This window comes from Paraburkholderia sp. 2C (assembly GCF_054589215.1).
The window spans coordinates 1-57671 of the sequence record NZ_BAAILL010000032.1 but is presented as its reverse complement, the minus strand read 5'-3'; the positions used below and the strand labels follow the sequence as shown (position 1 = coordinate 57671).

44 protein-coding genes and 1 riboswitch (1 of these 45 running past the window's edge) are annotated in these 57671 nt (G+C 62.0%); of the genes, 19 read left to right on the top strand and 25 right to left on the bottom strand.

Annotated features, from left to right (window positions below; all coding sequences use genetic code 11):
• Window positions 1–943: the 5' portion of an SDR family oxidoreductase gene (locus tag ACYPXD_RS08440; RefSeq protein WP_459709684.1), read on the bottom strand. The gene continues 128 nt to the left of window position 1, outside the view; 943 of the gene's 1071 nt are visible here — the first part of the coding sequence; the start codon lies at window positions 941–943; its stop codon lies beyond the left edge, outside the window.
• 102 nt (window positions 944–1045) lie between these two features.
• Entirely contained in the window at window positions 1046–1909 is an 864-nt protein-coding gene (locus ACYPXD_RS08435) for a DMT family transporter (RefSeq protein WP_459709682.1), read from the bottom strand.
• A 164-nt stretch (window positions 1910–2073) separates the two neighbouring features.
• On the opposite strand from ACYPXD_RS08435, the gene ACYPXD_RS08430 reads away from it, so the two are divergent.
• Window positions 2074–3678: a methyl-accepting chemotaxis protein gene (locus ACYPXD_RS08430; protein ID WP_459709680.1), complete on the top strand. Its 1605-nt coding sequence runs from the start codon at window positions 2074–2076 to the stop codon at window positions 3676–3678.
• A gap of 21 nt (window positions 3679–3699) precedes the next feature.
• On the opposite strand, the gene ACYPXD_RS08425 is transcribed toward ACYPXD_RS08430, so the two are convergent.
• Window positions 3700–4668 (bottom strand): GlxA family transcriptional regulator, encoded by a 969-nt coding sequence (locus tag ACYPXD_RS08425; RefSeq protein ID WP_459709678.1) that lies wholly within the window; start codon window positions 4666–4668, stop codon window positions 3700–3702.
• 122 nt (window positions 4669–4790) lie between these two features.
• Here ACYPXD_RS08425 and ACYPXD_RS08420 point away from each other — a divergent pair, with 122 nt between their 5' ends.
• Window positions 4791–5471: a DJ-1/PfpI family protein gene (locus ACYPXD_RS08420; RefSeq protein ID WP_459709676.1), complete on the top strand. Its 681-nt coding sequence runs from the start codon at window positions 4791–4793 to the stop codon at window positions 5469–5471.
• Between the two features lie 138 nt (window positions 5472–5609).
• A complete protein-coding gene (locus ACYPXD_RS08415; RefSeq protein WP_459709673.1) occupies window positions 5610–7526 on the top strand; it encodes a potassium transporter Kup in 1917 nt (638 codons plus the stop codon).
• 64 nt (window positions 7527–7590) lie between these two features.
• Here the strand turns inward: ACYPXD_RS08415 and ACYPXD_RS08410 are convergent, their stop codons facing one another.
• The 7 genes from ACYPXD_RS08410 to ACYPXD_RS08380 form a co-directional block, all read right to left on the bottom strand.
• Window positions 7591–9126, bottom strand: coding sequence for an efflux transporter outer membrane subunit (locus tag ACYPXD_RS08410; RefSeq protein WP_459711399.1), 1536 nt, complete (start codon window positions 9124–9126; stop codon window positions 7591–7593).
• A complete protein-coding gene (locus ACYPXD_RS08405; RefSeq protein ID WP_459709671.1) occupies window positions 9126–12467 on the bottom strand; it encodes an efflux RND transporter permease subunit in 3342 nt (1113 codons plus the stop codon). Before ACYPXD_RS08405 ends, ACYPXD_RS08410 begins: the two co-directional genes overlap by 1 nt.
• Window positions 12464–15583 carry an efflux RND transporter permease subunit gene (locus ACYPXD_RS08400; RefSeq protein ID WP_459709669.1) on the bottom strand — a complete coding sequence of 1040 codons (3120 nt, stop codon included), beginning with the start codon at window positions 15581–15583 and terminating at the stop codon, window positions 12464–12466. Before ACYPXD_RS08400 ends, ACYPXD_RS08405 begins: the two co-directional genes overlap by 4 nt.
• Window positions 15584–15676: 93 nt before the next feature.
• Window positions 15677–16891, bottom strand: coding sequence for an efflux RND transporter periplasmic adaptor subunit (locus ACYPXD_RS08395; protein ID WP_459709667.1), 1215 nt, complete (start codon window positions 16889–16891; stop codon window positions 15677–15679).
• Window positions 16892–17582: 691 nt separating this feature from the next.
• Complete coding sequence (locus ACYPXD_RS08390) at window positions 17583–18692, bottom strand: porin (RefSeq protein ID WP_459711395.1); 1110 nt, start codon at window positions 18690–18692, stop codon at window positions 17583–17585.
• Window positions 18693–18935: 243 nt separating this feature from the next.
• Window positions 18936–19081, bottom strand: a riboswitch (cobalamin riboswitch).
• A gap of 44 nt (window positions 19082–19125) precedes the next feature.
• Complete coding sequence (locus ACYPXD_RS08385; RefSeq protein WP_459709665.1) at window positions 19126–19437, bottom strand: hypothetical protein; 312 nt, start codon at window positions 19435–19437, stop codon at window positions 19126–19128.
• The gene (locus tag ACYPXD_RS08380) at window positions 19434–19916 is read right to left on the bottom strand and encodes a DUF2778 domain-containing protein (protein WP_459709662.1); all 483 of its coding nucleotides are present in this window, start codon (window positions 19914–19916) and stop codon (window positions 19434–19436) included. The genes ACYPXD_RS08385 and ACYPXD_RS08380 overlap by 4 nt, the downstream gene beginning before the upstream one ends.
• Window positions 19917–21584: 1668 nt before the next feature.
• On the opposite strand from ACYPXD_RS08380, the gene ACYPXD_RS08375 reads away from it, so the two are divergent.
• Window positions 21585–26234, top strand: coding sequence for a beta strand repeat-containing protein (locus ACYPXD_RS08375; protein WP_459709660.1), 4650 nt, complete (start codon window positions 21585–21587; stop codon window positions 26232–26234).
• 48 nt (window positions 26235–26282) lie between these two features.
• Window positions 26283–26774, top strand: a complete 492-nt coding sequence (locus ACYPXD_RS08370; RefSeq protein ID WP_459709657.1) for an outer membrane protein assembly factor BamE — start codon at window positions 26283–26285, stop codon at window positions 26772–26774.
• A gap of 77 nt (window positions 26775–26851) precedes the next feature.
• On the opposite strand, the gene ACYPXD_RS08365 is transcribed toward ACYPXD_RS08370, so the two are convergent.
• The 6 genes from ACYPXD_RS08365 to ACYPXD_RS08340 all read right to left on the bottom strand — a co-directional run bounded on the left by ACYPXD_RS08365 (window position 26852) and on the right by ACYPXD_RS08340 (window position 32340).
• Entirely contained in the window at window positions 26852–27337 is a 486-nt protein-coding gene (locus ACYPXD_RS08365; protein ID WP_459709654.1) for an OmpA family protein, read from the bottom strand.
• 85 nt (window positions 27338–27422) lie between these two features.
• Window positions 27423–28700, bottom strand: a complete 1278-nt coding sequence (locus ACYPXD_RS08360) for a diguanylate cyclase domain-containing protein (RefSeq protein ID WP_459709651.1) — start codon at window positions 28698–28700, stop codon at window positions 27423–27425.
• On the bottom strand, window positions 28697–29203 hold the full coding sequence (locus ACYPXD_RS08355) for a YfiR family protein (RefSeq protein WP_459709648.1): 507 nt from the start codon (window positions 29201–29203) through the stop codon (window positions 28697–28699). The genes ACYPXD_RS08360 and ACYPXD_RS08355 overlap by 4 nt, the downstream gene beginning before the upstream one ends.
• A gap of 435 nt (window positions 29204–29638) precedes the next feature.
• A complete protein-coding gene (locus tag ACYPXD_RS08350) occupies window positions 29639–30871 on the bottom strand; it encodes an NAD(P)/FAD-dependent oxidoreductase (protein WP_459709645.1) in 1233 nt (410 codons plus the stop codon).
• Between the two features lie 17 nt (window positions 30872–30888).
• A complete protein-coding gene (locus tag ACYPXD_RS08345; protein ID WP_459709642.1) occupies window positions 30889–31197 on the bottom strand; it encodes a non-heme iron oxygenase ferredoxin subunit in 309 nt (102 codons plus the stop codon).
• A gap of 60 nt (window positions 31198–31257) precedes the next feature.
• A complete protein-coding gene (locus ACYPXD_RS08340; protein WP_459711392.1) occupies window positions 31258–32340 on the bottom strand; it encodes a fatty acid desaturase family protein in 1083 nt (360 codons plus the stop codon).
• 172 nt (window positions 32341–32512) lie between these two features.
• Between ACYPXD_RS08340 and ACYPXD_RS08335 the strand changes: the two genes are divergently transcribed.
• Window positions 32513–33574: a LacI family DNA-binding transcriptional regulator gene (locus ACYPXD_RS08335; protein ID WP_459709639.1), complete on the top strand. Its 1062-nt coding sequence runs from the start codon at window positions 32513–32515 to the stop codon at window positions 33572–33574.
• A 100-nt stretch (window positions 33575–33674) separates the two neighbouring features.
• Here ACYPXD_RS08335 and ACYPXD_RS08330 read toward each other — a convergent pair whose 3' ends face one another.
• On the bottom strand, window positions 33675–34013 hold the full coding sequence (locus ACYPXD_RS08330) for an HdeA/HdeB family chaperone (protein WP_459709634.1): 339 nt from the start codon (window positions 34011–34013) through the stop codon (window positions 33675–33677).
• A 390-nt stretch (window positions 34014–34403) separates the two neighbouring features.
• On the opposite strand from ACYPXD_RS08330, the gene ACYPXD_RS08325 reads away from it, so the two are divergent.
• The 4 genes from ACYPXD_RS08325 (at window position 34404) to ACYPXD_RS08310 (ending at window position 38661) form a co-directional block, all read left to right on the top strand.
• Window positions 34404–34823 carry a FecR family protein gene (locus ACYPXD_RS08325; RefSeq protein ID WP_459709631.1) on the top strand — a complete coding sequence of 140 codons (420 nt, stop codon included), beginning with the start codon at window positions 34404–34406 and terminating at the stop codon, window positions 34821–34823.
• Window positions 34820–35446, top strand: a complete 627-nt coding sequence (locus ACYPXD_RS08320) for an OmpA family protein (protein ID WP_459709627.1) — start codon at window positions 34820–34822, stop codon at window positions 35444–35446. Before ACYPXD_RS08325 ends, ACYPXD_RS08320 begins: the two co-directional genes overlap by 4 nt.
• A 60-nt stretch (window positions 35447–35506) precedes the next feature.
• Window positions 35507–37033: a CHASE2 domain-containing protein gene (locus tag ACYPXD_RS08315; protein ID WP_459709623.1), complete on the top strand. Its 1527-nt coding sequence runs from the start codon at window positions 35507–35509 to the stop codon at window positions 37031–37033.
• A gap of 254 nt (window positions 37034–37287) precedes the next feature.
• Window positions 37288–38661: an MFS transporter gene (locus tag ACYPXD_RS08310; protein ID WP_459709620.1), complete on the top strand. Its 1374-nt coding sequence runs from the start codon at window positions 37288–37290 to the stop codon at window positions 38659–38661.
• Between the two features lie 59 nt (window positions 38662–38720).
• On the opposite strand, the gene ACYPXD_RS08305 is transcribed toward ACYPXD_RS08310, so the two are convergent.
• Window positions 38721–39563, bottom strand: coding sequence for a DMT family transporter (locus tag ACYPXD_RS08305; RefSeq protein WP_459709617.1), 843 nt, complete (start codon window positions 39561–39563; stop codon window positions 38721–38723).
• 105 nt (window positions 39564–39668) lie between these two features.
• Here ACYPXD_RS08305 and gcvA point away from each other — a divergent pair, with 105 nt between their 5' ends.
• On the top strand, window positions 39669–40604 hold the full coding sequence (gene gcvA / locus ACYPXD_RS08300; RefSeq protein ID WP_459709615.1) for a transcriptional regulator GcvA: 936 nt from the start codon (window positions 39669–39671) through the stop codon (window positions 40602–40604).
• On the opposite strand, the gene ACYPXD_RS08295 is transcribed toward gcvA, so the two are convergent.
• A complete protein-coding gene (locus ACYPXD_RS08295) occupies window positions 40556–41506 on the bottom strand; it encodes a LysR family transcriptional regulator (protein ID WP_459709613.1) in 951 nt (316 codons plus the stop codon). The two genes, gcvA and ACYPXD_RS08295, sit on opposite strands and share 49 nt — an antisense overlap.
• Window positions 41507–41614: 108 nt before the next feature.
• Between ACYPXD_RS08295 and ACYPXD_RS08290 the strand changes: the two genes are divergently transcribed.
• The 3 genes from ACYPXD_RS08290 (at window position 41615) to ACYPXD_RS08280 (ending at window position 47880) form a co-directional block, all read left to right on the top strand.
• A complete protein-coding gene (locus tag ACYPXD_RS08290; protein ID WP_459709611.1) occupies window positions 41615–43126 on the top strand; it encodes a CoA-acylating methylmalonate-semialdehyde dehydrogenase in 1512 nt (503 codons plus the stop codon).
• Between the two features lie 569 nt (window positions 43127–43695).
• Entirely contained in the window at window positions 43696–46683 is a 2988-nt protein-coding gene (locus ACYPXD_RS08285) for an enterotoxin A family protein (protein WP_459709608.1), read from the top strand.
• Window positions 46684–46779: 96 nt separating this feature from the next.
• A complete protein-coding gene (locus ACYPXD_RS08280) occupies window positions 46780–47880 on the top strand; it encodes an NAD(P)H-dependent flavin oxidoreductase (RefSeq protein ID WP_459709606.1) in 1101 nt (366 codons plus the stop codon).
• Window positions 47881–47989: 109 nt separating this feature from the next.
• Here the strand turns inward: ACYPXD_RS08280 and ACYPXD_RS08275 are convergent, their stop codons facing one another.
• Together ACYPXD_RS08275 and ACYPXD_RS08270 are read right to left on the bottom strand one after the other, a co-directional pair.
• Complete coding sequence (locus ACYPXD_RS08275; protein ID WP_459709602.1) at window positions 47990–48226, bottom strand: tautomerase family protein; 237 nt, start codon at window positions 48224–48226, stop codon at window positions 47990–47992.
• Window positions 48227–48379: 153 nt separating this feature from the next.
• On the bottom strand, window positions 48380–49090 hold the full coding sequence (locus tag ACYPXD_RS08270; protein ID WP_459709600.1) for an SDR family NAD(P)-dependent oxidoreductase: 711 nt from the start codon (window positions 49088–49090) through the stop codon (window positions 48380–48382).
• 336 nt (window positions 49091–49426) lie between these two features.
• On the opposite strand from ACYPXD_RS08270, the gene ACYPXD_RS08265 reads away from it, so the two are divergent.
• On the top strand, window positions 49427–50386 hold the full coding sequence (locus ACYPXD_RS08265; RefSeq protein ID WP_459709598.1) for a LysR family transcriptional regulator: 960 nt from the start codon (window positions 49427–49429) through the stop codon (window positions 50384–50386).
• Window positions 50387–50442: 56 nt separating this feature from the next.
• On the opposite strand, the gene ACYPXD_RS08260 is transcribed toward ACYPXD_RS08265, so the two are convergent.
• Both ACYPXD_RS08260 and ACYPXD_RS08255 read right to left on the bottom strand, forming a co-directional pair.
• Window positions 50443–51645 (bottom strand): YbfB/YjiJ family MFS transporter, encoded by a 1203-nt coding sequence (locus ACYPXD_RS08260; protein WP_459709596.1) that lies wholly within the window; start codon window positions 51643–51645, stop codon window positions 50443–50445.
• Window positions 51646–51841: 196 nt separating this feature from the next.
• Window positions 51842–52879 (bottom strand): TIGR03571 family LLM class oxidoreductase, encoded by a 1038-nt coding sequence (locus ACYPXD_RS08255; RefSeq protein ID WP_459709594.1) that lies wholly within the window; start codon window positions 52877–52879, stop codon window positions 51842–51844.
• A 290-nt stretch (window positions 52880–53169) separates the two neighbouring features.
• On the opposite strand from ACYPXD_RS08255, the gene ACYPXD_RS08250 reads away from it, so the two are divergent.
• The 3 genes from ACYPXD_RS08250 (at window position 53170) to ACYPXD_RS08240 (ending at window position 55302) form a co-directional block, all read left to right on the top strand.
• Window positions 53170–53448 carry a hypothetical protein gene (locus ACYPXD_RS08250; protein WP_459709591.1) on the top strand — a complete coding sequence of 93 codons (279 nt, stop codon included), beginning with the start codon at window positions 53170–53172 and terminating at the stop codon, window positions 53446–53448.
• Between the two features lie 259 nt (window positions 53449–53707).
• Window positions 53708–54292, top strand: a complete 585-nt coding sequence (locus tag ACYPXD_RS08245; RefSeq protein WP_459709589.1) for a cytochrome b — start codon at window positions 53708–53710, stop codon at window positions 54290–54292.
• Window positions 54293–54294: 2 nt separating this feature from the next.
• Window positions 54295–55302, top strand: a complete 1008-nt coding sequence (locus tag ACYPXD_RS08240) for an NAD(P)H-dependent flavin oxidoreductase (protein WP_459709587.1) — start codon at window positions 54295–54297, stop codon at window positions 55300–55302.
• Between the two features lie 13 nt (window positions 55303–55315).
• Here the strand turns inward: ACYPXD_RS08240 and ACYPXD_RS08235 are convergent, their stop codons facing one another.
• Window positions 55316–56281 (bottom strand): helix-turn-helix domain-containing protein, encoded by a 966-nt coding sequence (locus tag ACYPXD_RS08235; protein ID WP_459709585.1) that lies wholly within the window; start codon window positions 56279–56281, stop codon window positions 55316–55318.
• A 298-nt stretch (window positions 56282–56579) separates the two neighbouring features.
• On the opposite strand from ACYPXD_RS08235, the gene ACYPXD_RS08230 reads away from it, so the two are divergent.
• Window positions 56580–57281: a glutathione S-transferase family protein gene (locus tag ACYPXD_RS08230; protein WP_459709583.1), complete on the top strand. Its 702-nt coding sequence runs from the start codon at window positions 56580–56582 to the stop codon at window positions 57279–57281.
• A gap of 111 nt (window positions 57282–57392) precedes the next feature.
• On the opposite strand, the gene ACYPXD_RS08225 is transcribed toward ACYPXD_RS08230, so the two are convergent.
• Window positions 57393–57671 (bottom strand): hypothetical protein (locus tag ACYPXD_RS08225; RefSeq protein WP_459709581.1); only part of this gene is annotated, 279 nt, incomplete at its 5' end.

Genomic DNA, 57671 nt, shown 5'->3' with positions numbered 1-57671 from the left:
GGCCGAGATCGGCATCGGTGTGCCACCACGAGACGAGCGCGTCGATGTCGGGTTCTTTCAGCTGATGGCGCGTCGCGATGTCTTTCCACTGTTTGCCGGCGTTTTGCATCCGGCTTTCCAGTGGCCGCGTCTGACCATCGAATGGTGCGGGCTCGATATCGAAATATTCCGCAAGGCGCGACCACATCCATTTCCAGCGGAACACGTCGCCGTTGACCACATTGAAGTCTTCGTTGCGCGCATTCGGTGACGTGGCCGCCCATTCGAGGTGGCGTGCGAGCAGCCGCGCATCCGTCATGTCCGTCAGGCTTTCCCATTGCGCGGCGGAGCCGGGGAAGATGAACGGCTGGCCCGTCTGCTTGCACAGCGTCGCATAGACGGCGAGCGTCACGCCCATATTCATCGCATTGCCGAGCGCAAAGCCGATGATCGTGTGCGGGCGATGCACGCTCCATCCGAAACCATATTGTTTCGCGGCTTCGAATACGCGGTCTTCCTGCTCGTAGTAAAAGTTGTCGACCGGCTGCCGGCCCTGTTCTTCACGAAACGGCGTAAGCGGCACATTGCCTTGCGCATATGCTTCAAAAGGCCCGAGGTAGTGCTTGAGCCCCGTGACGAGCGCCGCATGCTTGAGCTGACCGGTCGGGCCCAGCGCGTCGAGCACATGTTTGACCATCGCGCCGTTGACGCGAATATTTTCGCGTTCGGTGGCCTGCCGCGACCAGGCGGTAAAGAACACATGACTAAACCGGCGGCCGCGCAATGCGTTCGCGACCGATTCCTGTGAAGTAAGGTCCGCGGTAACGGAATCGATGCCGGCTTGCAGCGGCGTGCGTCCGCGAGAAAGGCCCGTGACCTGCCAGTCGCCGCATGCGAGCAGATGTTGTACGAGATTGCCGCCGACAATACCCGTCGCGCCGATAATGAGTGCCTGTTTTTCCATGGAGAGCCCTTTAATAGCTGCTGCCAATCATAGTCTTTTCGCCGGCGGCGGGCAGCGGACCCGACATGAGCCCGCGAGCGACGCGCCGCCACCGCCGCGCGACTAGCGCCGTCTGAGCGATGCGAGCACGACCGCGCCGCAAATCAGCACGCCGCCGAGCGCGGTCCTTAACGCAGGCGTCTCGCCGATCAGCAGCCACGCGAGGGCAATGCCGTACACGGGCTCGAGGCCGAATACGACGCTCGTCGTTTGCGCGTTGAGGTGTTTGAGGCTCGCCACGACGAGCCCTTGCCCAAGCGCTGTAAAAACGACGCCGAGGACGATCAGATACAGCCAGTCGGTTCCCGAGATCGGGCTTTGCGCTTGCAATGCGAAAGGCACGATGCATATCGCCGCGACGGCCTGCTGATAAAACGACACGCAGGCCGACGGATAGCGCGCCGTATATTGGCGGCTTAACAGCGCGAGCACCGCATAAGCCAGCGCGGAGAGTATTCCCCACAGCACGCCTTGGGTCAGGTGATTGCTGAAATCGAGGCTCGGTGTGACGAGCGCGAGGCCAACCGTGACGACGAACGCCGTCACCATGTCGGCGCGGCGGATTCGCTCGCCGAACACGAGCGGCTCGAGCAAGGTCGTAAATAGCGGAAAAGTCGAAAACGACAGCAAGCCGAGCGCGACCGTCGAAACCTGAATGGAATGGAAAAAGCTGAACCAGTGCAGCGCCAGGATGATGCCGGACAATGCCAGTGCCGCGGTGTCTTTAAGCGTCGCGAGCCTCAGGCTTTGTTTCGTGGCGAACGCGAACAGCAGCAAGGCAACGCTTCCGAAAACGGTTCGCCCGGCCGTCAATTGCGCGGCGCCGACTGTCAGTAACTTTGCGAAAAGGCCGGCGCAGCCCGCCAGCAAGACGGCGAAATGAATCTGGGCGAGACCGAGCGTGTGATTTCTTTCGTATTTATGCATCGGTCAAGCATACCGCAGTTGCCCGATTTGCCGATAACGTGCCACTCCGGATTGGGTTTCGCCTGAATTGCTAATTGGCGCAATAACCTGTCTAATATGCGCCGCGAAGGAGTCTGATTTATTTTGGTTTTATAACCCAAACAACAGCCCTCGATAACAAAACAATGAACCCACTGCTACCGCTCAAAATCCAGGTGAGCCGCCACGCGCGCATGCTCGCTGGATATTTTCCCGCCGCTTTTACGCGCGACGAATCGGATGGCGTCGATATTCGCGGCATCGTTACGCCGAAACTGTTGAACGGCAACACGATGCTGAATCTGAATTACGGCGACGTCGACCGTTTTACGTCGAATACCGGGTCGACTGCGACGCTCTTCGTCATAAGCGGCGAAGACCTTGTGCGGGTCGCGACGTCGGTCAAGCTGCAAAACGGCGAGCGAGCCGTGGGCACCGTGCTCGATCGCTCGCATCCCGCTTACCGGCTGTTGCGCGGCGGGCGGTCTTATACCGGTTACGCGACGTTGTTCGGCAAGCAATACATGACGCAGTACGGGCCGATCACGAATAGCGCAGGGCAGGTGATCGGCGCGATGTATGTCGGCTTCGATGTCAGCGAGGCCTGGACCTTATCGATGGGCGCGAAGCTCGCGCTGCTGACGTTCGTTGCGGCGACAGTGGTGCTGTCGGGCTATGCCTGGCTGGTGCGCGCGGTTGTGCTTGGCGACCGGGCAAACGACAACGCAGCGCAAGCATGGAGTTCGACGCAATCAGGCGAAATCGCGGGATGCGCGCTGCTCGGCGCGCTGCTCGTCAGCATGCTGATTTACGTCGCGCTGCGGCGCGGACTCGGCGTGCCGCTGCGCGAAGCGAAAGCCGCTGCGGAAAAACTGGCCGCCGGCGACCTGACGGCACAAGTGCACGTCAGTCGTCGCGACGATCTCGGGCAACTGATGCAGGCGATCAACGGCATCAGCGTCGGCCTGGCGTCGGTGGTCGGCAACGTGCGGCGGGCGTCCGATACGATCGCGCTGGCCGCGCGCGAAATCGCAGCCGGCAATGCCGACCTTTCGGCGCGTACCGAAGCGCAGGCCGGTTCGCTCGAAGAGACCGCGTCGGCGATCAGCGAATTGACGTCGATGGTCCGCACCAATGCCGGGCACGCGTCGAATGCGAACGAGCATGTCATGTCGGTCTCGGGTCTGGCGGTCAAAGGCGGCAACGTGGTCGGCGAGGTGGTCAATACGATGTCGCTGATCCGCGGCAGTTCGCAGAAGATCGTCGACATCATCGGCGTGATCGACGGCATTGCGTTTCAAACGAATATTCTTGCCTTGAACGCGGCGGTCGAAGCCGCGCGCGCAGGCGAAGAGGGGCGCGGCTTCGCGGTGGTGGCAGGCGAGGTGCGCGGGCTCGCGCAACGCAGCGCGGCGGCGGCGAAGGAAATCAAGGCGCTGATCGGCGATTCGGTCGGCAATGTCGATGCGGGCGGCGCGCTTGTCGACGAGGCCGGACGCAATATGAACGAGATTGTCAGCGCTGTCGAAAACGTCGTGAACCTGATGAACGAGATTACGCGCGCGAGCAACGAACAAAGCACGGGTATCAGCGAAGTGAATCGCGCGATCGTTCAGATGGACGAAATGACGCAGCAGAACGTCGCGCTTGTCGAAGAGGCGGCGGCCGCGGCGGCCAGCATGCGCGAACAGGCGCGCGCGCTCGAAGACGCAGTGCGCGTGTTCCGCCTCGCAACCGACGCGGCGCGCTAACTGGGGCGCGGCCGCCCCGTTTCAGGAAAATCGCTCGCGATACACCTGCGGCGCCACGCCCAATAGACGAATAAAGCTGCGCCGCATCGTCTCTTCACTGCCGAATCCGCAGCGCGTGGCGATCCGTTTCGCGGGCCACGACGTTTCGCCGAGCATGCGTTGCGCAGCTTCGACGCGCAGCTGTTCGACCGTGCGCGCAGGCGTGCGGCCCGTTTCCGCCTTGTAGTGACGCATAAAGCTGCGTTCGCTCATATGCAGGCGTTTTGCCAGCAACGGCACGGAAAGATCCGACGCAATATGCGAGGCCATCCACGCATGCAATTCGCCGAAGCGGTCGTCGGCCCGTTGCATCGACAGCATCGCGCTGAACTGCGACTGGCCGCCCGGCCGCTTCAGAAACACGACGAGTTCGCGCGCGACATCGAGCGCCATCGAACGCCCGTGATCTTCTTCGACGAGCGCAAGCGCGAGGTCGATTCCCGCCGTGACGCCGGCGGAGGTCCAGATATCGCCGTCGCGGATAAAGATCGGATCGGTCTCGACACGCAATTGCGGATAACGTTCGGCGAGTTCGTCGCAGCGCGCCCAATGCGTGACGACGCGACGCCCGTCGAGCATACCGGCCTCGGCGAGCAAAAACGCGCCCGAACATACCGACGCAATGCGCGTCGAACGCGCCGCCTGCCGCTGTGTCCACCGGATCAGGCGCGCGTCTTCAGAGGCCGCGATCACGCCACGCCCGCCAGGGATGATCAGCGTATGGATCTCGCCTTTAACGGACCGTATCGAATCGGCCATCAGCGCGACGCCCGATGAAGTGGCGATCGGGCCGCGTTCGGCCGCAACGACCCGGGGAACGTAAGGCGTGGCGAGCCCGCGTTGCGCCGCGAGTTCGTTCGCGGAAGCGAACACCTGCAGGGGACCGCAAACGTCGAGCAGCTGCACATTCGCGAACGCGAGCAACAGAACAGATCGGGCTTCGCTGGACATGGTTGGCAGAAACTGTGGGAGAAATGGCAATTTCGCCAAAGGCTACCTGCATAGAATCGTTCTGTCCACCTTGCGCATTCCGCCGCGGGGGCTCACCGTTGCATCATTTCACGAGGTATCCCATGACGCTGCAAATCGGTTTTCTGGTGTTTCCGCAAGTCCAGCAACTCGATCTGACCGGGCCGCACGAGGTACTCGCCTCGGTGCCCGGCACCGCGACGCATCTGATCTGGAAAACACGCGAGCGGGTCGTCTCGAGCAATGGGCTCGCACTGACGCCCACCGCAACGTACGACGATTGCCCGCAGCTCGATGTGATCTGCATTCCCGGCGGAACCGGCGTCACGCGTCTTCTGCAGGACGCGGAAACGGTCGCGTTCGTGCAGAAGCAGGCGGCCGGCGCGCGCTATGTCACATCGGTGTGCACGGGCGCGCTGCTGCTCGGCGCGGCCGGGCTGCTTCGCGGGCGGCGCGCCACCACGCACTGGGCATACCACGCGTTGCTCGAACCGCTCGGCGCGATTCCGACGCAGGGCCGCGTGGTGCGCGACGGCAATCTGATGACGGGCGGAGGCGTGACAGCCGGCATCGATTTCGGTTTGACGTTGGCGGCGGAACTCGCGGGGCTGCAGGAAGCGCACGCCATTCAGCTCGAACTCGAATATGCGCCGGCTCCGCCGTTTAACGCGGGCGATCCGCAAACCGCGCCTCGCGAGGTGCTCGAACTCGTGAAGCAACGCTCGGCGCCGAGCTTTGCCGCGCGAAGCCGCGCGATCGAGGAAATCGCACGTGCCCGGGTCTGACGCGTCGAGCCACCGCGTAATACCCCATGTCTCCCTGCTGCCACTTCCTATACTTTTCAAAACCGCAGTGCTGAAGGCGACGACCCGATGCCCCATGCCGCCGCTTTGCTGCGATGCGAAAAACATCAGGAGGAAGACATGGGACACCCCGCATCCGCAGCGGCCGGTGCGCAGCAAATCGGCGTGCCCGACCCGCATCGGCCCGCGCTTTCGCTGGCGGCGCTCGGCGTGGTTTATGGCGACATCGGCACGAGTCCGCTCTATACGTTGTCCACGGTATTCGATGCGGAGAGCGGGCTGCCGCTCAATGCTTTCAATATCGTCGGCATTGTGTCGCTGATCTTCTGGTCGCTGATGATTCTCGTGTCGCTCAAGTACGTCACACTCGTTTTGCGTGCGCACAATCACGGCGAGGGCGGCATCATGGCGCTGCTTGCGCTGGCGGCGTCGTCGGTGGTGGGAAGGCGCCGCTTGCGCCATATGCTGCTCATGGTCGGCGTGATCGGCGCGTCGCTGTTCTTCGGCGACAGCGTGATTACGCCGGCCATCTCGGTGTTGAGTGCCGTCGAAGGGCTAGAGGTCGCCGCGCCGGTGCTGAAAACCTGCGTGGTTCCCGTGACGCTCGTTGCGCTCGTGGCGTTGTTCCTGCTGCAAAGGCGCGGCACGGCTGGCATCGGCGTGGTGTTCGGGCCCGTGATGGTGCTGTGGTTCGTCGTGATCGGCGTTGCAGGGCTCGTCAATATCGTTGCGGCGCCAATCATTCTGGTTGCGCTTAATCCGCTGCAAGGCCTCGGCTTTTTCATGCATCACCGCTGGCTTGCGTTTGTCGCGCTGGGCGCCGTCGTGCTGTCGCTAACGGGCGCCGAAGCGTTGTACGCCGATATGGGCCACTTCGGCAAGCGGCCGATTCGCCTGATGTGGTTCGGCATGGTGTTTCCGGCCCTCGCGCTCAACTATCTGGGCCAGGGCGCGCTGCTGCTTGCGCATCCGGCGGCGCAGCAAAATCCGTTTTATCACCTGTTTCCCGACTGGGCGCTGTTTCCGATGGTCGCGCTTGCAACGGCCGCAACGGTCATTGCTTCGCAGGCCGTTATTTCCGGCACCTATTCGATGGCGAAGCAGGCCATGCAGCTATCGTTTCTACCGCGGATGAATGTGATTCATACGTCCGCGCAGGAAATCGGCCAGATCTACGTGCCCGGCATCAACTGGATACTGCTGGCGGCCGTCGTGGCAGCGGTGCTCGGCTTCGGCTCGTCGACCGCGCTTGGCGCCGCATATGGCATCGCCGTGACGGGCACGATGCTGATCACGACCTTTCTCACGTTCTTCGTGGTGCGGTACGCATGGCACTACAACTGGTTGCTGTGCGTTTGCGCAACGCTCTTCTTTTTCGTGATCGACGCGACGTTCTTCGCCTCGAACCTGTTGAAGATCGCCGCGGGCGGCTGGTTTCCGCTCGTGATCGGCGCGGTCATGTTCACGATTATGGCCACCTGGGGACGCGGCTGGCAACGCATGCTCGCCGAGGCGCGCGTGCGGGCGGGCACGACGCCGCTCAGATCGTATCTGGCGACACTGGTGGCGAGTTCGCCCTTGCGTGTCGAGGGCACGGCCATCTTTCTCACGCCGAATCCCGACGCGGTGCCGCATGCGCTTGCCAATAATCTGCTGCACAACCATGTGCTGCACGAACGGGTGCTGTTTCTGACGGTGATTACGAAAGAGGTGCCGTATGTACCGACCGCTGAGCGCGTGGTGGCGAGGGCGCTCGGTTCAGGCTGCTTTCAGGTATCGGTGACGTACGGATTCAAGGACGAAATCGATCTTCCGAAAGCGCTGGTCGAGTGCAAGGTGGAAGGGATGTCGTGCGAGCCGATCGCCGCGTCGTGGTTCCTGAGTCGCGCGACGCTCGTGCCGAAGCCGGGCAGCGGTATGGCGTTGTGGCGCGGGCGGCTTTTCGCGGTGATGCTGCACAACGTCGGCAATATTGCGGCGTTCTTCAAGCTGCCCGCCAACCGGGTGTTCGAAGTCGGCGCGCAGATCGAGCTTTAGCGGTCGGGTTGCCCCTTCAGGCATGCGCGCGCCGGCGATCACACGTGCGTGGCTGGGAGCGACACTATGGATTCGCCGCATCCCTGGCGCCCGAACTTGCGCCCGAGGCGGCATTCGAACCCGTATTTGCATCCGGCAACAGCGCCGCTTTCTCCGGATGCAGCGGATCGTGCAATACCCCCGACCATCCTCCGCCCAGATCGCCGATCAACGCGGCCGCATCGAGCAATCGTTGCTGCTGCACGCTCAATGCGGTCTGCTGATCGTTCAGTTGCGTCGTTTGCGCGGTGGCGACGGTGGTGTAGTCGACGGTGCCGGCCTGGTATTCGTTCTGCGCGATCTCGGTGCCGCGGATCGCATCCTTCACGGCCGCATCGAGCGCCTGTGCCTGGTTCGCGAGAATGCGCAGACCGGAGAGATCGTTTTCGACGTCTTCGAACGCGGTCAGCACGGTGCCGCGATAGTTCGCGACTGCCGCATCGTAGCCGGCCCGCGCGGCCGCAACCTGCCCGCTGCGCAGACCGCCGTCGAATATCGTCTCGCTCGCGTTCGCGCCCAGCGACCACACGTAGTTGCTGATATGCATCAAACCGTTGAGCGGCGACTGCGTGAAGCCATCGAGTGCGGACAGCGAAATGTCCGGATAGTAGGCGGCGATTGCGATGCCGATCGACGCATTGGCGGCCGCCATCTGACGTTCCGCCGTTGCGATATCGGGCCGGCGCTGCAGGATAGTCGACGGCACGCCCGCGGGAATGTCGGGCAGCGTCGGCAGCGCGGTGCTGTGCGGGATGCTCAGTTCTCCGGGGTTCTTGCCGACCAGCACCGCAATCGCATGCTGAAACTGCGCGCGCGACACGCCCAGCGCAATCAGATTCGCCTGCGCGTTTTCCAGCTGCGTGCGCGCCGAGACAAGGTTTGACGGCGGCACCGTGCCCGCGCGATCCTGCTCGTTGACCACGCGCAGAAATTCGCTGAACGCTTCGACGGTTTGCGTGAGCAGATCGATATTCGCGTCGGTAATGCGCAAATCGATTACCGCATTCGCGAGCGCAATCTGTTCCGACAGCGTTGCATTCACAAGCGTCGCCTCGCTCGCTTGCGCCGTTGCGGAATTCTGTTCGATCGTGCGGCGCACCTGGCCCCACACATCGAGGTCCCAGCTCGCGCTGCCTTCGAGCGAGCCGCCGTTGTTGATGCGCGCGCCGCCCGCCTGCGGAAGGAACGACGAGCTGCCGAACGTGCTGGTCGGACTACGCTCGCGCGTGAGCGAGCCTTGCACGGCCAGGGTCGGGAAAAGCCCCGCACGCGCGATGCGCACTTCGGCGATCGCCTGCTGATAGTTTGCGTAGCTCTGGCGCACGGTCTGGTTCGACACGGCGACCTGCGGCTCGAGTTCGTCGAGCAGCGGATCGTTGAAGGCGGTCCACCAGTCGCCTTTCGGGCCTTCGGCCGCGGTGGGGTGCGCCTGCGTCCAGCCCGGCAATTCAGACCAGGTCGCCGGCACGGCAACCTGTGGCTTCCTGTAGTCGGGGCCGACCATGCAGCCGCTCGTCAACGCGACGAGCGAGAGCGCGAGTAGCGTGCGGGTCATGTTCATCATTGCGCGCCCGTATCCGGTGCATCCGGTGTGTCGGTTGTGGGAGGCCGGCGGTTCCACGGCAGCTGCGCGGACCAGCGCGCCACCTTCGAACGCAGGCGGTCGAGATAGAGGTAGATCACGGGCGTCGTGTACAGCGTAAAGACCTGGCTCAGCACGAGGCCGCCCATCACGGTGACGCCGAGCGGCTGCCGTAGCGATGCACCCTGGCCGATGCCGATCGCGAGCGGCAGCGCACCGAGCACGGCGGCGGCGGTCGTCATCATGATCGGGCGCAGACGCACGACCGCGGCTTCGTGAATGGCTGCGCGCGCATCCATTTTTCCGTTGCGCTGCAGCTGGATCGCGACGTCGACCATCATGATGCCGTTCTTCTTGACGATACCGATCAGCAGAATAATGCCGATCATCGCGATCACCGAGAACGGCGTGCCGAAAATCAGCAGGGCAAGCGTCGCGCCGATGCCGGCCGACGGCAGGGTGGAAAGAATGGTGAGCGGGTGGATCGTGTTCTCGTAAAGCACGCCCAGCACGATATAGACGACGACCAGCGCGGCGAAAATCAGCAACGGCACGGTGCCCATCGACTGCGCATACGCTTGCGCGGCGCCCGCGAATGCGCCGTGCACGGAGGCCGGAATGCCGATCTCGCGCGACGCCTGTTCGATTGCCGCGTCGGCCGTGCTCAGCGAACCGCCGGCCGGCAGGTTGAACGAGATCGTGCCGGCCACGAGGCCGCTCTGGTGGTTGACCTGGGTGGCGGTGTGGCTGCTCGTCCAGTTGATCATCGCGGGGAGCGGCACCATCGTTTCGGCTGCCGTACTATCGGCGCTGCCGGTCGAGCTGCCGCCCTTGCTGTTCGCAATGCTGTTGGTCTGCGAGTTTGCCTGGGCATTCGAATTGAGCGCATTGGTGGCCGCCGCCGCGCTGGCCGCCGCGGCAATTGCAACCGGCTGCGTCACGCCGCTAACCGTGCCGCCCTGCATCTGGGTCTGCTGCGTGCCGCTCGCGTTGCCGGCGGCGGTACTGAGATAGATGCCGCTCAGCGATTGCGGATACTGCCAGTATTCGGGCGCGACCTCCATCACCACAAAATACTGATTCAGCGGATTGAAAATCGTGGATACCGTGCGCTGCCCGAAGGCATCGTAGAGCACGTTGTCGATCTGGTTCGCCACGAAGCCGTAACGCATCGCGGTGCTGCGGCTCACTTTTACGTAGGCCTGCAGGCCGTTTTGCTGCAGGTCCGAATTGACATCGGCGATCTGGCCTCGATGTTTGCCGAGCGCGGTAACGAGCTTCGGCACCCATTTGAACAGCGCGTCCGGGTCGTCGCTGGTCAGCGTGTACTGGTATTCGGCCGCCGATTGCCGTCCGCCGATACGCAAGTCCTGCTGCGCCTGCAGGAACAGTTGCGCGCCGGACACGGCGCTGAGCTTCGGCCGCAGCCGGTTGACCACTTGCGTGGCGGAAAGATGCCGTTGCGCAAGCGGCTTGAGCTCGATAAACACGTTGGCCGTATTCAACGCGCGCCCGCCGGTAAAGCCCGCCACCGATTGCACGGCCGGGTCTTTCTGCACGATGGCCTGCAGTTGCGCGAGCTTCTTTTGCATCGCGTTGAAGGAAATGCTCTGGTCCGCGATGATCTGCCCGATCAGAATGCCGGTGTCCTGCTCGGGGAAAAATGTCGCGGAGAGAAAGCGGAACAGGAACACATTGGCGACGAGCAGCGCGATCAGCGAAAGGCCGATCAGCAGCGCATGATCGAGCACGAGCTCGAGCGAGCGGCTATATGCGTCGCGAAAACGCGTGAAGCCGTTGTCGATCCACTGCGCGATGCGCCATTTCGGATGGCCGGCCTGTTCGCGCTTCAGCACATAGGCGCACATGGTCGGCGTGACCGTCAGCGAAATGACGAGCGACAGCAGAATCGCAATCGACAGCGTCACCGCGAACTCATGGAACAGCAGGCCGACAATGCCCGGCATCAGCAGAATCGGCAAAAACACGGCGATCAACGAGAGGCTCATCGATATGACGGTAAAGCCGACTTCGCCGGCGCCGCGTATCGCCGCTTCTTTCGGGTCGAGTCCGGCTTCGATATGACGCACGATGTTTTCGAGCACGACCACCGCATCGTCGACCACGAAGCCGGTGCCGATTGTCAGCGCCATCAGCGACAGATTGTCGATGCTATAGCCGAGCAGATACATCGGGCCGAACGTGCCGACAATCGAAAGCGGCAGCGCGACGGCGGGAATCAGCGTTGCGCGCGGCGACAGCAGGAAGATGAAGACCACGCCCACCACGAGCAGTACCGCGATAAACAGCGTGCGCTCGGTATCGGAGGTCGATGCGCGCACCGACTCCGAGCGGTCGATCGCGACATTGATATGAATCGAACTCGGCATCGCCGCTTCGATGGCGGGCAGCCGTGCCTGGATCTGGCTGACCGTCTTCACGACATTGCTGCCCGGCAGCGGATAGACGATCACGAGCACCGCGGATTTGCCGTTATAAAGACCCGCGTTACGGATGTTCTCGTTCGAATCGATCACGCTCGCGACATCGCGTAAAAGAACGGGCGCGCCTTGCCGGTAAGCAATCACGATGTCGCGATAGGGCGCCGCGTTGCTGATCTGGTCGTTCGACAGGATCTCGAAGCGCTGGCCTTTCTGGTCGATATGACCTTTTGCGCTATCGGCGTTGGCAGCGCTGACGGCGGCGCGCACGTCCTCGAGGCCGATGCCGTAGCTATTGAGCTTGCCCGGCTGCAGTTCGACGCGCACCGAAGGCAGGGCGCCGCCGCCGAGCGTGATCTGGCCGACGCCGTCCACTTGCGATAACTGCTGCTGAATCACCGAGTCGGCGGAATCGTAGAGCTGCGCTTTGGTGAGCGTATCCGACGTCAGCGCGAGCACCATGACCGGCGCGCTCGCGGGGTTGTACTGGCGGTAGGTTGGATTGGCACGCAAGGTGGTCGGCAGATCCGCGCGCGCGGCCTGGATCGCTGCTTCGACATCGCGCGCGGCGCCGTTGATATCGCGATTCAGGCCGAACACGACGACGATCATCGAGGTGCCGACATAGCTCGTCGACGTCAGTTCGGCGACGTCGGCGATCGTGCCGAGCCGGCGCTCGAGCGGTTCGGCAACGGTCGAGGCCATCGTCTCGGGGCTGGCGCCGGCCATCTGCGCCTGCACGACGATTACCGGGTAAGCGACATTCGGCAGCGGCGCGACCGGCAGCTGGAAATACGCGAGAAAACCCGCCAGCAGAATCGCAACCGCTAACAGACTGGTCGCGACAGGCCGCCGGATAAACAGCGCCGAAATATTCACGGCGCGCCCCGCTGCGCGCCGCCTTCATCGCGCTCGCGGCGCTTGCGCGAGAAGCGCCGCGCGAGCCGGTCGAAGAACAGATAGATGACGGGCGTCGTGAATAGCGTGAGCACCTGGCTTAACGTCAAACCGCCGATAATCGCGAGGCCGAGCGGCCGGCGCAGTTCGGAGCCCGTGCCGGTGCCGAGCAGCATCGGCAGGGCGCCGAGCATCGCGGCGAGCGTGGTCATCAGGATCGGGCGGAAGCGCAGCAGCGACGCCTCGAAAATCGCTTCGCGCGGCGATTTGCCGTGCACGCGTTCGGCTTCGAGCGCGAAGTCGACCATCATGATCGCGTTTTTCTTCACGATGCCGATCAGCAGCACGATGCCGATAATGCCGATCACGTCGAGGTCGCTGCCCGCGATCATCAGCGCGAGCAGCGCGCCGATGCCGGCCGACGGCAGCGTGGACAGAATCGTCACCGGATGGATATAGCTTTCGTACAGCACGCCGAGCACGATATACACGGCCGCCAGCGCGGCGATCAGCAGATAGACCTCGCTCGAAAGCGAATCTTCGAACGCTTGCGCCGCGCCCTGGAACGTCGACGTGATCGACGGTGGCAGATTCACGGCAGTCTCCGCGTCGCGAATCGCACGCACGGCGGCGCTCAGCGAGGCATCCTTCGCGAGATTGAACGAGATCGTCACGGACGGGAATTGCGCGAGGTGGCTCACCACCAGCGGCGTGCGCACGATGTGCAGCTTCGCGATGCCCGATAGCTGCACCTGGCCGCTGCTGCCCGTCTGGCTCGGCAGATAGAGGTTGCCGAGCGATTGCACGTCGGCCAACGCTTCGGGCTTGGCCACCAGAATGACGCGGTACTGGTCCGACTGCTGGAAGATCGTCGATACGATGCGCTGGCCGAGCGCATCGTAAAGCGCGTTGTCGATCGTCGCCGCGGTGATGCCGTAGCGCGCCGCGAGCTGACGGTTCACGTCGACGTAAATGCCGAGGCCGTCCACGTTGAGGTCGCTTGTCACGTCGCTGATCGACGGAATCTTCTTCATGCGATCGATGAGCGCGGGCACGTATTGCTGGAACGCCTGCTCGTTCGGACCGCGCAGCACGAAGTTGTACTGGTTTTTCGTGACGGTCGTATCGAGCGTCAGATCCTGCTCGGGCTGCAGATAGAGCCGGATGCCCGGCACTTTCTCCGTTTCCTCCTGAATGCGCCGGCCGATTTCCTCGGCCGTCAGCGAACGGTCGTCGCGCGGGCGCAGGTTGATCAGAAAGCGCCCGTTGTTCAGTGTCGTATTCGTGCCGTCGATGCCGACGTAAGACGTGAGCGACACGACGTCCGGATCCTTGAGGATTGCCTGCGCGAGGTCGTTTTGCCGTTTGACCATCGTCGAGTACGACACCGAGTTGTCGGCGACGCTGATGCCTTGCAGGACGCCGACGTCCTGCACCGGGAACAGACCTTTCGGTATGACGATGTAGAGAATCAGCGTGAGTGCCACGGTGCCGAGCGCGACGAACAGCGTCAGCGTCTGATGGTCGAGCACCCAACGCAGGCCGCGCTCGTACGCCGCGAGCGTTTTGTCGAAGAGCCCTTCGCTGATGCGCTCGAAGCGGCTCGGATGCCGTTCGGCCTGGGCGCGCAGAATACGCGCGCACATCATCGGCACGACCGTCAGCGAGACGACGGCCGACAGCACGATCGTCACGGCAAGCGTAATGGCGAACTCGCTGAAGAGCCGGCCGATCACGCCGCCCATAAACAGCAGCGGAATCAGCACTGCGATCAGCGACACCGTGAGCGACAGAATCGTAAAGCCGATTTGGCCGGCGCCCTTCAAGGCCGCCTCGAGCGGACCCATGCCTTCTTCGAGGTAACGCACGATATTCTCGATCATCACGATCGAGTCGTCGACGACGAAACCGGTTGCGATGATCAGCGCCATCAGCGACAGATTGTCGATCGAGTAGTTGAGCTGGTACATCACCGCGAGCGTGCCGATCAGCGAGACCGGCACGGAGATGCTCGGGATGATCGTGGCGGGCACGTTGCGCAGGAACACGAAGATCACCGCGACGACCAGCACGATCGCGAGAATCAGTTCGAACGCCGCATCGCGTACCGACGAGCGGATCACACCGGTGCTGTCCGCAACCACGGTTACCTTCATGCCGGCCGGCAGCGTCGATTCGAGCTTCGGCAACTGCTGCATGATCTGGTTGACCGTGCGGATCACGTTCGCGCCGGGCTGGCGCTGCACGTTGATGACGATCGCCGGCGTCTTGTTGAACCACGCGCCGCGCTCGACGTCCTGCGGCGCCTGGCTTGCGCGCGCGACGTCGCGCAGATAGACGGGCGCGCCGTTCTGATACGCGATCACCGAGTTCATATAGTCCTCGGGGTCGACAATCTGATCGTTGCCGTTGATCGTGTAATCGAGCTCGGGGCCGTCGAAATTGCCTTTCGGCTGGCTCACGTTGATGTTCGCGAGCAGCGTGCGCAGGTCGTCGATATTGAGGCCGTATCCCGCGAGTTTCTGCGGATCGGCTTCGACCCGCACGGCCGGCACATTGCCGCCTGCGGTGGTGACAAGACCGACACCCTGCACTTCGGAAATTTTGGTCGCGAGGCGATTGTTCGCAACGTCCTGCAACTGCGTGAGCGACATCGACTTCGACGTCAGCGCGAGCGTAAGGATCGGCTGGTCCGCGGGATTGACCTTGGCGTACGTGGGCGGCGCGGGCAGGCCGGCGGGCAGGAAACTGTTGGCCGCGTTAATGGCCTGCTGCACGTTCTGCTGCGCGACGTCGAGGTTCAGCGACAGATCGAACTGCAGCGTGATGATCGACGCGCCTTCGGAGCTGTACGAGATCATCTGCTGCAGGCCCGGTATCTGGCCGAGCTGCACTTCGAGCGGCGCGGTCACCGTGGTCGCCATCACGTGCGGGCTCGCGCCGGGGTAGAAGGTCTGCACCTGGATCGTCGGATAGTCGACCGACGGCAGCGACGAGACCGGCAGGAACTTCATCGCGACAAGGCCGATCAGCACGAGCGCGATCATCAGCAGCGACGTCGCCACCGGTCTCAGGATAAAGAGGCGGGAGAAATTCATCGGCGCTGGAGGGGCGGCTTATGGCCGGCTTGTGGAGTGCGTGTCGGTCTCTTGCCGGACTTGCCGGTCGCTCGTCGGTCAGTCATCGGCGCCTCACGAATCCTGCGCTTCCGCGTTTGCGTCCGATGCGGCCGGCGCCGCGCTGGCGCCGCTTGCCGGTGCCGCGCGTGCGGCGCCCGGCCTGATATGCGCGCCATCCGACAAGCGGTCGAGCCCATCGGTCACGACGCGCTGGCCCGCGGTCAGCCCCGACGTGATCGCGGTGTACGCGCCGTTGGTCGGCCCGATCGCGACCTTGCGCACCGACACGGTGTTGTTGGCATTCACGACGTAGACGTAGTCGCCAGGTGCGCCGGTCTGCACCGCCGAGGTCGGCACGAGCACGGCGTTCTGCAGTGTGTCGACGAGCAGCGTCACATTGACGAATTCGTTGGGGAAGAGCGCCTCGTCGTCGTTCGGCAGGCTCGCGCGCAGCGTGACCGTGCCGGTGGCGGTCGCCATCTGGTTGTTGATGGTGTAGAGCTGGCCCGTTGCGAGCTGCTTCGAGTTGTCGCTGCTAAAGACCGTGACGGGCAGCTTCGCGCCGGTATTGAAGCGACGCAGCACATGGTCGAGCGAATTTTGCGGCACGGTGAATTCGACCGTGGTTGGTTTCATCTGCGTAATCACGGCAATGCCGGGCTGGCTCGACGCGGTGACGTAGTTGCCCGGATCGATCAGGCGCAGGCCGATGCGGCCCGAGATCGGCGCGGTGATATGGCAGTAGATGAGATCGAGATCGAACTGCGCGATGTTCGCAAGGTCCGCCTTGACCGCGGCCTCGTCCTGTTGCACGAGGAATTGCTGATCGACGTAAGTCTGCTCGGCAATGGACTTGTGCTCGTTCAGTTGTGTGAAGCGCGCGAGGTCGGCGCGGGCTTGCGCGAGCGAGGCGTTGTCCTTTGCGAGTTGCGCCTGAGCTTGCTGCTTGCTGATTTCGAACTGGCGCGGATCGATTTGCGCGAGAAACTGGCCTTTTTCGACATCCTGGCCCTCGCGATAACCGACGGCGGTCAGATAGCCGCTCAATTGCGGCAGCACAGTGACGGTTGCGATCGGCGTAATCGTGCCGAGCGCGCTCAGCGTTTCCGGCATCGAACCTACCGTGGCCGTTGCGACGGTTACGACTTGCGGGGCCGCCGCGCGCACCGGCTTTTTGCCGCGCAGCACGTGCAGCACCGCGAAGGCAATCAGCACGACCACGATGACCGCGATGATCAGCGGACCGCGGCGCCGGGGCTTCTGTTGTGGGGTCGTCACAGCGTTCATGGCTACCTCGCGCGTATTGTTTTTGAGCGTGACCGCGACGGCGACCGTGGCCACGGCTGTGACCGCCGGCCGAGCCGCGGGGCGGGCGCCGTGATGGTTCGGCCGACGCCGGGCGGATAGCTATGCTGCATACGCGTTCTCATCGATTGGTTTTCCCGTTCCGAAGGAGCACCCCGTCCAACCAGGATCGAGAATTAAAACGAGCTTTCGAATAATGTGCCGGCCCGAACGCGAAATGCATAGGATGACGTGATGTACGGCACGCACACCTTACGATTGGCTAGCAATCCGTTCGGGATCGGCAATGACCCATCACTTTAACCGCTCAGATCAGGAAGACACAGATTTCGTGTAACGCGGCGTAATGGGAGCGCGGTGCCGGATGGGGCGCGGTAAGGTCCGGAGATCGGGGTATCAAGCACGCAATGCACGGCGCAAAGCGCCAGACGCGGGTTTAGCGCGACGGGAAAGCGTCGCGCTTGACGGTAACGCGGAGGAATCGTGACGTCCGCGCGTCGGCGCAGGGCGGCGCCAAGGACAACGCTAAGCGCTTTGATTTCTTTCAAATCGCTTTATAGTGACGCGTTATCCCTATCAGGATTTTGACCTGTATCTCGTGATCTATCGAATCAGAGGTTACGATGCAACGCCTTCAATATAGGTAAGTGGCCGGTTGGACTTCGTTCATCGTTCAGAACCGGTGGCGGATGCCTGTCGCGACAAGCAGCTGATTGCGGCCGCCCGATGGATCGATTGAGTTGATCACCGCGAGTGTGCCGGCCGAGGCACGCTGATAGACCGCTTCCACATAGACGTCCGTGCGCTTGGACAACTGATAGTCGGCTTGCAGCGCGCCCTGATGCCAGTGTTGCGACGATGCATTCGAATACACGTACATGCCGGCCAGTACCAGTGTGGGCGTGGCGAGCCAGACCGCGCTGATCTCGTAGTTGCTGAACGCGACGGACGGCAAGGCGGCGCCGCTGTCGATATCGGCGACGCCTGTGTAGATCGAGCGCGACCATGCGCCCGCGAGCGTGATGTCGCCGATCACATAGTTGGCGCCCGCGGCAATGATGTCCTGCTTCTGCGCGCTTGCGTCGACGGGCGGCGCGGGCGGGGACGTGCCGCCGCTGCCCGGCAGGGCAGCCGGTTCGAAGGCACCGATGTCGTTGAAGCCGCGTCCGTTGTTGTGCATCCACGCGACGCCGGCACTGAATGGACCATGGGCATAGTTGGTCGCGATACCGTAGGCACGATTTTCAGCGAAGCGTCCCGCGGTATTCGAAAACGCGTACATGCCGCCGAACGTGAACCCGCCGTATGAGGCACTCGCGTATTTGATGGCGTTGGCCGCGAGATATGAATTGTTGGCGTTGTCGTTATCGAAAGGATGCGCGAACGCGGTGCCGCCGGTTCCGCCGGTAAGCGTGAACGTCTGGAAGTAATCGTGGATGAGGTCGTACTGGTGGCCCAGCGTCAAGGTGCCGAGCCTGTCCGATTGAAGGCCGACATAGGCGGGGTGATCGTTGATGTCTTCACCGGACGTCACCGAAAAGCCACGCTCGAGACGAAACAGCGCCTGGGTGCCTTCGCCGAGTTCTTCGGTGCCCTGGACGCCGAGGAAGCTACCGTCGATCAACCCTGACGTTGCGAGATATTGCGTGTGTCCATTGACGTTGCTGACATAGGCGAGGCCGGTGTCGAGTTCACCGTAAAGCGTCATGCTTTGCGCATTCGAGTTTGCGCCTGATATTGCAAGCGATGCGCCGACGAGCGAGCAGCAGATCAATCGGTTCATATTGAAGAAGAGCAAGTTGAGCAACGAGATGTGCGACAAGGACGAGTTCGACCATGCCCGTGCACAGTGGCGCGCGGGCATGGAGGTGTGCGTATTCGTTCTATGTGGGGACTTGTGCTCAGCTCAACCGGGCGGGCTGATTGAAATGCTGCTTGTTATGTCGGCCGACGCTCGAGGCCGACGATGTTGGGCAATGAAGTTCATGTTGCGGCTCCGTGGGGTTGCGCGCCCCGGGTTGGTCCGATACAGGAACGAAGGCAGGTCTGGCTCCTGGCTCAATGGCGCTTTAAGCATGCGCTGCGTTAAGACAGATACAGTGGCGCGACCGCGCCGGTTTCTCACCGGCTTCCGTGCTTCGTTCCGTGGGAATCTGTTTGATTTCGCTTGCTGACAACGTTGAAAGTGAGAGAAAGCATAACGGAAGAAGGCACGCTTACCAAGCGATGTGTTGGGTGGTTGCGTCAGGTTTTGCGACGCTTCGCCAAGCGGTGTGCCGCGCGTGCGAGGAGCCATAACGCGAGGCCGGTGAGCGTCCACGAGATGCAGGCGATGATCGCCATTGCCCAAAGTTCAGCATGGTCGGCGTTGTATAACCCCCAAGTCCCGTGACGCGAATCGCAAACATGACCGAGGCATGAAGCCAATCCGGCATGTCCATCGGCCAGTTGAGATAAGTATTCGCGATTGTCCCTCCGATGAAATAGGTCGATGCGATGTAGGCGAAGATGCGCAGCGCTATTTTCATTGGACCACCACTGTTCCGTATGCTTTGTCGGTTGTACCTGGAACAGGAATGTCGGGAGGTCGCGAGCGAATGTGACGTTCGAGCCTATCAAATTCGTCCTGCGTTCCGACAGTGATGCAGCCTTCGCTAACTCCTCGGGAGCCAGCAGCATGCAGACGGAAAGCGCCGCGCTTGACTCCGTTGATATAGGTCGTGTCGCCCGTCCGTTCATTCCAGAGCATGACCCATCTCGATCGGTCGGTCGTGCCGATATTTGCTGATGTGACCAGATCATAGAGCCATCCCAAACGCCCGCCTGAATGTCGGTCAAGCAGATAGTATTTTCCCGGTGGCAGAGGTCCGATCTTGGGGATTGCTACCGCCTTCGGGTTATCACGACCATCCTGCTGCCCCGAATACGCGGTCACCCCACCCAACCCCGAACACCAAAGCGTCGACGTCCGCTGACTGTTCAGCCTGAAAGTGCACTGTACTGGCATCGCCGATCCCGCTCAGGCCGTACGCCACGCATCGGCAAACAGCAGATTGCCGTCGTGGTAGTTCCACGTAATCTCGCCATACCGGAATTCGACGATCTCGGATACGGTTAAAGTCAGTGATGCAAACTTTTAACACGCGACTCTTTTCGCCGTGTAAAAAACTGTCGCGCGATATCCGGCAAAGACGCCCGGGCGGGGTTAGGCCGAGTCGAGGCATGGTCCCAGGCATATGTGGCGTTCGACCTGTAGTTAAATCCGGTTCGATACGTTTTTTAAAGAGGAGTATTCTCTTTTTGATGATGGAAATGCGTTATGAGGTCAGGTATATGATTTGCGTAATTAAACAGATATGCGGCTTATTCGTATCTATTGAAGTCGTGTGTGATTATCAATGTGGGTCCCTGGTTTTTTAAAGCGGATATCGTGCTGTGACCTGGTGCCAGCGTAGATTTTCGCGTTTCTTTCAATATTGTCGGGTGTGTCACGTATATGTGACATTTCGGCGATCCTTTATAGAATTGGTTCATAAACAGACTTGCCGAAGCGTTGTATCCATTAGTGCGCCGCACTTGTCCGGATCTTATTGCGATATATGCAAACTCTCTGTAGACAAAAAAGTTTGCTTATGCGAGAGTTCCTGAGAGCACTAAATCTTGCATTCGTATACAAGCGCTGTGCGGTGATCACGTCATTCACAAAATGACGAGACCCCTGGCTGAACGTGCTCGAGCTGTTGCCGAAAGAGAGAGGTGTTGCATGAGCGTGCCACGCGCGCTGTCGTGCAACGCGCATGTCCACATCTAATGGCCGCGTAAAGACGGCCTGAAGAGGAAACGGTAACCATGAGCACTCGAAGCGGGCCGGGGATCGGCAGGCGTCCAGACTATTCGCCTTGTCGGCTATTCATTCTACAAGCCGCAGTCGCTTGCATATCGAGACAGGACGGCCCTTCATAAGCCTCATCCAGCCGGACATTCGCCCGGCTATTGCATACCTACCTAAAGCTTCGCTGCTTGAGCACGCTATTTGGCTATTCGCGCCAAATGGAATGGCCATGTTCGGCCTGAAGATTTAAAGCAGTCGACCAGCTGTTTGAAATCCAGTGATAGGAATGCCAGCAATGATTACCTGAAAAAGAGACGAGTGATTGTCCACCGGATCGCCCGGCATCGGACAGCTATTGGCGTTAACCGTATATCAGAGCGGCACCGCGTAGCGCTTTACGTGGCGACTTGTCACGTCTATGCGATTTTCACGCGAAGCCGAATGAGACGCGTGCGGCGCGATGGTTGTCATATCGAATGCGGGCATCCCTTGCCGTTCTCAGGTGCTGAGCGACCGACGTGTCGCCGGCGCCGAAGTTGACTTTCTGTCTGGCGAAGAGGGAACAACATGAACAAAGTGTGTCGCACTATCTATAACAAGGCGCGTGGCGCTTTTGTCGCGGTATCCGACATTGACCGGATGAGGCGGTCGCCGCGGGTCCGCTGGCTGGTCGTCGCTGGCTGTGTGTCGGTTTCGCCAGCCGCGTTTGCGGGAACATGCGTTCAACTGGATGCGATCAATACCAGCTCGGCGACGGGCAGCGGCAGTTCCGCCGCGGCGACATGCGGTTCCTTTTCCATTGCGATTGGGGCGGGGAGCGGTGCGACCGCCAACAACTTCGGCGTGGCGGTCGGCGACGCCGCTACTTCAACCGGTACCAACTCGGTTGCAATCGGCCGGCAAACCGTTGCGACCGGTGCGCAAAGTTCGGCTCTGGGTCAGGCCGCCAAGGCAGCCGGCGCAGGGGCGACGGCGTTAGGCGCCGCGGCGCAGGCATCGGGTGCCGGCTCCGTTGCGCTCGGTAGCGCAGATCCGACCGCCGAGGGCGGCGCGGCGACGCCGGTTGCGGTGGCCGCGCCCAATGCCTCGGGGATTCGCGCTATCGCGATTGGGGCAGGGGCGAGCGCCGCGGGAAATTCGTCGATTGCGGAGGGCGACGGCGCGTCGGCGGCCAACACGGCCAATGCGATAGCGATTGGGACGTCGGCGCAGAGTACTGGTACGGGCGCCGTCGCGCTTGGCCAGTCCGCAAACGCTTCGCAGGCGCAAGCGGCGGCGATCGGTTTTCAGGCGTCGGCTGCGGGCGTCGGGTCTGTGGCGATCGGCAATCAGTCGCAGGTGCGGACCGGCGCGGACGCCGGGGTCGCCTTGGGTAGCGGCGCGGTGTCGAGCGGCGCGTCGGCGGTCGCGATCGGCGTCAATAGCGGCGCCAGCAACACGGGCGCGATCGCGATCGGGGTGGGCGGCACGGCCGGCGTTCCCGGCTCGGGCACGCAGGCAACCGGCAATGCATCGATCGCGTTTGGCGAAGCGTCGCTCGCCTCCGCCGATCAGGCCGTTGCAATGGGGCTTTCCAGCGCGGCAAGCGGCGTGTCGTCGATCGCATTCGGCGTGTCGTCGGTGGCGACCCAGCAGTTCGGCGTGGCGCTCGGCAATCTCGCGCAGTCCACCGGCGTTTCCGCCGCCGCACTCGGGCCGGGCGCCATAGCGGCAGGCGACAATTCGACGGCGGTCGGCATCAATGCGCACACGACCGGCACCTCAAGCGTCGCGGTCGGCGACCGCTCGGTTGCGGGTTCGGCCAGCGCGGTGGCGATCGGTCAGAACGCATCGGCATCGGGCGGCGCGGCCGTGTCGATCGGTGCGGGTAACGTCGCGGTCGGGAACGGCGCCGTCGCGCTCGGTGATCCGAACTTCGTGAGCGGCACAGGCGCCTTCGCCGGCGGCGCGAACAACATCGCCAATAGCGATGGCACGGCAACCGCCACGGCTGCGAATGCGGCGAATGGCGCGGTCGCGATCGGTAACGGCAACGTCGCGGTGGGGCAGGGTTCCGTGGCGCTCGGCAATGCGTCGGTCGCAGGCGCGGCGGGCCAGGCCGGCAACGTCGCCATCGGCGACGCAGCAAACGCCACTGCCGCCGCCGGCGACGTGGCGCTGGGCTCGGGCTCGCAGACCGCGGCTGCGCACACGGGCAACTTCGTGATTACCGGCAGCGCGACGCCGGCCGCCGGCACCGCCGGCACCAGCGTGGTCTCGGTGGGCAGCCCGGGCGCCGAGCGGCAGATCCAGAATGTCGGCGCAGGCGTGCTCTCGGCCACGTCGACGGACGCCGTGAACGGCTCGCAGCTGTTCGCGACCAATACGGCGGTGACCAATCTCAGCAACACCATTGCGGCTGAAACGGCCCACTACCTGAGCGTCAACGATGGCGGCACGCAGCAGACGAACTTCGCCAATGACGGCGCGACCGGCGCCAATTCGATCGCGATCGGGCCGGCGGCGGCGTCAGTCGGGGTGAACAGCGTGGCGATCGGCAATGGCGCGGCGAATCAGAACAACGGTTTAAGCCAGGTCGCAATCGGTGCGTCGGCTGCCACTAACTCGTTCGGGGCGGTGGCCATCGGTGGGAGTGCTTCCGCGCTCTTTCTGAACTCGATCGCGATCGGCCAGGCGGCATCGTCGAGCAACTCGTATGCGATCGCCATCGGGTCGGGGCCCGCAGGTTCGCCAGGCGCGGTCGCGTCGACCGGTGACGCCATCGCGATCGGTAGCGGCGGCGGCGGCCCGCTCGGCAATCCGGCGCAAGCCACTGCAGCCCGGACGATCGCCATCGGGTCGAGCGCGATTGCCGCGCAATCGAACGCGATCGCCATCGGCTTTAACGCCGTCACGGGCGGCGCCACGTCGATCGCTTTCGGCGATGCGGCACAGACCGGTGCGACCGGCGCGAACGTCTCCGTGGGCTTCGGCAATCTGGCCAATTCCGCGACTGCCACGAGCGGCGCGGTTGCGATCGGGCGCGCCAGCACTGCGACCGGTGACGGCGCGCTGGCAATCGGCACATCGAATGCCGCGTTCGGTAACGGCGCGGTCGCGCTCGGCGATCCGAGCTTCGCGAGCGGCAACGGCGCGTTCGTCGGCGGTGCGAACAATATCGCCAACAGCGACGGCAGCGCGACGGCCACCGCCGCAAACGAGGCCAACGGTGCGGTCGCGATTGGCAACAGCGACGTCGCAGTGGGCCAGGGTTCGGTCGCGCTCGGCAATACGTCGCAGGCCAACAACGCGGGGTCCGTCGCGATCGGCGATACCGCGGTGGTGCAGGCCGGCGCCACGCAAGGTGTGGCCATCGGCTCGAATGCGGTCGCAAGCGCGATCAACTCGGTCGCGCTCGGCGCCAATGCGACGACGACGGCCAATCTGGCTACGCCCGCCTTCAATCCCGGCACCGGCGCAATTGCCGGCGCAACGCCGGTTGGCGAAGTGTCCGTCGGTTCCGCAGGCAATGAGCGGCGCATCACCAACGTCGCAGCGGGCGCGGCCGCAACCGATGCCGTCAATGTGAGCCAGTTGCAAGCCGTCTCTTCGCAGGTGAATCAGGTGACGCAGGATGCGCTGTTATGGGACCCGACGGCCAACGGCGGCACTGGCGCATTCAGTGCCAATCACGCAGGCGCCGGTCCGAACACCATCACGAACGTGGCGGACGGTGCGGTCAACGCAACAAGTACCGATGCCGTCAACGGTTCACAGTTGTTCGCGACAAACCAGAACGTGACGAACGTTTCGAACGAGGTCGACGACATCGTGAATAACGGCGTGGGCATCAAATACTTCCACGCGAACTCCACGTTAGCGGATAGCCAGGCGCAAGGCACCGACAGCGTGGCGATCGGACCCGCCGCGATTTCGGCCGGCGTAAGCAGCCTCGCGGCCGGCAATGGCGCGCAGTCACAGGCGGACAACTCGCTGGCGCTCGGCGCCCAGTCGAACGTCACGGTTCAAACCGGCGTCGCGATTGGTTCGGGATCCGTATCGGATCGCGCGATCGCGCCCGGAATAGGCAATATCACGATCGGCACGTCGTCCGTGCCGTTCAACACGGCCAACGGCACGCTGCTCGGTGCGGTTTCGTTCGGCAGCGCAGCCGGCAACACGTTCCGGCAACTCACGAACGTGGCCGACGGTACTTCGCAACACGATGCGGTGACGGTCGAGCAGCTCGCCAATTCGCTTTCGTCGTTTGCGGTGACGTCGCAGAAATACTTCCACGCGAACTCCGCGGCAATCGATTCGTTAGCCGTCGGCGCGGAATCGATCGCGGTCGGTCCGGACACGGTGGTCAATGGCGATAACGGTGTCGGTATCGGCAATGGCGCGAAGGTCCAGCAGCTCGCGCCGGGCGGTGTGGCGATCGGTCAGCTGGCGAACTCGGGGCAGGTCGATGCGATCGCATTGGGTGCGAATGCAAACGCGAATGCCGCGGAGGCGATTGCGCAAGGTGCGAATTCGAGCGTGACGAACGTGGGCGGCATTGCGATCGGTTCGGGATCGAGCAGCAGCGCGGTCGATGCCGTCGCGATCGGCGCGGGCGCGAACGCGAGCTTTGCGAACAGCGTCGCAATCGGCGCCGGCTCGCAGACAACGGTCGGCGCATTGACGAACTACATCGCTTACGGCTTGAGCACGCCGCAATCGTCGGTCGGCGAGGTCAACCTCGGTAACCGGCAAATCACCGGTTTAGCACCGGGCATGGCGGGCACCGATGCGGTCAACGTCTCGCAGCTCAATGCGGTGGCCAACCAGCTCACGCAGCTGATCAACAACACGAACAGCACGGGCGGCGGTGGCGGCTTCTCGACGAACCCGACGGGCAGCGGCGGATCGACGGCGCCTTCGTCGACGGGCTCGAACTCTTCCGCGGGCGGAACGGGTTCTTCCGCAACCGGCGCGGGCAGCACGGCGGTCGGCAACAACTCGCAATCGAGCGGCAGCAATTCGACTGCGGTCGGTACCGGTGCGACGTCGTCGGGTAACGGGTCGGTCGCGATCGGCAGCAACAGTAACGATGGCGGCCGCAACGACGTCGTCTCGGTGGGGAGCGCGACGAACTCGCGGCAGGTGATCAACGTTGCGGCCGGCACGGCGCCCACGGATGCCGTCAACGTGCAGCAGCTCAATCAGACGCTGCAGCAGGCGAACGGCTACACGGACAGCCAGGTCGCGGGCCTGCGCAACCAGATTGACACCGACCGGCGCGATGCGGATGGCGGCACTGCCGCCGCGATGGCCGTTGCCGCGTTGCCGCAGCCGTCCGGACCGGGTATGAGCATGGTGTCGCTCGGAGGCAGCGTGTATCGCGGACAAACCGGTCAGGCGCTTGGCGTTTCGACCATCTCGGAGAACAACCACTGGATCTACAAGGCGGCGGTGTCCACCAACAGTCGCGGCACCTACGGTGGGGCGGTGGCCGCGGGGTATCAGTGGTAATGGCAGGCGCGTCTGATTGCGCTTCGTCGCTGTTGCGGGGCAGACCTCGTGCAGGTGAATACGGCCCGAGCGCTGCCTGTTTCCGACACAACGCTTTTTGCCTTAAGGCTCAAACGAAACATGAAGATCAAATCGATATTGGCGACTACTCTCGCGCTCGCTAGCGTCCTTAGCCTGTCGGGCTGTCTTTTTTATCCGCCGACCGACGGTTCGTTTCCCGATCCGGATCGGGCGTGGACGAAAGAGGGCTCGTTTCCCAATTTGGACAATCTGCGTAGGGTCGCGACGGGTCAAACGAAAAGCCAGATCTATGAACTGATTGGGCCGCCGCATTTCAACGAAGCGGTGTTCCATGTTCGCGAATGGAACTATCTGCTTCATCTTCGACATGGCGATCAGACGATGGTCTGTCAGTTCCAGATCCGGTTCGATCGCCATAGCCGCGTGACGGCGACACGCTGGCGCGATCAGGCTTGCGCGGATCTGGTTGGCGCGATAACGGCGGACGGGCAGAGTTCGGCAACGCCGTCTGCTCAATAGGGTGCCGATTTGCAGCGCCAAGGCCGGCGTCGATGCCGATGCGTAAGCTGCACGCGTCGGCATGAAACGTAATCGCCTTATTGCGACGAAATAACGATCGCGACGCGGCGATTCTGCGCGCGGCCTTCTGCGGTATTGTTGTCGGCAACCGGATGCGACTTGCCCGCCCCGATCGCGGTGAGCCCATCGCGCGCCATGCCGGCTACGACAAGCGCATCGGCCACGGCCTTCGCTCTCTGTTGCGACAGCAGTTCGTTATGCGCATCGCTGCCGGTCGAATCGGTGTAACCGTAGACGCGCACCGTTGAAATGCCGACCTTGATCAGCGTCGACGCCACACGCGTGATGACTTCCTGCGCGGCCGGTTGCAGTTCGAACTTGTCGGTCTCGAACAGAACCTTGTCACTGATGCCAAACTCCCAGCCGTCGTCGGTTTCGTGAAAGCCTGCTTGCTTGAGTGCCGCGATCTGTGCGGCAGTCAAGCCATGTTTAGGCGGCGCGCTCTGGCATCCGGCCAGCAGCGTCAGCATCAGCAAAAAACTCGCTGCGACAAGTGCCGGCAAATACCACTTCGTTAAGACCCTGCTTTTATTTCCTGTTTTTCCAACCGAGCATTCCACTTCAATCCCCATTTGCGTGTGTGACGGGTCAGCGTGCCATCTGCCATGCACGTTCTCCGGTGCGTTTGGCTTCGTACATCGCGGTATCCGCGGTGCGCAGCAGGCTGGCGACGTCGTGCGCATGCGAAGGAAACATCGCGATGCCGATGCTGACCGACGTGGTGACCTGATGTCCGCCTGGTAAGGTTATCGGCTCGAGCATCGATTCGCTTAAGGCCTGCGCAATGCCGATCGCGTCGTCTTCGTCGTCGAGTGCCGGCAAGAGCGCCGCGAATTCGTCGCCGCCGAGGCGCGCCACGAGATCGTCCTTGCGCAGCGTTGCACGTAATCGCGATGCGATCGTGACGAGCACCGCGTCGCCGGCGTCGTGGCCCAAGGTGTCGTTGATTTCCTTGAAGCGGTCGCTGTCGATGTACAGCACGCCGACGGCCGTGCCCAGCACGCGCGCGTCGCGAATCGTCTGTTCGAGCCGCGCCTCGAAGTGCGTGCGGTTCGGCAAGCCGGTCAGCGGATCGTGATTCGCCCGGTGACTGAGCGTCGCATTCTGCTCGCGTAACGAATGCTGCCAGCCCTCGAATTCGTCGAGCAAGGCGTTGAAGTCGTCTCCGAGTTCCTGCAGTTCCCGGATCGGCGTGGCGGCCACGCGGCGATCGAAGGCGCGGTCGCGGCGTACCGCGTGCGCCACTTCCGCGAGCGCGCGCAACGGTTCGACGATGTCGCGATGCATGTGCCGGGCGATCAGCGTACCGGCGCCGATAATGATAAGAAGACATGCCAGCACGCCGCCGATGCCGCCGATCAGAAAGATCGCGAACTGGTGTCCGCGTCCGCGCACGCGAATCTTCGCGAGCACCTTGCCGTTGTGTATGACCGGAACGACCGCGCCGCCGGGCAGCGCAAGGTCCGCAATGCGGTGCACGCTGCGCGACAGCGGCCCGTCGCCCGTGTGTTCCCAGAACGCAAACGTGGCGCCGTGACTGTCGATCACCCGCACTTCGGCGACATCTTCATTGCCCGCAATTTGCGCAATCGCATCTTCAGCGGCGGGCGCATCGTTGAATACGACGGCGGCCTCGACCGTATACGCGATCGAGCGTGCGAGCAGCATCAGATTGTCGTTCGCGTAGGCGCGCAGCACGGTCCATGAGACCAGCACGAGGCATACGGCCGCAAGCGAAACCGCGGAAAACGCGAGGCGTACATAGGTTCGGCGCAACACGCGTTCGAGCGAAGGGCGTTGCGTGACGGCGTTGTGCGCGCGCACGTGGCTGCGCCGCCGGGCCAGGCGTCGCACGATGCGCTTCATGGCGTGCTCCGTTTGTGCGCGAGTTCAAGCACTTTCGGGCTCACGCGGATGCCGCTGCGCGCCACGCTGTCGAGGTTCATATCGAACGCCACGCGATTTTTATCGGTCGTGAGGCAAAACATTGCGCCGAGCGTGCACGTACTGTCGCTTTCGGTGATCGTAAGAAGCGGATGTCCGGCACGGTTTCCATCGACCTGCTGGCGTTCGGCATCGGACAACGTGCCGATGTATAGCGCGTCGCATGCGGTGCCCAGGGTGGGATCGTTTGCCGATGCCGTGCGGGTCGCGATGGCCGGCCCCGACGGCGAAGCAAGTTTGTCGATGCCTTCCAGCGAGAACCGTGTCTCGCCGACGGCGCACAGACGCACCGGCGTGCGCGGCTGCGGCCAGTGCGTGAAGCTGATGATGCCGAGCACGACGTGTTGGACAGCGATGTCCAGCCTGGCCGGTGACGCATCGGGAGCCGAATCCTGCGCGCGGCTTGAAATCGCAAAGATGGACATAAGTATGCTGCCTAGCCACACGCCGATCCTGCAACTGAGCTTCGCGCGCACGATCGTGGTTTGTTTCTTTCTCTGCACAATATCTCGTCGTGGCCTTGATGCCGCATTCGTCAGGCAGCAAAACAAAAGGTCGCATTGCACGAGGAACGCTCCGGAATCCCTCTAAGTATGGAGGTCAGCGTGATAAGGATGCGGAACGCATGCTTGAGAAGATCAAAGCGCGATCCGGATGAACAGCGTGATGCCGAAAGCGCCGTAGCAGGACTTCGAAAGCTTGCTGGCGATCGACAGCCGGATATCCGATCTGGATATGCAGTGCGGTTACGGTCGGCGCAATTCTGCCATGCATTCGCGCGTGGCAAAAGCAGGCAAACTCAAAGGGTGTTGAGGGATGCGCAGGCGGGGATGTGCGAGGAGCGCAAGCAGTCGCGCGGCTTAAAGAAGGCTTTTGAGTTTTACTTCGCTATCTGCGAGCGTTTCGGGCGCAATCATATTGCCGCTATCGACGAGCATGCGGGCGAGTCTCATCTCTCGCGCCAGGCCGCCGAGCGGACCATATCCGCTCGCACCGACCAGCCGCAGGTTCACGTCGAAATGGAAATGAATTTCGGCATCGCCGCCGAGCGCGCGCGTGGTGGAACGGATGCCGAGCGCCGGTTCGCCCGCCACCTGCAACTGATGATCGAACTGATCGGACCAGAACCATGGCAATGCGCGGTAAGGCTCCGCGGCGCCGAGCATATTGCGCGCGGCGACGCGTGCCTGGGTTTCGGCGTTATGCCACGTTTCCTGACGGATCAGCTGTGCGGTATAGCGGCTTGGAAAAAGCGCGACGTCGCCGGCGGCGAACACGCCGCGCGCCGACGTTTCGAGCGACGCATCGACGACAATGCCGCGATTGACCGCAAGGCCGGCTGCACGCGCAAGCTCGTCGGCCGGCTCGATACCGATACCGACGATCACCGTGTCGGCCGTCAGCCGGTTGCCGTTCGTCAATGTCACGGCAAGCGCGCCGTCGCTTTGCCGATCGATCGACGCGGGCATCGTGTTGACGTGAATCCGCACACCGTTCTGCTCATGCAGCGCGTGCACGCGTGCGGCGATCGATGCGGGCACGCAGCGGCCCAATAGCCGTGGCGCGCCTTCGAGCACCGTCACTTCGCAGCCGCGCTTGCGTGCCGATGCGGCGACCTCGAGTCCGATAAAGCCGCCGCCGACCAGTACGATGCGCGCAGCGGGTACGAAACGGCGCTCGATCGTCGCCGCGTCGTCGAGCGTGCGCAGCGCGATGACGCCGTCGATCCCGGCGCCGGGTATCGTCAGGCGGCGAGGGCGGCCGCCGGTTGCCAGCAATAACGCCTCATACGCGAACGTGCGGCCATCGCTCATCCGCAGCGTGTGCGCGTGCGGATCGAACGATTGCACGTTGCCGACGATATGATCGATCTTGTCGTCGCGCCATGCATCGGAAGGCCGCAACTGGCATTGCAGCGCTTCGCGCTCGCCGGTGAGCAAGCCTTTCGACAGCGGCGGCCGCTCGTACGGCAAGTGCGTTTCGGCGCCGATCATCGCGATCGCGCCGTTCCAGCCCGCCTCGCGCAGCGTTTGCGCCGCGCGACCGCCGACATGCCCGGCGCCGACGATGGCCATCAAACGTTCGGATGTCATTGCTTCGGGCCTCGGCTTCAAATCCCGATGAAAATGCGTCCGCCCTCGACTTTCGCCGGATACGTCTGCAGTTTTTCGCATACCGGCGCGCAAAGCGGGCGGCCATCGCGCACGTCGAAACGGCCGTTGTGTTTTGGGCATTCGATGACATGACCCATCACGAGGCCGTCGGCCAGATGCACGTGTTCGTGCGTGCACAGGCCGTCGCTTGCAAATATGTTGTCTTCGATCCGATAGATCGCGAAGGTGCGCCCGTCATGATCGAAGCGCATGACGTCTTCGTCTTCGATATCGTCGAATGCCGCTGCATCGAGCCACTGCGTCATGGTTGGTCTCTCAGGTTCGGTGGTTGGTCTCGGGTTTGGTCTGTACGCCGTCGAATCGGTTCACGCGCGCGCGGCCGCTTCGGGCACCGGCCTCGCAATCGAATACGACGGATCGCGCGTTTGCCGCACGAGCGCCGGAATGATTTCCGCGTAAGCGGCAATCGTGCTGCTGTAAGGCGGCGGCATATCGGCCTTCACGGCATCGTGAAGACGCGGCAATGCATGAAACGGCACCATCGGAAACATGTGATGCTCGACGTGATAGTTCATGTTCCAGTAGAGAAAGCGGAACACGGGGTTCATGCGCACAGTGCGGCAGTTGCGCCGATGATCGAGCACGTTCTCGGGCATGCCCGCATGCTGCGTCAAGCCGAAGTACAGATAGAGCCATCCGCCATAAAGACTCGGCAGCCCGATATAAAGCAGCGGCAGCACCGAACGGAAATAGATGCACGCGGCGATTACGACCGCATGGATTGAGAGGCTGATACGCGCTTCGCGAATCACTTTCGGCCATTCGGACTCCGGCACGAAAGTCTTTTCTTCTGCGCCGACGCGGCCGAATGCGGCGCCGATCATCTTCGGCAATTCGTGCGAAACGTGCTTGATCGCGAAGACGCCGAGGGCGAGCCCGAGCCAGTCGGTCGGCTTTTGCGCGGCGATTTCAGGGTCGCGCCCGACGATCAGCGTGTCGGTATGGTGGCGCGCGTGACTGTAGCGCCAAACGGTGGCGCGCCGGAAGATCTGAAACGACGCGATCTGATAGAGCACGTCGTTCATCCAGCGCGTTTTGAATGCAGTGCCGTGTCCGCATTCATGCCAGCGCGAATCGGCCGGGCTGCAATAAAGCGTGCCGTACAGCCAGAACGCGGGAATCGCCCATAGCGAATGCGCGTGCCACGCGAACCACGCGGCGATGCCGCTCGCGACGATTGCCGCATACCAGATCGCCGTATCGCGAATCGCGCGCGCGTCGCTGCGCTGCATCAATTGCTTCATCACGGGGCGCGGCACGGGGGATTTGTACCAGGTCGCGTTGACGAGGCCTGCGGCACGTGCGCGTTCGCCCGCGCCGCCGATCAGCCTGTAAGCGTCGTGTTGCGCCGCACGCGAAGCGTCGTGCGAAGGCGTCTGCGTATTCATATCAGCCACCTGTGTCTCCTTGAGTTTTTCTGCATTGCACGCGGAAAAGCGCGCGATGCGTTCGATCAACATAGCTGACGGCCTCCTGACGCTCAACAGAAGGATTGACGAAATTTCGTCATTCTTCTAGCGTACGCAAAAGCTCAGGCGGGACGGCAGCGGAGGAGAAGGCATGTCGATCGAAACCCCACCGCGATGGCGCAAGCGTAGCGCGCGCTTCGTCGAGATTGCAGAACGGGCCGGCGTGAGCACGGCGACCGTCGATCGCGTGCTGAACGAACGCGGCAGCGTGTCGGCGAAAACGCGCGAACGTGTCGTGGCCGCGGCCCGCGAGCTTGCCTTGCCAAGGCTTTTGCCCGATACGCAACATGGTCTTATTCATATCGACGTGCTGTTGCCCGACAGCGAGGCCCCGTTTTTCTGCCGGTTGCGCGATGCCGTGCAACGTTCGATGCAGATGCTCGACAGGCGTGTCGTGGTGCATCGCACGTTGATGTCGGCCGCGGACGAAGTGCGTTTGCCGCAAACCCTCGCGCAGTCCGGTTACCGGCGCGCGGCGCTGATCGTCACGACACACGACACGCCGCCGGTGCGCAATGCGCTTGCCGCGGCGATTGCGCGCGGCGAAGCGGTGGTGACGATGGTGACCGATGTCGGCGGCGTCGGGCGGTTGCACTATGCGGGTATCGACAATCTTCGCGCTGGGCGCACGGCCGGCTATTTCATCGGACGGCTGGCGCAAGAGCCGGGCAGGGTACTGCTGCTGCCGGCGCGCCTCGACTATCGCGCGCATGTCGAGCGTATCGAAGGCTGCCGTGCGCAACTCGCCGAGCGCTTTGCGCATCTCCGCTGCGAAATCGGCGCGGAGCCGACGCTTGATCAGGACGATCGCAGCTTCCGCGCAGTGAGTGCCGCGTTAAAGCGCGGCGGGCTCGCCGGTATCTACAACACCGGATACGGCTCGGCCGGCATCGACGCCGCGCTGCGCAAGTTCGGCGCGGCGGGCCGCGTCGTCTGGGTCGGACACGAGATGCTCGATCAGCATCGCGCCCTGATCGAGGCCGGCGTGATGGATATCGCGATCGATCAGGATCCCGACGGGCAGGTCATCTCGGCGCTGCAGCATGTTTTGCATGCATGCGGCGTGGTCGACGAAATGCCCCATGAGGAGCCTGTCGAGTTTCGCGTGTTCTGCTCGGCGAACGTGCGGGCCAGCGGTTATCTGGGCGGCTAAAGCATCCCCGCATCGGCGTTGCCGTTGCGAATGCCGATGTCCATTTATCTTCAGCGGAATCCGCCTGGCGTCCTGACGGCGCCGGCGCTTCGCGCCGCTTCTAGTGATGCTCGAAGAGCTTGAGCTGGCCGCTCTTGTACATCGAACGCACTTTCGTATGCAGCGACGCCTTCGGCGATTTCTGGCATTCGCCCACGAGTACGGCGATCGGTGTGGCGGTATCCACCGTCATCGTGTCGGTCTCCGTAATGCCGAGCTTGTCGACGCCCGCGATGTAGTAGACGACCGCGGGCTTATAGGCTTCGTCGACTGCGAGGAAGTCCTCGCATTTCATCTTCATCGGATTGGTTTTTTGCGGGCTTTGTGCCGATGCGGGAATGGCGGTAACTGCGGCGATAACTGAGCCCAGAAGGCACGCGACCATCACTTTGCGATTCATTTCATTCTCCGGACACGGGGGTGGGTCGACTTCGGCGCTTGTGCACCTACCCGATCGCACGTACAGGCGGCCCAATCGTGCGAATACGTAAAGCACCGAATGAATTTGCATCGAGCAGTATTGTCCGCAGGGCGGATAAAACAATTGGACTTTAGTCTAATGTCGCGTCAGTCTTACGCATGGCGATGCGGATAGCGTTATGCGCGTTACCGCACAGAGCGATCAGACCAGGCATCCTATCCTCTCGTCGATCGCCGGACGCCGCGCCAGGAGTCGAAGCAGGGAGCGAAGCACAACGCAAAGAAAGCGTTTCACTTGCCATCACGGTGGTCGCCTATGCGCAGCAGCTGCCAAGCCATCCGATATGCGTTGTGTCTCGCGTGCCTATGCGTGCCCGTTTCTCGCGCATGCGCGGCCGACGTGATCGGCTATGTCAAGACCGTCAAAGGCAGCGCGCACGTCGAGCGCGGCGGCCAGAGCCTGAGCGCGGCGGTCGGCATCGAGATATATAGCGGCGATCGCATCGTGACCGGCCCCGACTCGTTTGTCGGTATCACGCTGCACGACAACACGCTGCTTTCCGAGGGCGCCAACTCGACGCTCGAACTCAGCAACTTTGCGTTCAATACGACGACCTACGAAGGCGAGCTCGATGCGACCATCAAGCGCGGCTCGCTGGCGGTGGTCGACGGCAAGATCGCGAAGGCCAATCCGAACGCGGTGCGTTACAGCACACCGACCACGACGCTCGGCGTGCGCGGCACGGAGTTCATTATCGAAGTGGGCGGCGACGCGGAGAATGCGCGGTGAGGGCAGCGGCACGCGGCGGCCCTGGGCTCGGGCGCTTGCCCGTTGCGGTATTCGCCGTGCTGGTTTTCCTGTCCGGATGCAGCACGCCGCGCGACAAGATCACGCTATTGCCGAACCCGGACGGCAGCGTCGGATCGGTCGTCGTGAAAAGCGCCACGCAAACGCAGGTGCTCGATAAACCGTACGCGGCCGTGGACGTCGCCCAAGGCGGCGCTATCGAACCAACGATGGACAGCCCTTCGGCCGTGCAGGCACACTATGGCCAGTTGCTTGCCGCGCGGCCTCCGCGCCCGGTCACATTTACGATCAACTTTCTGTTCGATTCGGCCACCGAACTTGCGCCGGAATCATCGGCCACCGTCGTGAAGCTCAAGGCCACGCTCAAAGACTGGCCGGCGCCTCATTTAACGGTAGTCGGTCACACCGATCTGGTGGGCACCGACGACTTCAACGACAAGCTGTCGATGCGGCGCGCACAAACGGTCGCGGCGTTTCTGGTCAAGGCGGGCATCCCCGCCAGACAGATCGAGACGGCAGCCCGGGGTAAGCGCGAGCCGCTCGTGCATACCGCGAACGGCGTGCCGAATCAGGCGAACCGGCGCGTCGTGATCACGATTCAATAGTCTTACCGCTGTGCGTTGAATTGCCGCGCGTTGAATCGAAATGGGTCTGCGCTCGCTGCCATGAAACTCTTTCGCGACTCCTGGATCAGCTTTCTAAAGAGGTTGCCGAGGGCGTACAAGGGCCGCCCGATGGCGTTCGCGGTGCTGTTCGGCCTGAGCGTCCTCAACCTGTGCAGCGAGTGGCCGCACGGTATTCCGCGCCCCGCATGGCTGGACACCTACGACAGCATCTTGCCCGATTCGTTTGGAAGACCGAGGCAACTTCTCTTCGATCATTTCCAGCGCTGGTTTCCGCGTGTTCCCGCGAGCGAACCCGTGACGATCGTCGCGATCGACGACAGGACGCTGGCCGCCATCGGCCAATGGCCGTGGCCGCGCAACAAGCTGGCGGCGCTGATCGACGCGATCGCCGCGCAAAAGCCGCTTGCGATCGGGCTCGACATCTATATGCCGGAGGCCGATCAGACATCGCCCGACAAAGTGGCGGACAACCTGCCGCCATCGGCCGCATCGCTGATCACCGGTTTGCGCGCGTTGCCGAGCCACGATGCGGTTCTCGCGCGATCGCTGCGCGCGGCGCCGTCCGTGCTCGGCGCGGCGGCGTCCGATCATGCGACCGCCGATACCAGCACCGATATGCGCAGCGCGCCAATTCTCGTGCATGGCGGCAATCCGCTCGACAGCGTTGAGCGCTTCGGCTACGTGCTCGCGAGCTTGCCGGAGTTGCAGGCCGCGGCGCATGGTCAGGCGATGCTCAATGTGGCGCTCGAACAGGGCACGGTGCGGCGCATTCCGCTCATCATGGGCCTCGGCAACAAGCTCGTGCCCGGATTGCCGATCGAAATGCTGCGCGTCGCGACGAGATCGCCGATGGTCGAAGTGTTTGCCGGCACGTCGGGCGTGAAGGCGGTGGGCGTGGCCGATGTGCAGGTGCCCACGCAGCCGGACGGCGAAATCTGGCTGCATTTCGCCTCGATCCGTTCGACCCAGAACCGCTATGTGTCCGCGCGCGACCTCCTGCAAGGCAAGGTCGACGCGGATCGCATCCGCAACAAGCTCGTGCTGGTCGGCCTGACCGGCACGGGCCTTCCGGACGTGCGCGCGACGCCGCTTGGCGAGCAGGTGCCGGGCATCGAGATCCAGGCTCAGATCATCGAGACGATTTTCGACGGCCGCTTCCTGCAACGGCCTGCGTGGATCAAATGGGGTGAAAGCGCGTTCATCATGGCGTTCGGGCTGCTCATTATCTGGTACTTGCCGCGTACCGATTCGCGCCTTGCGGCCTTTATTCGAAGGGTGCCGAAGTCTTCGGCGATTCTTGGCATTGCGCTGAACCTGCTGTCGCTTCTGAGTTGCGTGCTGCTGTTCCGGTACTTCGGATTGCTGGTCGATGCGGCTTCGATCTTTATTATCGGTTCCGCGGTGATGGGCTCGTTCTTTTCGACGGCCATACTCGACGACGATGCGAAAAGCAGAAGCGACGTGGCCCACGCACAAGCGGGCGATCGCGAGAAGAAGAGCGGCACGGGAAAAGTATTCGATGGTGCGCTGGCGCGTTGGAAACGCATACATCGAACTTCGAAGTGATCGTGGAAAAACGCCGCAAAGCCCACTCGATCGAAAGCGCGTAGCAGCAAAACCGCATAAAGCGATACCACGCTCCCGGCGTTCCCTGGTACTTGTCCTGGTCAGACGTTTATTGGAATTCTGCCTCCTGCGAATTACAGTTCAACGAATCTTTTTGTCGAACACGGTTTGACACCTCGGTTTTTGCCCCAATGCCGGTCGGCTTCTTCAGGGTGCATATTGGTGTACGAACTGCCACCAACCAGGGGATGTCAATGGCTGCCACGCAATCGGGGGCAACGCCCCTGTCCGAGGAAGAAGCCCGGCGCCAGTTGCGTCGTGCGGTAATCGCCAGCACGATCGGCACGACCATCGAGTGGTACGACTTCTTTCTCTACAGCACGGTAACGGGCCTCGTCTTCGCAAAGCTGTATTTTCCGCAGTCCGACCCGCTGGTCGGCACACTTCAAGCCTTTCTGATCTATGCGGTGGGCTTTATCGCAAGGCCGGTCGGCGCGGCCATTTTCGGCCACTACGGCGACCGCATCGGCCGCAAGGCGACACTGATCGTCACGTTATTGCTGATGGGCATTGCGACCTTCCTCGTGGCCTTCGTCCCGACCTACGCGTCGATCGGCATCTGGGGGGCCGTGCTGCTTACGGTGCTGCGGTTCGTTCAGGGTGTCGGTGTGGGCGGAGAGTGGGGCGGTTCGGTGCTGATGTCGATGGAATGGGCGCGCACCGATTCGCATCGCGGCTTTATCGCGTCGTGGCCGCAATTCGGCGTGCCGGCAGGGCTTTTCGTTGCGAATCTCGCCGTGCTTGCGACAAGCGAACTCTCCGGCAGCAGCTTCATCACCTGGGGATGGCGCATTCCGTTCGCGTTCAGCATCGTGCTGGTGGCGATCGGCCTGTATATCCGCTTGAGCATTCTCGAGACGCCGACTTTCGCGCGGTTGCTTGCCGAGCAGAAGATCGAAAAGACGCCGACGATCGAAGTATTGCGCCGCCAGCCGAAAGACATTCTGCTGTCCGCGTTCGCGCGGATGGCGGAGCAGGCGCCGTTCTATATCTACACCGCCTTTGTGTTTACGTATGGGGTAACGACGCTCGGTGTGTCGCGCGATCTTCTGCTCACAGCCGTGCTTGTCGCTTCGTTGTGCGAGTTCGTGACGATACCGCTGTTCGGCCATATCTCCGATCTGATCGGGCGGCGCAAGATGTACATCATCGGCGCCGTCGCAGTCGGCATATACGGTTTTATTTACTTCGCGCTGCTCGATATGCGCAACCCGGTGTGGATCTTTATCGCCATTGTGCTGTCGCTCGTGCCGCACGCGATGATGTACGGTCCGCAGGCCGCGTTTATCGCGGAGTCTTTTACCGGAAGGCTGCGCTATAGCGGAGCGTCGCTGGGTTACCAACTGGCTTCGCTCATTGCCGGCGGTCCCGCGCCGCTGATCGCGACCGCGCTTTTTGCGTACTACCACTCGGGCACGGCGATCGCATTCTATGTGCTCGCATGCGGGGTGATCAGCGTAATCGCGGCGTCGATGCTCGGCGACTATACGAACAAGGACATTTCGCGCGAATACGATGAGCCGCCGGCGGCATTCGGCGAGCATGGGCATGCGCCTCCGGCGAGGTGAGCGGATCGATTCGCCTCAGGCGATCGAGCCCAGGCGGCGATCCGCGCAATCTTCGACACTCATGTCAATTTGAGCGTGACCACGCCGAGCAGAATGACGAGCGCCGCGACCGGACGGCTATAACCGTGGCGCTCCTTCAAAACAAACACTGAAATCGCGGTGGCGAAGAGAATTGCCGACTCGCGCAACGCGGCGACCATGGCAATCGGCGCCTGCGTCATCGCCCACAGTACGAGCGTATACGCAGCAAGCGTGCAGGTGCCGCCAATCAGCATCAGATGCCAGCGCTCGCGAAGATGCGCCTGTGCGGCCGCCCGGTGACGCGTCAGCGCCCAAACCAGAACCGGTGGCCCGGCCAGCAGGAAAATCCACATCGTGTACGAAGTGGAATGCCCAGACAGGCGCGCGCCTGTTCCGTCGACGAGTGTATAGAGCGCGATCATGACCGCGTTCAACAGCGAGAGGCGCGTCGTGCGCGCCGAGTTGCGACCGCCGCCGCGATTGACGAGCAGCAGGCCGAGAATGCCGCCGCAAATCAGCAAAATCCCGAACCATTCACCCGCGGTGAGCCGTTCACCGATCAGCGGGCCGCTTGCGAGCGCCACGAGCAGCGGCGGCGTGCCGCGCATCAGCGGGTACGCGTGGCTCATATCGCCGCCGCGATACGCCGCCCCGATCAGCAGGAAATAGACGATGTGAATGACCGCGGAGGCGACGATATACGGCCAGCTGCCCGCACTGGGTAACGGAACGAACGGAACCGCCGCGGCGCAAATCGCGCCCGCGCTGCCGGTCACGAAGACGATATCGAGAATCTTGTCGGGACTCGCTTTCACGAGCGCATTCCAGCTTGCATGGAGAAACGCCGCGAACAGCACGACCAGCATCACGCCTGTAGACATTATTTAAGCCCCCTGTATGTTTAACAGCTTAACTATCTTGAACTGGCGTGACAAACGAGATAAATTGGGTGTTTGCGTTAATAAAACTATTGTGAACGCGGCGCCATGAAGCGGACCTTGCCTCCTCTCAATGCACTACGCGCCTTCGAGGCGGCCGGCCGGCTCGGCAGCTTCAAGGAGGCCGCGGCGGAATTGCATGTCACGCATGGCGCGGTAAGCCAGCATGTGCGCGCGCTCGAAGAATGGCTCGACGCGCCGCTGTTCGAACGGCGCAACCGGCGCGTCGTGCTTACGCCGGCGGCAAAGGCCTATCTCGACGAAGTCGCGCCGCTCTTCGAACAGCTCGCGCAGGCCACCTCCCGATACGGCATTCCCGCAACCATTTCGCGAACCCTGTCGGTCAATGCGGTGGCCACTTTCACGTTGCGCTGGCTCGTGCCGAGACTCGCGAAATTCCATCGCGACCACCCGGGCGTCGAAGTGAAGGTCGATACGTCGAACGAGCCTCTGGAAAGTTTGAAAGAGACGTACGACGTGATTATTCGCGGCGGGCCCGATACGTTTTACGGCTATTCGATGCGGGTCTTTCTCTCGGAGGAGCGTGTGCCCGTTTGCAGTCCGGCCGTGCTTAAGCGCCTGCCGGCTCGCGTGCCGGATGACTTGCGCAAGCACACGCTGCTGCATACGTCGAGTTTGCCGCGGCTTTGGCCGGACTGGCTCGCGAAGGCGAACGTGCCTGCGCTAAGCCCCGCCGCGACGCTGACGTTCGATCATTTTTATCTGACCTTGCAGGCCGCGATCGATGGTGTCGGCATGGCCATGGGGCCGATCGCGCTCGTCGCAGACGATCTCGCCGCGGGGCGGCTGGTACAGCCGTTCGACGGACCGCGTCTGCCGTCGCGCAGCTATTGCAGCTACGTGCCGCAGGAAAAGGCCGCCGACGATCTCGTGAAGCGGTTCTGCACATGGCTCGAACGGGAAGGGCAGCGCGCTCAGTCCCGCTCCAGCGGAAAGCCCCCGGCGAACGTCTCCCTCAAATAGGCCACAAAAACCGCGACCGCCCTCGGCACATTCGGCGCATACGGACGCACCACATACAGTTGCTCGGCAAACGCGCCCAGCGGCCGCCAGTCCGGCATGACGATTTCGAGCTTGCCCGCGCGCACGGCGTCTTGCGCGGTGAAATCGGGCACCAGCGCAATGCCGAGATCGTCGAGCGCCGCGTCGCGCAGCGCCTCGCTATTGTTGGCCGAAAACGCACCGTTTACCGATACGCTAACGGGTCCGGCCTGCGCCTTTCGCGCGCTGCGATGCTCGAACGTCCAGACACCCGAGGCACTCGCGCGCGGATAGAACAGGCAATCGTGCGATGCGAGTTCGGACGGCTCGGCAGGCCGGCCGCGCCGTTTCAGATAGGCGCGTGTCGCCACCAGAACCGAATGGGTTTCGCAAAGCTTCCACGCAACATGCGTTTCCGGTGCCTGCGCGCTGTGCCGTATCGCCAGATCGAAACCTTCGGTCGCGATCGAACTGAGGCGGTCCGACACTTCGAGCTGCACTTTGACCTCTGGATTCGCGCGTAAAAAGCGCGACATGCGCGGCACCAGTTGCTGCCGCACGAACGCAACCGGTGCGGTGACGCGAACCAGCCCGCGCGCCACGCCGGCCATTTCGCGAACCGTCGAAAACACATTCGCGATTTCGTCGTAGCGCGGCCGCGTGCTTTCGACGAGGCGCTGCCCGGCTTCCGTGAAACGCACGCTGCGCGTGGTGCGCTGCACGAGCGGTATGCCGGCCGCGCGCTCGAGTTCGGCAATGCGCTGGCTCATCGCCGCCTTGCTGACCCCAAGGCGCGCCGCGGCAGCCGTATACGAACCCTGCTCGGCCAGTACCGTCAGCCAGTGCAGGTGCACCCAGAGTCCCTCGACTTTTTGCATGTCCATCGGTGGATTGTTCACCATAGAAAACAATAATTTCAATGTTACCGCCTTTGCTTGGGCGCCGAGCATTCATACACTGTTCACGTAGCGACTTACCGTAAAGGAACGGACATGCAAGCCTATACAGACACAGCCGACGTCACCCACTACATCAACGGCGAACCGGTGCGCGGCACGGGTGAGCGCACGCAACCGATCTTCAATCCGGCAACCGGCGAACGCCCGCGCAAGCTGCTGCTGGGCAACACGGCGGACGTCGATGCCGCCGTCGCGAGTGCGAAAGCCGCATTCCCGAAGTGGGGCAATACGCCCCCGATTCGCCGCGCGCGCGTCATGCTGCGCTTTCTGGAACTGATGAATCAGCGTCGCGACGAACTGGCCGCCATCATTACGGCCGAGCACGGCAAGGTGTTTTCGGATGCGCAAGGCGAGGTCGCGCGCGGCATCGACGTGATCGAATTCGCATGCGGCATTCCGCAACTGCTGAAAGGCGATTACACGGAACAGGTGTCGACCGATATCGATAACTGGACCGTGCGACAGCCGCTTGGCGTGGTGGCCGGCATTACGCCGTTCAACTTCCCATGCATGGTGCCGTGCTGGATGTTCCCCGTCGCGATTGCGGCCGGCAATGCCTTCATTCTGAAGCCGAGCGAGCGCGATCCGTCGGCTTCGCTGTTTATGGCGAAGCTGCTCAAGGAAGCGGGTCTGCCCGATGGCATTTTCAATGTCGTGCAAGGCGATAAGGTCGTTGTCGATGCACTGCTTTCGCATCCGGACGTGAAGGCGGTCAGCTTCGTCGGCTCGACGCCGATTGCGAACTACATCTACGAAACGGGTGCGAAGCACGGCAAGCGCGTGCAGGCGCTCGGCGGCGCGAAGAATCACCTTGTTGTGATGCCCGACGCGGATCTCGACAAAACCGTCGATGCATTGATCGGCGCAGGCTACGGTTCGGCCGGCGAACGCTGCATGGCGATTTCCGTTGCCGTGCTGGTGGGCGATGTGGCCGACAGGATCATTCCGCGTCTCGCGGAGCGTGCGCGCGAACTGATCGTCAAGAATGGTATGGAGCCCGATGCGGAAATGGGCCCGATCGTCACGCGCCAGGCGCTCGAGCGCATCGAAGGCTATATCGCGCTCGGCGTCGAGGAAGGCGCGAAGCTCGTGGTCGACGGCCGCGGGTTCAAGGTGAAGGGTCATGAAGACGGCTTCTTTACCGGCGGCACGCTGTTCGACCATGTGACGCCCGAGATGCGCATCTATAAGGAAGAAATTTTCGGCCCCGTGCTTGCATGCGTGCGCGTAAAGGATTTCTCCGAAGCGGTCGATCTGATCAACGCGCATGAATTCGGCAACGGCGTGGCATGCTTCACGCGCGACGGGCACGTTGCACGTGAATTCGCGCGCCGCATCGAAGTGGGCATGGTCGGCATCAATGTGCCGATTCCGGTGCCGATGGCATGGCACGGCTTCGGCGGCTGGAAGCGCAGCCTGTTCGGCGATACGCATGCCTATGGCGAAGAGGGCGTGCGCTTCTATACGAAGCAGAAGTCGATCATGCAGCGCTGGCCCGATAGCATGGAAAAGGGCGCCGAGTTTGCAATGCCGACCGCGAAGTAACGTCTGGTTAGAGGTTGTTGTTTGAGAAACGCCGCGTGCATGCACGCGGCGTTTCTCCATGGCGCGTCAGGATGGTTCGTTTCAGATGCAGTCCCGTGTACTACCTGTAGAAGCATGCCCAGTGCTTCAATACGGACTCAAACGATGTCGACGTATTCGAATGAGGAGTCCGAGCCATGCTGGTTAGAAGCGCAGGCAACAGGCTGTATACGCCCGTCGATGATGTGGATGCCAAAGAGGAGACTGCCGCCTTATCGGCGCAAAAGTCCTCTGCGCGGCCGATGCGCAGTACGCTCAGCGCAAGCGACACGAGCGATGAGGCGTTGTCGCGGACGAAGCGCGGACCTGCTCTATCCAAAGACGCCGGGCTTGCGCCGTTTCGCAGGTTTCGCGGTGGCGACGCGCTAAGCTCAAGCGCCTGGTCCTACTATCGGTTCGATCAGGCGGACTATGCGGCTAAGACCGGGCCCAACGGTATCTGTCAAGGTTGGATCCGGCTCGCATTGAGCAGGCTGGACAACTCCGGGGCTACCGACCTGACCGATGCTGTACGGCGCATACAAGGCGATGTGAACAATCACCGCGGCTTTGTCTCGGAAGACACGTTCGCTTCTGCGCGTCATTTGCAAGTGTCGACCGATACGCTGCGGCTTCAACGATACGTGCCCACCGAGTCGATGCAAATGTCGGGATCAGGCGTGGGGCACCTTCGCACGCTCTTCGATTCCGCGCGCCGTAATCTGGAGGTGGGAGGCGTTGCGCATATTGCGCTCGGCTTGAATCCGCGCGGAACGAACACAGGTACGACAGGGCATGTGTTGCTGTTGCAGCGGCTGCCGCGCGAGCGGTATGCGCTGTTTGATCCGAATAATGGTGTGATGACCTATTCGAATCGACGCGCCATGGAGGCGGGGCTGCGCAGGTACATGGACGAAAGCTTCCGGGATACCGGCATGCAGCTCACGCCGGATTCCGTGCAGTATTACGCGTTTTCACCTACGTCGGGTCAGATGGCGGGTCCGTCCGGGTCGCGTGAGGCGCCGGACCGGCCGCAGGCCCGGCCCGAACCCCCGCTCACTCCGTCCGCACAAGGCGAGTCGCCGGCGCGCGATGCTCTGGCGTCACGTTGCGACCAGTCAAACAGCCTGTCCATCGACATGCTGTCCGGAGCGGCTGGTCAGCGCGAGGCAATGTCAGGTATGGACCGTGGCGTCGCCGCGGCTGCGTTGCGCGATATTGCGCAAGGACACGCGCCGAACCTGACCGATGCAACGGAAAATGTCAGGCGCGGGCTGGCCGATCCGGCGCGAAGACAGATGACACTCAATAGAGTTTTCGATTTGCAGCAGCAGAACGGCGCCGGCGTCGTCGAGCCCTTGCCTGGTTATGCGCGACGCCGCGGCGCGGCTGGCATGGCATCGGCCGCGAATCTGATTGGCGATTTGCGACAGCATTTCGGCAGCTTGCATGTGAACGACAATATGGGCGCGGGGTATCCGACGGATCTGGCCATCATCGATCTTTCGATGAGCAGGCAGCCGCAAGGCAATCCGGATCATGCGGACGCGCGCACCGACAGTGTGCCGATCGTCGTGCAGCGGCTGCATGAGATGGACGATTTCGAAGGCGACCAGTACGAACTCTACGACCCGGGCTCGGGTGTCTACCGGTACAACACTTTCGGGGAAATGGCGGACGCGCTGCGCGGCGTCTTCGATGTCGGCTTTCGCCCGCTCGGCGGAGTCGATCACGCCGACACGACTTACTACGCGAATCTGGCGAGGCCGGTCGCCGCGACCGGTGGCCCGGCACACCCGCCGGCTTCTTCCGTGATTTCCAATCTCGATCTGGCCGGAGTCGAGCGAAGACTGGGGATCATCAATGCGCGACCCGGCGTAACACCGAGTCCGGGTTTGCCGCCGCCTCCGTTCGTGATCGAGCCGAAGCAGGAACTGAAGCGCTCGGCCCCGTTTTCCCCGACGCTTAAGCCCGATGGATTATTCCGTCCGTCGATGCTGTCGCCAGTGCGACTCAAGGGACACGGCGGCTTCGACAGCGAGCGCACCCCGGTAAGCGATATCAACCTCTCGATACACAATCTCGATGTCGCGTCGCATCCACGTCTTGTCGATAGCGCAGGCTATCTCGGTACCTTCCGCAAGGAGAAAACCGCGCTCGAAAGGCTGCCGGGCGACGCCGCAATCGGGTACATCTACTTCGTCGCGCCGACGCCGAATATGGTGGACGTCGCGGGCAGTCTTGGTCGTGAGGAGCATGCGCCCGAGAATGGCGAAGTGGCGGCAATGGGATGGATCGACTATCCGCAGATCCGCGGCTGGCGCGCGGTCAAAAATGGTGTGCCCGGCAAGTACGTTGCGAATCCGGATTACCGATGGGACGTCTATGACCAGACACGCATGGCGGGCTCGCAACCGCAGTTGTCTCGCTTGCCGATAAATAACGACGTCTGGCGCGAAGAGGGCTTTAAGGCCTCGGTGTCGCGTGTCGGCAACGCTTACGGCAAGGAAAGGGAGGCATTGCAGTTCAATGAGGATCCGAATTTGACCCACGCGCTCTTCTACGATGCCGCATGGGAGAAAGTCCGTGAGCTGAACCGCCGCCAGTCCGAGGGCCTCGACTATCGCGGGCCGTTGCGACTTCGCGCGTACGGCGCCGCGGATCGGTCCAAGACAGAAATATATGTCGATCCGGACAACAACGTACAGGTCAATACGTTGAACTCGCGTTCTTCATGGAAGAAGGGTACCAGGCGTAACTTCTCGTTCGCCGACGACGGCCGTTTTCATCTGATCGACGACTACAACAAGGTTTTGCGGGTTGGCTCGAATGACTACCTTTATCTCGGAGATGTACCGGACGCAGCGTCACTCAACGGCGTATTCGAATACGACGGAAAGCACCTGATTCACCAGGAGGATTTGCGTCTGTTGACGACCGGTCTGTCGTCGTACACGCCGTTCGTCGACAACGACACGCATGGCGAGCGCAGCGAATGGCATTTGCGTACATCGGGCGGAAGGGAGGTGACTCCCCCTCGGGTGAACCTGCATACGTTTCGCAGTCAGACGAGCGGCAATCCGCAACAGCTTTACGCGTTCTACCAGGATCCGGATATGGCGTTGCCGTCGGGGGTAACCCGTTTTGTTACCCGGGTCCCGAATAATCCATTCGGTGGCAAGTTCCTCGACTATGTCGGGCGGATCACGGACGAGGAGGCTCGCAACGCCGCGGACTTTCTACGCAAACAGAACGCTGCGTGGTTGTTCGACGACGGCTTTTACGCAGTGGCAAAGGGGCCGGACGTCATGGAAGTGAGCCGACTCGACGGTACGCCGGTCTGGCGGGCCGAAGGCGTCAATGTTGAACCGAACAGAATCAGCACAGTGACGTTCAAACCGTTGCTGCCGCTGTCCTCGAACTATCGGATGGCCGACGAAACGAAGAAACGCGTCGAAGCGCGCGAGGATCGGCGCCGTGATGTCATTGCTCTTCTGACGCAATCCAAATCGACGCCTGCTTCGCGAACCACCGTTTGAATTTCATGTTCAAAAGAATTTTTACCTGCAGCATGGTTGACCCCTGGCATGCGGAAAGAGATCATCGCTTGTGGACTGCTTCGTTAAGGACATGACATGAACACCCGTTTGGCTAACCAATCACTTTTAAAGATGCTAAGCATCTCGAAACCGATCGTTCAGGCGCCCATGGCTGGTGTCAGTACACCGGCATTGGCTGCCACTGTTTCGAATGCCGGCGGCCTCGGCTCGCTTGGCGTCGGCGCGATGAAAGCCGACGCGGCGCGCAAGGCGATCAAGGAAACGCGAGCGCTCACTAAAGCGCCGTTCAATGTCAACGTCTTCACGCATGAACCGGCAGCCGGCAATGCGGCTGTCGAAAAAGCGTGGCTGGCGTGGCTCGAACCGCACTTCGTCAAACATGGTGGGAACGTGCCCGAGAGGCTCAGCGAAATTTATACGAGCTTCGTTGAAGATCAGGCGATGCTCGAGGTCTTTCTTGAAGAGAAGCCCGCGGTCGTCAGCTTTCACTTCGGGTTGCCTTCGGAAAAGGTCATCAGCGCACTCAAGGGCGCGGGCATCACATTGTTTTCATCGGCGACCAATCTGCAGGAAGCGGCCGCGGCGGTCGCGGCCGGTGTCGACGTGCTCGTGGCGCAAGGTGTCGAAGCAGGCGGCCATCGCGGCATGTTCGATCCTGGCGTGTTCGACGAGGGGCTCGGCACTTTCGCGCTCACGCGTCTGCTCGTCGAGAAATTCGATCTGCCCGTCATCGCGGCAGGCGGCATCATGGACGGCGCGGGCATTGCAGCGGCACTCGCGCTTGGCGCGCAGGCGGCGCAACTCGGCACCGCTTTCGTGGCGAGCCCCGAAACGGCAATCGACAGTGGCTACCGTGCGGCACTCCTCAGCGAGCAGGCACAACACACCATGTTGACGTCGGCGATTTCCGGCAGACCGGCGCGCAGCATGATGAACCGTTTCACCGAACTGGGCCGCGATGCGAGTGCGCCGGCGACGCCTCAATACCCGATTGCTTACGATGCCGGCAAGGCGTTGCATGCCGCAGCGAAGGCGAAAGGCGAATTTGGTTATGGCGCGCAATGGGCCGGCCAGGCGGCCGCGCTCGCGCGCTCGCTGCCGGCTGCGGAACTGATGGCCGTGCTCGATCTGGAACTGAAGCAAGCGATCCGCGGTTTGCAGCTGTACGGCGACTGATGCCCCGCTTCACAAAAAATGGCGACGTGCTCGACCGCGATACGCATGCAGCGTATGTGTTTGAGCGCGTCGCCGTCCGGCTTCTGGAAAGCCGTGAAGGAACAGGCATTCACGCGGGCCGGGCTTTTTTCAGCGCCCGGTATTCGTCGACGGGCAAGCCACCCCAGCCCCAGTTCTCCTTGTCGACTTCCTCGATCACGACGAACGTGGCTTCCATTGGCTTGTTCAGCACATTCAGCAGCACTTCGCTGACGCCTTTGATCAGCCTGGCTTTTTCTTCCGCCGTGACGGCGTCCCGGCCCGGCGCGGAGCCTTCGCGGGTGACCTGAATCGTGACGATAGGCATGGATATCTCCGTGATATGACACATGACATGCACAGATGCGCAGAAAAAGGCGCCGTGGCCGGCGCCGTGCTTACCACGCGGCGAGGCGGTCGCCCGGCGAACTGCCTGGCCGCCCGCTCAATTGACCGCTCAATTGACCGCTTAATGGCCTGCTTAATGGCCCGCGCTTTGACCGCCATCGACATGCAGGATCTCGCCGGTCACGAAGGGCGCATTGTCGAGGTACAGCACCGCATTGACGATATCACTCATCTCGCCCATATGACCGACCGGATGCAGCGCGCCGAGCGCATCGTGCGTTTCGGGTGCGTGCATCGGCGACTTGATGATGCCGGGCGACACCGCGTTGACGCGGATGCCGGTCTTCGCATATTCGATGGCCAGCGACTTCGTCGCGGCGTTCAGGCCGCCCTTGGTCAGCGAGGCGAGCACCGACGGCACGCCCGACACCGCATGGTCGGCAAGCGTGGTCGTGATCTGCACCACGTGGCCGCTTTTGTTCTTTTCCATCTGCTCGATCGCGAACTGCGTGACATGAAAGAAGCCGCTCACGTTCACATTAAGGACCGCCGCGTAATCTTCAGCCGTATATTGGGTGAACGGCTTGGCGATAAAAATGCCCGCGTTATTGACGAGCGTATCGACGCGCCCAAAGTTCGAGATCGCGGCATCGATCACGCGTTTTGCGACCTCGCGATCGCCGATGTCGCCGGCAATGGTCACGATGCCAGGATCGTCAGAGGGTTTGATCGATCGTGCGGTTGCGACAACGGCATAGCCTTGCTCGCGGAAACCTTTGACGATTTCAGCACCGATACCTTGCGATGCACCTGTGACGACTGCGACTTTCTTCGGGTTGCTCATGATGTACCTCGTGAAATTGATCGGTTTGGATCGAGCCGGCGGCATCGATTGATTGACAGCGTAGGCAATGTCATGAGGTTTGCGCATACCCGCGATGCACAAAGAGACTTAACTTCGGGGAACAAATCGCTGTCGCTTCGTGCGCACAAATCGCACGAAGCGCTGCGAGGCCCGTCAACAGGCACTCGAGGCAGAGGCGGACTGGCGCACCGAGGCGCGGTGGCACATTATTGATTCGGTGTAACAACGCTTGTTACACGCAGACATGGACATGCACGCGGACAATGCGGCTCATCCCTGATCGAACCCAGGCATCGGAAAACTGAAGGCGTTTATATGGACACGTTCCGCAATATGAAGATCTTCGTCGAGGTTGCCGAAGCGGGCAGCTTCACGGCGGCCGCCCAGCAACTCGACACGACCACGGGCTATGTGTCGCGGTCGATCTCCGAACTGGAGGCGCACCTTCGCACGCGCTTGCTGAATCGCACGACGCGCCGGATCGCGCTGACCGAGGCTGGCGAGCGCTATCTGAGCCGGTGCCATGCGATCCTCGAGTCGGTGAGCGACGCGGAACTCGAAGCATCGGACGCGCACGCGCGGCCGGCGGGCACGTTAAAGGTGCATGCGATGTCGAGCATCGGCCAGAACTATGTCGTACCCGCGGTTGCCGCGTTTCAGGACCGCTTCCCCGCGGTGACGGTCGATCTCGTGCTGTCGCAGAACGTGCCCGACCTGCTCGAAGAAGGATACGACGTCGCGTTGCGGGTCTCGCCCGGGCCTTTGCCCGATTCGAACTACATCTCGCATCGGCTTGGAACAATACAGAGCGTGCTGTGCGCGTCGCCGTCGTATCTCGAGGTGCATGGCGCTCCGGAGTCAGTCGACGACCTGACCCATCATATGTGTCTGCAGGTCGCGATACCGATCTTTCCGACGGACCGCTGGACGCTGATCGGCCCTGACGGTCCGCGCGAATTTCCTCTGCCGAATACGCGCTTCAGGGTCAATCTGCCCGATGCGATGGCCGTGGCGCTTCATGAAGGAATGGGAATTGGCGCGTTGCCGGCGCTAACGGTGCGCTCGGCATTTCGTAATCGCACGCTGGTGCGCGTGCTGCCCGAATACTATCTGCAGGAGCTTAATATCTACGTTGTCTATGCCTCGCGCCAGTATCTCGATGCGAAGATCAAGGCATGGGTCGAGTTTGTGAAGGAATGGGTGGCCGACGCCTTGCTCGAGGACACGGTGGCGTTCAATAAGCCGATCCAGACCAGCGAGTCCGACACGGCTTGATCGGTTCGCTCGCGTCCTCGCATCGCTTACGTTGCCTGCTTCGTCTGTTAACCGAATCATTTGCAAGCCAGAACGGCAGCCGCGATCAGCGCGGCGCCCGCTGCAACGAGCGGCTGTTCGAACGAATGCGTGCGCGCGAACAGCGCGGTCGATACGAGCGGCCCGAGAATCTGCCCGACGCCGTAGGCCGCCGTCATCGTCGCCATGATGTTGAAGCGCACGGTCGACGCGATCTGCCTTGCCGCCGGCATGGCGATCGTCACGGTGCCGACGAATGTGCCGCCCACCAGCAACGCGCTTGCAAGAAACATCGATGCCGATTCCGCGAACACCGGCAACATCACGCCGGCGGCCTGCACGAGCAGATTCAATGCCATCGAGCGGCGACTGCCGAACCTGTGATTGAGCCAATGCCACAGGAAGCACGAAGGCACGGCGCCGATGCCGAACGCGGCCCAGATGTGAACGGGGTCGATGCCGGGCACGGCGTCCTTGACGAGCAAGGGCAGATAAGTGGCGGTCACGATATAGCCGAAGCCCGCGAGGCCGTACAGTGCGACGAGCACGTAGGCGTTGGGCCCTGCGCGGTGGCGTGCGCCGCCTTTAGCGCTGGGGTTGGCACTCGCAGTTGCGCCCGCGTTTGCGCCTGCCTCCTGATCGTTGTCCGGTTCTGCGTCATCCTCATCGCGGCGTGCGCTTAAGCGCGGCCATGCCATCGCCGACAGCAACAGCGCCGCCGCGGCAAGCAATGCCCATAATGCAGCGCTATTGAAGTGCTCCGCGGCGCCGATCGCAATGATTTCGGCGGAGACCACAATACCGAGACCCACGCCGGAAAACAGCAACGGCGCACCGTGATGATGACCGACCACGTGCAGCAACCAGATCGACGCGGCGACAAGCGCAACCGCGCTAACGGCTCCGGCGACAAAGCGCACAACGGCAATCGACGACGGTGAGAGAGGCAGCGAAAGCACGGCAAGACATGCGATCGTGCCGATCATCGACAACTGGCACAGCCGCGCTGCGTGTCCGTGCCTGAAGCGGCCCATCAGAATCGCGCCGAGCAGATAGCCCGCGTAATTCGCGGATGCCGCGACCGAGCCGGCCGTCACATCGATCACGCCATCCCGGACCATCAGCGGGTACATGCCGGTAAACGAAAACCGGCCGAAGCCCATGCCTATCGCGAGCACCAGCGCGCCGGCAACGGCTTCGAGCGTGCGCGCGCCGGGCGCGCGTCCCAGGGTGTTTTCCATCGGATTGCCTTTGTCGAGTGTCGGGTCTGAGGATCGGGGGAGCGCGCCCAATGCGGTGCGATAGCGCGCGCACCGATGTGCGCGTCCTGAGCGGCAGCAGACGTGGTTGACCGAACCAGCACTCTAAAAGGCGTGGCGTGATCGAAACAGGGTGTTTCGGGTAAAGACATTGTTTACTGGACGAACGCACCCGGCGCTACTCGCGCGGCGTAAAGAACGGCAATACGTCTCGTTGCAGGCTATCGAGTATTTCGAGGTAGCTGCGTGGCGTGACGCTCGGATTCAACGCAACATGCTCGACGCCCGCATCGCGCGCGTGCTCGAGAAAGCCGCGCAGTGCACGGCTGCCGATTGCAAAGCCGCCTTTAATGCGCTGGAACGCAAAGTCGGGCTGCGGATGAAGATAAAGAAATCCGCCGAATGCCAGCGGCTTGTCGCGTTTTGCGGTTTTGTCGTCTTTGCCCGTTTCGTCAGTACTGGCTTGCTTCTTCGCGTCATTCCATTCGCGGACGAACTGCTTCAATTGCGCGGGCTCGGGAACGAAGCCCAGGTAGCCATCCATATGCGTCGCGATCCAGTCGAGCGTTTGCTGCGAGCGGCCGACTGCAAGCGTCGGCACTTTGCCGTAAAGCGGCTTCGGCAGCATCGTCATCGATCCATCCGCCTCGCCGAAGCGCGATGGAGCGTAACGCGGGAAGTCCTCTTCGCTGACGCTGCGAAACACATTGTGGATGTCTCTGAAACGCTCGCCACGGCTGTCGACGTCGATGCCGAAGTACGGATACTCGGACAGCCGGTCTCCGGACGACATGCCGATTACAACACGTCCTCCTGTGAGCCGATCGAGCGAATTGAGCTGCTTGGCAAGCATTAGCGGCTCGCGCAAGGGCAGCACGATGCCGGCTGTGCCGAGCGTAATCCGCTTCGTGACGGCGGCAAGCTGCGCTAGATAGATCAACGGCTCGAAGATCTGCCCGGAGTCGCCGTAGCGCGGGTCGTAGAACGGAATATCGCGTGCCCACAAGGCGGCTACACCGGCCTGTTCGGCGAGCTGCGCCATGCGCAAGTGGCCGGCCATGGTCGGATGCGGCGTTCGCGCGTGCGTTTCGAGCGGCAGGATCAGGCCGACGGTGAGCTCACCGCGCCCGAAGAGTCGCGTATAGCCCGGGTGGTCCTGCAAGCCGTCGTCCGCGCGTGTCCCGCGGCGATCGATAGAAGGCGTTGCCATGTCCATGAGGTTCTCCAGCTGCAGTTGCGCTTAGCCTGGGGCTTAGCTTATTGAACTGCGCGGGCCGGAAAAACACCCCGCCGCTAGTAACACTTGATACATCGAGTCAATAGCGACAGACGGAGCGGGGACACGAAAGCAGGAGCATCACGAAATGGAATGTCTACCATTCAGACGCATTCGGTAAACAAAGATGTGAAATCTACATTCTTAATTTTGAGCGGCCTCATCCCTACAATTGGTTTCAAGCGTTGCGGACACGGGTTCGCAACATCATGCGATCCACGGAGGTCATCATGAAATCGGTTATTCGTTCACTCGTCGTTGCCGGCGCCTTTGCCATTCCCGCGTTTGCGTTCGCACAGGCAAGTGACTCGGCAGCGCCGCAAGGGGCGGCGGCGAGTACGGCGCAACAAGCTAATGGGAGCTATGGCGGTGCCGCGGACGGTTCGTCGGCCGGCGGTCAATCGGCCCCCGCTCATCATCGCTTCGACTTCCTGCGGCACGGCAACGGCAGCAAGCCGGGCGACTGCGTGGGTCCGGTCAGCTTCTGCCAGATCTACTTCGGTAGCTGATCGGCGCATCGCGCACGTTCCCGTGCCTGACAGTACGGGTGACAAAGGAATTGACGTTCGGCGTCGCCCGCGTTAATCACTTAGCTGTTTCAGCCGTGTTCGCAGTATTTCTTCCGTCGCGAAGATATGCATCGCAAAAGATAAATTTACCTGATCGTTCTGCGAACCTATCGTTACGCAAAAGAGTAAGGTGCAGACCGGCGGATCGAAAGGCAGTCTTTATCGGCTGAAACACGAAAACCATACAGGAGACATCGTGTTGGATTCCACGTCCTTTTCAGCGGCGCGACCGCGATCGCCGTTTCGCCTTCGCGATACGGGCCTTGGCTTTTCACGCGTCACCGTCGCATTGCACTGGATCGTCGCAGCCTTGGTGCTCGCGATTATCGCCCTCGAAATCTCTTTATCGATTGCGTACAGCGCCGAACAAACAAGCGTGCTGAACCTGCTCGGCACGGTGCTGTTCCCGATATCGGCTTACCGCTTGTGGACGCGCATCACGTCCGTTCATCCCTTGCCGGTCGGCACGCCGAACCCCGTCGAAGTGATCGTCAGTCGTTCAGTGGCCGTGGCGCTTGCGCTTGCGATGGTATTGCTGCCGATTGCCGCGTGGCTTTACAAATCGGCGGCGGGCGAAAGCATTGCGTTGCCGGGCGGAATGTTCGTGCCCGCGCTGATGCCGCCTGATGCGCACGCGGCATCAGTCATTCATGTTCTGTTCCGGATCGGTGCGATTGCGTTTCTTTGCGGACTCGCGCTGCATATGTTCGGAGCGTGCAAAAGCCATTTCGCGCTAAAGAACGATGCGCTGAAACGGATGCTCGGCAAACATGTGGAGCTTTAATCATGATGAGCAAAAGTAACGGTTCGGAGTGGCGCGCCGGTCAGCTGGATGCGAATGTGGAGATGGACGTCGCTGCGCGGTGCGGCGTGCAGTATCCGATCTTTCTCGCGGGCATGGCGGCGATTTCTGGGCCGTCGCTCGTGGCGGCGGTGGCGAACTCGGGCGGTATGGGAATACTGGGCGGCTTGCGCTTGCCGCCGCTCGAGGTGCGCCGCTGGATCGGGGAGACGCGCGAGCTGACGGATAGGCCATTCGGCATCAACCTCGTTCCATCATTTGGCGGCCCCGAAGTATTCGAAGCGCAGTTTCAGGTGGTGTTGCAGGAAAAGCTGAAACTGCTGTCGCTGTTCTACGCGGAGCATTATCCGGACATGATCGCGCGTGCGAAAGATGCGGGCATGATCGTGATGGTGCAAGTCGGCTCGGTGGAACTCGCGCGCAAGGCGATCGAGCAGGGGGCCGATATCGTGGCCGCGCAAGGCAGCGAGTCTGGCGGTCATATGAACCGTGGCACGATCGGCCTGCTTTCGCTGCTGCCCGCGATTATTCGTGTAGCAGAAGGCCGCCCCGTGCTTGCCGCGGGCGGCATCACGGACCGTCACGATGTGCGCGCTGTGATGGATATCGGCGCGGCGGGCGTGTTGATCGGCACTGCGTTTATTGCATGTGAAGAGTCGAATGCGCATCCGCTTTACAAGCAGAAGATCATTGACGCGACTGTCGACGATACCGAGTACCGCACCGGTTACTCGTTCGGATGGAAGTACGGCACGCCGCACCGCGTAATTCCGAATCGCGACAAGTGGAACCTGCTGGGTTTTATCGGCGGCGGCGCGCGCGTGATCGACAAGCCGGAGATGGCGCAGAGGCTCTCGCTATATGCGGGGCAGGGTGTCGGAAAGATTCATGCAGTAATTCCAGCGTCCGAGCGGATCGCGGAACTGGCTTGCGGACTTGCGCGCGGCTCCGAGGCCGGGACCGCAACGAAAGAGGCGCGGGCCGCCGCTTAGGATAAGCGACGAGTTAGCCTGCTGCCTCTTCAGCAACATCGGTCACCGGCCGTAGCACAGCGTTCGGGCTCACGCCAAAGCGTTGCTTGAATGCGCGGCTAAAGTGCGCTGCGTTCGCGAAGCCGCATTGCCATGCGATTTCGCCGATACGCAGCTTTGCATTGGCGTTCGTCAGCATGGCTTTGGCGCGCTCCAGACGTGTTTGCCACAGGTAACGCATCACCGTCGTGCCTTCGCCGGCGAAGAGCTTGGCGATATAGCGCGGCGACACGCCCGCGGCCTTCGCCACCATGTCGAGATTGAGTTCTTCGGTGCTGACGTTGCGCTCGATAAAGCGCTTGGCGCTCGCTAGCGCGACGTCCGCGCTGCGGGCGCGTTTCGGTGCGGCGGGGTCTTCCGCGAGGATTTGCATCAGGTCGATCAGATGCTCGGCAACGAGCGTGGCGCTGCCGGGACGCGAGCGTTGACTATGCGCGGCGACCGACGCGATCAGCGATTTGACCATGCGAACGTCGGGCGAGGTCGGGTCGGGAACGAACATTTCACGCCCCGTAAAATGCAGGCCGCGCGCTTCGAGTGCCGACCGCGGAATGCGAAGTGCCATGCCCCTTGTGTTGTCTTCCCCGGTCTGGACGTATTTTCGGCTCGGATCGATCAGCAATAGCGATTCGTTTGTCAGGCGTTTCTTGACGCCCGCCTGTTCGAGTTCGATCACACCGGTTTGCGTGATGAACGCAAGGATCATCTCGTTGCGCCAGTTACGCCGGCCGGGGCCGGCGAGCGGCGTCCATTGCTGCGAAGAGACGTCGGCCACATCGAATTCGAGTCCGCCCATGCGCCAGCAGGTGCCTTTGAGGGTGTCCGGGTCGACACGGTCGAACGCGCAGTCCATCGACCAGCAACCGTTGACCATATCGTGCCAGCCCTCCACCGTTCTCACGGGTTCGTAAGCCAGCGCACTTGTGACGTCGGGTTCCATCGCTTGCTCCAGGTCGGGTACCGCTTTCGCTTATAGGTTGAACGCATTTTCCGGAAGTTTATTCCGCCGATAACAAAGAAGCGGTTGCCCATCGGCAATGAGGGCGCGACTGGATGCGAGCGGAAACTTCGGAGTTCCGTATTCGCGCTTGCAGCATGCGCCCTTTCCAATCAATGGGTCGTTCTTCCTCGGGCAAACATCGGCATTCGTGTGTATCTACACTGGTTCCCTACGTATCTGTGCAAGGACACAGATGCGGCTTGTGGTCGACCTGCGCAACGAATCAAAGGGGAGTGCGATGCAGATTAAACGCCTTAAGCTTTATCATTCGCCGGCTTTGCGGAGCTCGCGCGTCAAATGGCTATTGCATGAAATTCTTGGCGAGGATTTCGATGTCGAATCGATCGATGCATATTCCGCGGTTTATACGCCTGAATTCCGCAAGCTCAATCCGAATCACGCATTGCCGGTGCTTGAAATTGCGTTGGAAAACAACGAAACGATCGTGATGATCGAAAGCGGCGCGATGCTGGTGATGCTGGCCGACCTGTTCCCGGCATCGCGCCTCGCGCCACCGGTCACGCCTTTTTCGAAGGAGCGCGCCGATTATCTGCAGATGCTGCACTTCCTTGGCACGTCGATGGACATGATGCTATGGCAACTGCGCATACACGAACATGTTCTGTCGGCGAGCGAGCGCGACGACAGGACGATACGCCGCTATCGCCGCAAGATTGCGGAGGAGGTCGAGCCGCAGCTCGCAAGGCGTTTGCGCGATGCGCCCTATATTTGCGGAGCCGCGTTTACGGCGGCCGATTGCGTGATGGGGCACAACGTCATGTGGTCGAGGGCCGCGGGGCTGTGCACGGACCAGGTGTTCACGGACTATCTTGCGCGCGTGGCGGCGCGACCGGCCTATGCGTTGGCGTTTGCGGATCGCCACCGGTTCGTTCGCACGGTGCCGGAGGACGCGCCGGCGCGAGCGAAGTTCACGGGATGAACCGGCCGACTAGCACGGAAAATAATCGACAGCGCAGTTTTCAATTGTTAAAAATCAATATTTGGTTAATATGAAGTTCAACGCGAATTTCTATAAAACGTCGTTTACAAGTTAAAAAGAAAAAGTAATTTTGTGGTCATGCAAGGTGAGTAGACTCCCGCCGGTTTTTCCTGAAATCCAACTGATTGCCCCCGGGAGTCGTCCACCTATGCGTTCATCCAGAATGCGTTTAATGCCGCACGCCGCACTCATATCAAGTGTTTTAATGCTCGCCGCGTGCGGCGGCAACGATGCCAATAACAACAGCAGCACGAATGCATCGGCGCCGCCGCCGCCGGCGGACCAGAGTTTCGTCGATAGCGCGCCGGTTCCCGACGTCCCCGCGTTCGT

Coding starts and splice junctions, on each gene's coding strand:
- ACYPXD_RS08255 (WP_459709594.1), bottom strand. CDS start 52,879: ATGGACATGGCAACGCCTTCTATCGATCGCCGCGGGACACGCGCGGAC.
- ACYPXD_RS08270 (WP_459709600.1), bottom strand. CDS start 49,090: ATGAGCAACCCGAAGAAAGTCGCAGTCGTCACAGGTGCATCGCAAGGT.
- ACYPXD_RS08335 (WP_459709639.1), top strand. CDS start 32,513: ATGTCGATCGAAACCCCACCGCGATGGCGCAAGCGTAGCGCGCGCTTC.
- ACYPXD_RS08385 (WP_459709665.1), bottom strand. CDS start 19,437: ATGAAAATAGCGCTGCGCATCTTCGCCTACATCGCATCGACCTATTTC.
- ACYPXD_RS08330 (WP_459709634.1), bottom strand. CDS start 34,013: ATGAATCGCAAAGTGATGGTCGCGTGCCTTCTGGGCTCAGTTATCGCC.
- ACYPXD_RS08380 (WP_459709662.1), bottom strand. CDS start 19,916: ATGCCAGTACAGTGCACTTTCAGGCTGAACAGTCAGCGGACGTCGACG.
- ACYPXD_RS08240 (WP_459709587.1), top strand. CDS start 54,295: ATGATGAGCAAAAGTAACGGTTCGGAGTGGCGCGCCGGTCAGCTGGAT.
- ACYPXD_RS08435 (WP_459709682.1), bottom strand. CDS start 1,909: ATGCATAAATACGAAAGAAATCACACGCTCGGTCTCGCCCAGATTCAT.
- ACYPXD_RS08275 (WP_459709602.1), bottom strand. CDS start 48,226: ATGCCTATCGTCACGATTCAGGTCACCCGCGAAGGCTCCGCGCCGGGC.
- ACYPXD_RS08400 (WP_459709669.1), bottom strand. CDS start 15,583: ATGAATTTCTCCCGCCTCTTTATCCTGAGACCGGTGGCGACGTCGCTG.
- ACYPXD_RS08250 (WP_459709591.1), top strand. CDS start 53,170: ATGAAATCGGTTATTCGTTCACTCGTCGTTGCCGGCGCCTTTGCCATT.
- ACYPXD_RS08430 (WP_459709680.1), top strand. CDS start 2,074: ATGAACCCACTGCTACCGCTCAAAATCCAGGTGAGCCGCCACGCGCGC.
- ACYPXD_RS08340 (WP_459711392.1), bottom strand. CDS start 32,340: ATGAATACGCAGACGCCTTCGCACGACGCTTCGCGTGCGGCGCAACAC.
- ACYPXD_RS08420 (WP_459709676.1), top strand. CDS start 4,791: ATGACGCTGCAAATCGGTTTTCTGGTGTTTCCGCAAGTCCAGCAACTC.
- ACYPXD_RS08415 (WP_459709673.1), top strand. CDS start 5,610: ATGGGACACCCCGCATCCGCAGCGGCCGGTGCGCAGCAAATCGGCGTG.
- ACYPXD_RS08265 (WP_459709598.1), top strand. CDS start 49,427: ATGGACACGTTCCGCAATATGAAGATCTTCGTCGAGGTTGCCGAAGCG.
- ACYPXD_RS08410 (WP_459711399.1), bottom strand. CDS start 9,126: ATGAACATGACCCGCACGCTACTCGCGCTCTCGCTCGTCGCGTTGACG.
- ACYPXD_RS08235 (WP_459709585.1), bottom strand. CDS start 56,281: ATGGAACCCGACGTCACAAGTGCGCTGGCTTACGAACCCGTGAGAACG.
- ACYPXD_RS08290 (WP_459709611.1), top strand. CDS start 41,615: ATGCAAGCCTATACAGACACAGCCGACGTCACCCACTACATCAACGGC.
- ACYPXD_RS08280 (WP_459709606.1), top strand. CDS start 46,780: ATGAACACCCGTTTGGCTAACCAATCACTTTTAAAGATGCTAAGCATC.
- ACYPXD_RS08395 (WP_459709667.1), bottom strand. CDS start 16,891: ATGAACGCTGTGACGACCCCACAACAGAAGCCCCGGCGCCGCGGTCCG.
- ACYPXD_RS08350 (WP_459709645.1), bottom strand. CDS start 30,871: ATGACATCCGAACGTTTGATGGCCATCGTCGGCGCCGGGCATGTCGGC.
- ACYPXD_RS08295 (WP_459709613.1), bottom strand. CDS start 41,506: ATGGACATGCAAAAAGTCGAGGGACTCTGGGTGCACCTGCACTGGCTG.
- ACYPXD_RS08260 (WP_459709596.1), bottom strand. CDS start 51,645: ATGGAAAACACCCTGGGACGCGCGCCCGGCGCGCGCACGCTCGAAGCC.
- ACYPXD_RS08315 (WP_459709623.1), top strand. CDS start 35,507: ATGAAACTCTTTCGCGACTCCTGGATCAGCTTTCTAAAGAGGTTGCCG.
- ACYPXD_RS08360 (WP_459709651.1), bottom strand. CDS start 28,700: ATGAAGCGCATCGTGCGACGCCTGGCCCGGCGGCGCAGCCACGTGCGC.
- ACYPXD_RS08310 (WP_459709620.1), top strand. CDS start 37,288: ATGGCTGCCACGCAATCGGGGGCAACGCCCCTGTCCGAGGAAGAAGCC.
- ACYPXD_RS08305 (WP_459709617.1), bottom strand. CDS start 39,563: ATGTCTACAGGCGTGATGCTGGTCGTGCTGTTCGCGGCGTTTCTCCAT.
- ACYPXD_RS08230 (WP_459709583.1), top strand. CDS start 56,580: ATGCAGATTAAACGCCTTAAGCTTTATCATTCGCCGGCTTTGCGGAGC.
- ACYPXD_RS08355 (WP_459709648.1), bottom strand. CDS start 29,203: ATGTCCATCTTTGCGATTTCAAGCCGCGCGCAGGATTCGGCTCCCGAT.
- ACYPXD_RS08425 (WP_459709678.1), bottom strand. CDS start 4,668: ATGTCCAGCGAAGCCCGATCTGTTCTGTTGCTCGCGTTCGCGAATGTG.
- ACYPXD_RS08390 (WP_459711395.1), bottom strand. CDS start 18,692: ATGAACCGATTGATCTGCTGCTCGCTCGTCGGCGCATCGCTTGCAATA.
- gcvA (WP_459709615.1), top strand. CDS start 39,669: ATGAAGCGGACCTTGCCTCCTCTCAATGCACTACGCGCCTTCGAGGCG.
- ACYPXD_RS08345 (WP_459709642.1), bottom strand. CDS start 31,197: ATGACGCAGTGGCTCGATGCAGCGGCATTCGACGATATCGAAGACGAA.